The organism is Pseudomonas sp. UBA5666, from assembly GCF_002420785.1.
Taxonomy (GTDB): Bacteria; Pseudomonadota; Gammaproteobacteria; order Pseudomonadales; family Pseudomonadaceae; genus Aquipseudomonas; species Aquipseudomonas fulva.
This window is the reverse complement of record NZ_DIIQ01000021.1, coordinates 1-43,489: the sequence shown is the minus strand read 5'-3', so window position 1 is coordinate 43,489 and position 43,489 is coordinate 1. Positions and strand designations below refer to the sequence as shown.

The 43,489-nt window shown below is 62.2% G+C and carries 40 protein-coding genes; 22 read left to right on the top strand and 18 right to left on the bottom strand.

Annotated features, from left to right (window positions below):
- Both B2Y33_RS11745 and hslO read right to left on the bottom strand, forming a co-directional pair.
- Positions 1–812: phosphoenolpyruvate carboxykinase (ATP) (locus B2Y33_RS11745; protein WP_288632936.1), on the bottom strand; the 812-nt coding region annotated here is incomplete at its 3' end.
- A 179-nt stretch (positions 813–991) separates the two neighbouring features.
- Entirely contained in the window at positions 992–1,891 is a 900-nt protein-coding gene (gene hslO / locus B2Y33_RS11740) for an Hsp33 family molecular chaperone HslO (RefSeq protein WP_028688178.1), read from the bottom strand.
- A 105-nt stretch (positions 1,892–1,996) separates the two neighbouring features.
- Between hslO and B2Y33_RS11735 the strand changes: the two genes are divergently transcribed.
- On the top strand, positions 1,997–2,791 hold the full coding sequence (locus B2Y33_RS11735) for a phosphatase PAP2 family protein (RefSeq protein ID WP_027914117.1): 795 nt from the start codon (positions 1,997–1,999) through the stop codon (positions 2,789–2,791).
- Between the two features lie 25 nt (positions 2,792–2,816).
- On the opposite strand, the gene B2Y33_RS11730 is transcribed toward B2Y33_RS11735, so the two are convergent.
- Positions 2,817–3,218: an RNA-binding S4 domain-containing protein gene (locus B2Y33_RS11730; protein ID WP_206405234.1), complete on the bottom strand. Its 402-nt coding sequence runs from the start codon at positions 3,216–3,218 to the stop codon at positions 2,817–2,819.
- 109 nt (positions 3,219–3,327) lie between these two features.
- Here B2Y33_RS11730 and B2Y33_RS11725 point away from each other — a divergent pair, with 109 nt between their 5' ends.
- Both B2Y33_RS11725 and rimK read left to right on the top strand, forming a co-directional pair.
- Positions 3,328–3,810, top strand: coding sequence for an ATP-dependent zinc protease (locus B2Y33_RS11725; protein WP_023535750.1), 483 nt, complete (start codon positions 3,328–3,330; stop codon positions 3,808–3,810).
- Entirely contained in the window at positions 3,807–4,712 is a 906-nt protein-coding gene (rimK, locus tag B2Y33_RS11720; RefSeq protein ID WP_027914119.1) for a 30S ribosomal protein S6--L-glutamate ligase, read from the top strand. The genes B2Y33_RS11725 and rimK overlap by 4 nt, the downstream gene beginning before the upstream one ends.
- An 83-nt stretch (positions 4,713–4,795) precedes the next feature.
- On the opposite strand, the gene B2Y33_RS11715 is transcribed toward rimK, so the two are convergent.
- Together B2Y33_RS11715 and ompR are read right to left on the bottom strand one after the other, a co-directional pair.
- Entirely contained in the window at positions 4,796–6,109 is a 1,314-nt protein-coding gene (locus tag B2Y33_RS11715) for an ATP-binding protein (RefSeq protein ID WP_027914120.1), read from the bottom strand.
- 13 nt (positions 6,110–6,122) lie between these two features.
- Positions 6,123–6,863: a two-component system response regulator OmpR gene (gene ompR, locus B2Y33_RS11710; protein WP_027914121.1), complete on the bottom strand. Its 741-nt coding sequence runs from the start codon at positions 6,861–6,863 to the stop codon at positions 6,123–6,125.
- 216 nt (positions 6,864–7,079) lie between these two features.
- On the opposite strand from ompR, the gene B2Y33_RS11705 reads away from it, so the two are divergent.
- From B2Y33_RS11705 to B2Y33_RS11690, 4 genes are all read left to right on the top strand, one after another.
- Positions 7,080–9,404 carry a Tex family protein gene (locus B2Y33_RS11705; protein WP_027914122.1) on the top strand — a complete coding sequence of 775 codons (2,325 nt, stop codon included), beginning with the start codon at positions 7,080–7,082 and terminating at the stop codon, positions 9,402–9,404.
- Positions 9,404–9,787, top strand: a complete 384-nt coding sequence (locus B2Y33_RS11700) for a PaaI family thioesterase (protein ID WP_033694972.1) — start codon at positions 9,404–9,406, stop codon at positions 9,785–9,787. The genes B2Y33_RS11705 and B2Y33_RS11700 overlap by 1 nt, the downstream gene beginning before the upstream one ends.
- Positions 9,788–9,941: 154 nt before the next feature.
- The gene (gene gshA, locus B2Y33_RS11695; protein ID WP_241194868.1) at positions 9,942–11,519 is read left to right on the top strand and encodes a glutamate--cysteine ligase; all 1,578 of its coding nucleotides are present in this window, start codon (positions 9,942–9,944) and stop codon (positions 11,517–11,519) included.
- Positions 11,519–12,151 (top strand): TetR/AcrR family transcriptional regulator, encoded by a 633-nt coding sequence (locus tag B2Y33_RS11690; protein WP_206405235.1) that lies wholly within the window; start codon positions 11,519–11,521, stop codon positions 12,149–12,151. Before gshA ends, B2Y33_RS11690 begins: the two co-directional genes overlap by 1 nt.
- Positions 12,152–12,178: 27 nt before the next feature.
- Here the strand turns inward: B2Y33_RS11690 and B2Y33_RS11685 are convergent, their stop codons facing one another.
- The 8 genes from B2Y33_RS11685 to B2Y33_RS11650 form a co-directional block, all read right to left on the bottom strand.
- Complete coding sequence (locus tag B2Y33_RS11685) at positions 12,179–12,394, bottom strand: TOBE domain-containing protein (RefSeq protein WP_003255829.1); 216 nt, start codon at positions 12,392–12,394, stop codon at positions 12,179–12,181.
- A 33-nt stretch (positions 12,395–12,427) separates the two neighbouring features.
- Positions 12,428–13,240: an aliphatic sulfonates ABC transporter ATP-binding protein gene (gene ssuB, locus B2Y33_RS11680; RefSeq protein WP_028688181.1), complete on the bottom strand. Its 813-nt coding sequence runs from the start codon at positions 13,238–13,240 to the stop codon at positions 12,428–12,430.
- On the bottom strand, positions 13,237–14,034 hold the full coding sequence (gene ssuC, locus B2Y33_RS11675; RefSeq protein WP_027914127.1) for an aliphatic sulfonate ABC transporter permease SsuC: 798 nt from the start codon (positions 14,032–14,034) through the stop codon (positions 13,237–13,239). Before ssuC ends, ssuB begins: the two co-directional genes overlap by 4 nt.
- A gap of 10 nt (positions 14,035–14,044) precedes the next feature.
- Positions 14,045–15,193 carry an FMNH2-dependent alkanesulfonate monooxygenase gene (gene ssuD / locus B2Y33_RS11670; RefSeq protein ID WP_027914128.1) on the bottom strand — a complete coding sequence of 383 codons (1,149 nt, stop codon included), beginning with the start codon at positions 15,191–15,193 and terminating at the stop codon, positions 14,045–14,047.
- A 57-nt stretch (positions 15,194–15,250) separates the two neighbouring features.
- Positions 15,251–16,216: a sulfonate ABC transporter substrate-binding protein gene (locus B2Y33_RS11665; RefSeq protein ID WP_027914129.1), complete on the bottom strand. Its 966-nt coding sequence runs from the start codon at positions 16,214–16,216 to the stop codon at positions 15,251–15,253.
- Positions 16,217–16,300: 84 nt separating this feature from the next.
- Positions 16,301–16,894 carry an NADPH-dependent FMN reductase gene (ssuE, locus tag B2Y33_RS11660; RefSeq protein WP_197874607.1) on the bottom strand — a complete coding sequence of 198 codons (594 nt, stop codon included), beginning with the start codon at positions 16,892–16,894 and terminating at the stop codon, positions 16,301–16,303.
- Positions 16,895–17,076: 182 nt separating this feature from the next.
- Positions 17,077–17,718, bottom strand: a complete 642-nt coding sequence (locus B2Y33_RS11655; protein ID WP_049696777.1) for a peroxiredoxin — start codon at positions 17,716–17,718, stop codon at positions 17,077–17,079.
- Between the two features lie 161 nt (positions 17,719–17,879).
- Positions 17,880–19,214: an OprD family porin gene (locus tag B2Y33_RS11650; protein ID WP_027914131.1), complete on the bottom strand. Its 1,335-nt coding sequence runs from the start codon at positions 19,212–19,214 to the stop codon at positions 17,880–17,882.
- A gap of 491 nt (positions 19,215–19,705) precedes the next feature.
- Here B2Y33_RS11650 and tauA point away from each other — a divergent pair, with 491 nt between their 5' ends.
- Genes tauA through tauD form a run of 4 tightly spaced genes read left to right on the top strand, consistent with a single transcriptional unit; the run spans position 19,706 to position 23,208 of the window.
- Entirely contained in the window at positions 19,706–20,677 is a 972-nt protein-coding gene (gene tauA, locus B2Y33_RS11645) for a taurine ABC transporter substrate-binding protein (protein ID WP_028688183.1), read from the top strand.
- A gap of 27 nt (positions 20,678–20,704) precedes the next feature.
- Complete coding sequence (gene tauB, locus B2Y33_RS11640; RefSeq protein ID WP_028688184.1) at positions 20,705–21,490, top strand: taurine ABC transporter ATP-binding subunit; 786 nt, start codon at positions 20,705–20,707, stop codon at positions 21,488–21,490.
- The gene (gene tauC, locus B2Y33_RS11635) at positions 21,487–22,326 is read left to right on the top strand and encodes a taurine ABC transporter permease TauC (RefSeq protein ID WP_028688185.1); all 840 of its coding nucleotides are present in this window, start codon (positions 21,487–21,489) and stop codon (positions 22,324–22,326) included. Before tauB ends, tauC begins: the two co-directional genes overlap by 4 nt.
- 48 nt (positions 22,327–22,374) lie before the next feature.
- Positions 22,375–23,208, top strand: a complete 834-nt coding sequence (gene tauD, locus B2Y33_RS11630; RefSeq protein WP_027914135.1) for a taurine dioxygenase — start codon at positions 22,375–22,377, stop codon at positions 23,206–23,208.
- 80 nt (positions 23,209–23,288) lie between these two features.
- Here tauD and betT read toward each other — a convergent pair whose 3' ends face one another.
- Both betT and epsC read right to left on the bottom strand, forming a co-directional pair.
- Positions 23,289–25,250 carry a choline BCCT transporter BetT gene (gene betT / locus B2Y33_RS11625; protein WP_206405253.1) on the bottom strand — a complete coding sequence of 654 codons (1,962 nt, stop codon included), beginning with the start codon at positions 25,248–25,250 and terminating at the stop codon, positions 23,289–23,291.
- 306 nt (positions 25,251–25,556) lie between these two features.
- Positions 25,557–26,489, bottom strand: a complete 933-nt coding sequence (gene epsC / locus B2Y33_RS11620; RefSeq protein WP_206405236.1) for a serine O-acetyltransferase EpsC — start codon at positions 26,487–26,489, stop codon at positions 25,557–25,559.
- A gap of 274 nt (positions 26,490–26,763) precedes the next feature.
- On the opposite strand from epsC, the gene tcyJ reads away from it, so the two are divergent.
- The 9 genes from tcyJ to B2Y33_RS11575 all read left to right on the top strand — a co-directional run bounded on the left by tcyJ (position 26,764) and on the right by B2Y33_RS11575 (position 35,663).
- Positions 26,764–27,558, top strand: a complete 795-nt coding sequence (tcyJ, locus tag B2Y33_RS11615) for a cystine ABC transporter substrate-binding protein (RefSeq protein WP_023535740.1) — start codon at positions 26,764–26,766, stop codon at positions 27,556–27,558.
- Positions 27,555–28,223: a cystine ABC transporter permease gene (gene tcyL / locus B2Y33_RS11610; RefSeq protein ID WP_206405237.1), complete on the top strand. Its 669-nt coding sequence runs from the start codon at positions 27,555–27,557 to the stop codon at positions 28,221–28,223. Before tcyJ ends, tcyL begins: the two co-directional genes overlap by 4 nt.
- Before the next feature lie 2 nt (positions 28,224–28,225).
- Complete coding sequence (gene tcyN / locus B2Y33_RS11605; protein ID WP_027914140.1) at positions 28,226–28,984, top strand: L-cystine ABC transporter ATP-binding protein TcyN; 759 nt, start codon at positions 28,226–28,228, stop codon at positions 28,982–28,984.
- Between the two features lie 279 nt (positions 28,985–29,263).
- A complete protein-coding gene (locus tag B2Y33_RS11600; RefSeq protein WP_196128498.1) occupies positions 29,264–30,505 on the top strand; it encodes an SfnB family sulfur acquisition oxidoreductase in 1,242 nt (413 codons plus the stop codon).
- A gap of 49 nt (positions 30,506–30,554) precedes the next feature.
- Entirely contained in the window at positions 30,555–31,736 is a 1,182-nt protein-coding gene (locus B2Y33_RS11595; protein WP_049696780.1) for an SfnB family sulfur acquisition oxidoreductase, read from the top strand.
- Complete coding sequence (locus tag B2Y33_RS11590) at positions 31,736–33,127, top strand: LLM class flavin-dependent oxidoreductase (protein ID WP_049696781.1); 1,392 nt, start codon at positions 31,736–31,738, stop codon at positions 33,125–33,127. The genes B2Y33_RS11595 and B2Y33_RS11590 overlap by 1 nt, the downstream gene beginning before the upstream one ends.
- Entirely contained in the window at positions 33,120–33,917 is a 798-nt protein-coding gene (locus B2Y33_RS11585; protein ID WP_288632932.1) for a MetQ/NlpA family ABC transporter substrate-binding protein, read from the top strand. The genes B2Y33_RS11590 and B2Y33_RS11585 overlap by 8 nt, the downstream gene beginning before the upstream one ends.
- A gap of 5 nt (positions 33,918–33,922) precedes the next feature.
- Positions 33,923–35,029, top strand: a complete 1,107-nt coding sequence (locus B2Y33_RS11580) for a methionine ABC transporter ATP-binding protein (protein WP_206405238.1) — start codon at positions 33,923–33,925, stop codon at positions 35,027–35,029.
- A complete protein-coding gene (locus B2Y33_RS11575; protein ID WP_027914146.1) occupies positions 35,019–35,663 on the top strand; it encodes a methionine ABC transporter permease in 645 nt (214 codons plus the stop codon). The genes B2Y33_RS11580 and B2Y33_RS11575 overlap by 11 nt, the downstream gene beginning before the upstream one ends.
- Before the next feature lie 38 nt (positions 35,664–35,701).
- Here the strand turns inward: B2Y33_RS11575 and dibA are convergent, their stop codons facing one another.
- The gene (gene dibA / locus B2Y33_RS11570) at positions 35,702–37,597 is read right to left on the bottom strand and encodes a phosphodiesterase DibA (RefSeq protein WP_206405239.1); all 1,896 of its coding nucleotides are present in this window, start codon (positions 37,595–37,597) and stop codon (positions 35,702–35,704) included.
- A 208-nt stretch (positions 37,598–37,805) separates the two neighbouring features.
- Here dibA and desA point away from each other — a divergent pair, with 208 nt between their 5' ends.
- Entirely contained in the window at positions 37,806–38,990 is a 1,185-nt protein-coding gene (gene desA, locus B2Y33_RS11565) for a delta-9 fatty acid desaturase DesA (protein WP_206405240.1), read from the top strand.
- Positions 38,991–39,118: 128 nt separating this feature from the next.
- Entirely contained in the window at positions 39,119–40,105 is a 987-nt protein-coding gene (locus tag B2Y33_RS11560; RefSeq protein ID WP_027914149.1) for a GGDEF domain-containing protein, read from the top strand.
- A gap of 75 nt (positions 40,106–40,180) precedes the next feature.
- Here the strand turns inward: B2Y33_RS11560 and gabT are convergent, their stop codons facing one another.
- Together gabT and gabD are read right to left on the bottom strand one after the other, a co-directional pair.
- Complete coding sequence (gabT, locus tag B2Y33_RS11555) at positions 40,181–41,458, bottom strand: 4-aminobutyrate--2-oxoglutarate transaminase (protein ID WP_023535755.1); 1,278 nt, start codon at positions 41,456–41,458, stop codon at positions 40,181–40,183.
- 182 nt (positions 41,459–41,640) lie between these two features.
- The gene (gabD, locus tag B2Y33_RS11550; RefSeq protein WP_023535744.1) at positions 41,641–43,083 is read right to left on the bottom strand and encodes an NADP-dependent succinate-semialdehyde dehydrogenase; all 1,443 of its coding nucleotides are present in this window, start codon (positions 43,081–43,083) and stop codon (positions 41,641–41,643) included.
- Positions 43,084–43,489: the final 406 nt, after the last annotated feature.

Here is a 43,489-nt window from a genome sequence, read left to right as displayed (position 1 = left end):
ACCGGCTCGTTCTTCTCGGACAGGTCGATGCACTTGGCGTAGCAGCCACCTTCCATGTTGAAGACGACACCTTCACCCCAACCGTGCTCATCGTCACCGATCAGGTAACGGCTCTCATCAGCCGACAGCGTAGTCTTGCCGGTGCCGGACAGACCGAAGAACAGGGTGACATCACCCTCTTCGCCGATGTTGGCCGCGCAGTGCATTGGCAGTACGTCGGCAGCCGGCAGCAGGAAGTTCTGTACCGAGAACATGGCTTTTTTCATTTCGCCAGCGTAACGCATGCCAGCGATCAGCACTTTCTTCTGGGCGAAGTTGATGATCACGCAACCATCGGAGTTGGTGCCATCACGCTCAGGCTCGCAGACGAAGTTGGCGACGTTGAGGATCTGCCATTCGCCACGGCCAGCCGGGTTGAACTGCTCCGGGTTGATGAACAGGCAACGACCGAACAGGTTCTGCCAGGCCGTCTGGGTCGTCATCTTGACCGGCAGGTAGTGCTCGGCCGCCGCCCCTACGTGGACGTAGGAAACGAAGTGATCCTGGGCGTTGTTGAACGCCTCGACGCGGTCCCACAAGGCATCGAACTTGTCGGCCGGGAACTTGCGGTTGATCGGGCCCCAGGCGATGGCGTCCTGGGTGGAAGGTTCTTCGACGATGAAACGGTCAGCCGGGGAACGGCCGGTACGGTGGCCGGTCTCCACGACCAGTGCACCCGTGTCGGCTAGTACACCTTCACCGCGTTGCAGCGCTTCTTTTACCAGCTCATCGACGCTCAGGTCGGTGTACACGGTGTTGTTGGCTTGCGTCATGAGATACCCCATCCGGCCCGAGGCCGAGTGCTCCAAACGTTTTGTAGTCGTTTCAGAAAAACTACTACAGCGAAAAAAGTGGCCGGATTATGCCAGAAACGCCCAAAAAAAGTAGGCCCCTCCTGTCAGAACCGAGCTTTTGCGCAATTCGACAGGAGAATCTCCTGTAGTGAAACGTTTCAGTGAAGAGTTTCTGAGGCAGAGTCCGTGCCGCCGCCCGCAAAGAGCTGTGCGACATCGCTGGCATCGAAGAAATACCGCTCATTGCAGAACTGGCAGTCGATCTCCACCGTACCGCCGCATTCCTCCACCAGCGCCTTGGCATCGGCTTCGCCCAGGCTTACCAGCGCATTGCCGGAACGCTCGCGCGAGCAGCTGCAATTGAAGCGCAGGGGCTGAATGTCGAACAGCCGCACGGCATCTTCGTGGTACAGGCGGTGAAGCAGGGTTTCGTTGGCTTCCTCCCACTCTTGCGGCTTGAGGGTCTTGGCCAGGGCCACTACATGCTGCCAGCTGTCCTCACGTTCCTCGTCATCAGGCTGACGGTCACGCGGCAGTTGCTGAAGCAGCAGACCACGGGCCTTGCCGGCCTCGGCGTGCAGCCAGAAACGCGTGTTCAGCTGTTGGGATTGCACGAAGTAGTTGGTGAAGCATTCCGAGAGGTCGGCGCCGTCTAGTTCGACAGTGCCCTGGTAGCGCTGGCCCCTGACCGGATCGATGGTCAGCGTCAGGTGCCCGCCTGGCATCAGCTCGGACAGGGTGGCATCGGCTGCAATCTGGTCGGCCTCGTAGCGGGCCATGCCACGGATGTCGCGGTCCCCGGAGCACTCGACCATCAGCAAGGGGATAGGCCCTGCCGAGCGCGCCTGCAGGATCAGCAGGCCGTCGAACTTGAGGGCACCGACCAGCAGCGCGGTGGCGGCCATCAGCTCGCCGAGCAAGGTCTTGACCGGCGCCGGGTACTCGTGACGCGCCAAAACCGCAGCGTAGCTGTCATCGAGAGACACCCACTCGCCGCGCACATCGCGCTCGTCGAAGATGAAACGTTGGGTGAAATCTGTATCTGGCAAATCGCTCATGGTTGTCTGGCTATCTGAAAATAATGACAAGATAATTGCCGGGATTTGCAATCCCGTCGTCGAGCGTTTCGGGCGCTCATTCCCGTTAGGAGATCGAGGTATCTTATGGACAATCGACCACTGTTCCAAGCGAGGTGGTCCTGGGGGCCATTGGTAGCCTGTACGCTACTGCCCATCGCACTACTGTGTTTCTGGTTATGGCCTGTTGGCCAGATGCTGTGCCTGGCATTCGACGAATGGCTGTTCCACAGCCTCAATGCACCGCTGGCTGAAAACACTGCCTGGCGCTACATCTGGACCGTCGGCAGCCTGCGCCCGTTCGACATCGTCGTCGGCCTGATCCTGCTGGCCACGCTGATCCGCGGCGACTGGGTGTTCAAGGCTGCCCAGGTTCGCCAGGCATTTTTCGGCTTTCTGGTCACGCTACTGCTCTTAGTGGTGATTCGGGCACTGTTTTCCAAGTGGGTCGACGCGGCCGGCTGGCAACACAACAGCCCGTCGATGATGCTCGATGGCGCCGTTCACCTGAGCGACTACTACCCACACCTGGAGGCAACCTGGGAACTGAAGGACCGTTCCAGCAAGAGCTTCCCGGGCGATCATGCCTCGGTATTGCTCATCTGGGCGTTGTTCATGAGCGTCTTCAGCCGCCGCGTCGGGCAGTACCTGGTGATCTGGGGGCTGGCTGTGGTGTTCATGCTGCCACGCCTGGTCGCTGGCGCACACTGGGGCCAGGATGACTACATCGGCGGCCTGTTGATGGCGGTGCTGGCACTGGGCTGGAGCCTGTATACGCCCCTGGCGGCCAGAAGCAGTGCTGCGCTGGTGCGCTGGACCGCTCCGCTGTTCAGGCTGTTGGGCAGGTTGCCGCTGGTCGGCCGAATGGCCGTGTTGCGCTGAGGCCTGGGCCGCCATGCGGCCACAGCTACTCGAAGCTTCCGTGCAACTGATGTATCTGGCGGCGCTGCTTCTTGGTCGGCCGCCCATCGGTGGTGACACCGGTGGCACCGGCCTTGCGCAGCGCCGCAGCCTGCTCGCGCCGGCGCACGCTTTCTTCGGTTTCTTCATACAAAGCCTGCGCTTCAGGCGCACTGCGGCGCACTGCCGACAGCGCTTTTACCACCACCGTGCGCTCGTCGAAGCCTGTACGCAGAACGAATTCATCGCCCACCCGCGGCTCCTTGCCCGGTTTGCATCGCTCACCACGGCAATGCACCTTGCCACTTTCGATGGCCGCCTTGGCCAGCGCACGCGTCTTGTAGAAACGCGCTGCCCACAACCACTTGTCCAGGCGAACCTTGTCGTCATCTTCGACTTTCTGTGCCATCCCGATACCTCGAATTCCGTGATTGGGGGAACTGTACTACCGTAAGCATCGGATGCAAAAATTCCCCGCCATGCTTACAGTTCACTCTCTCATCCGCTGGGTGCGTTTCGTGAAGACATTTGATCATCTGACTGTAATTGGCCTGCGGGAATGGGTAGCCTTGCCCGAGCTGGGCGTGGCAGGGCTACGCGCCAAGATCGACACCGGCGCCAGCACCTCCAGCCTGCATGCCACCGAGATAGAACCTTTCGAACGCAATGGCCAGCCGTGGGTCCGATTCACTGCGCACCTGGGTTCGATCGTGCAATTGCGTCACCGCCGCTGCGAGGCGCCGCTGGTGAGCATGAAAACCATCCGAAGCTCCAATGGCCACGCCCAAACCCGTTATGTCATTCGCACCACGCTCGCGTTGGGTGACAGGGTATGGGCAGTCGAATTTACCCTGGCTTGCCGCAAGAGCATGCGTTACCGCCTGTTGCTGGGTTCCAAGGCCCTGATTCACGGCCAGTTGGTCGTCAATCCGGGCCTGAAGTACGTACAAGACAAACCTGCCTTTCCGGCCACCCACACTACCTTGACAGGTGCTGCATGAAGATCGCTGTGCTTTCGCGTAATCCGCGTCTGTATTCCACCCGCCGCCTGGTCGAAGCCGGTACCCAGCGTGGTCACGAGATGGTGGTGATCGATACCCTGCGGGCCTACATGAACATCGCCAGCCACAAGCCGCAGATTCACTACCGCGGCAAGCCACTGGAAGGGTTCGATGCAGTCATCCCGCGCATTGGTGCCTCTGTCACTTTCTATGGCTGCGCTGTGCTGCGCCAGTTCGAAATGATGGGGGTGTACCCGCTCAACGAATCGGTCGCCATCGCACGCTCGCGCGACAAGCTGCGCTCGCTGCAATTGCTGTCGCGCCGTGGCATTGGCCTGCCGGTCACCGGCTTTGCCCATTCGCCCGATGATATTCCGGACCTGATCCAGATGGTCCACGGCGCCCCGCTGGTGATCAAGGTCCTCGAGGGCACCCAGGGCATTGGCGTGGTGCTGTGCGAAACCACCAAGGCGGCCGAATCGGTGATCGAAGCCTTCATGGGGCTCAAGCAGAACATCATGGTGCAGGAGTACATCAAGGAAGCCGGTGGTGCCGATATCCGATGCTTTGTGGTGGGTGACAAGGTGATCGCCTCGATGAAGCGCCAGGCCAAACCGGGCGAGTTCCGCTCCAACCTGCACCGTGGTGGTGTTGCCAGCCTGATCAAGATCACCCCGGAAGAGCGCATGACGGCCATCCGTGCAGCCAAGGTGATGGGCTTGAGCGTGGCCGGGGTCGACATTCTGCGCTCCAACCACGGCCCACTGGTGATGGAGGTGAACTCGTCACCGGGGCTGGAGGGCATCGAGGTGACTACCGGCAAGGACGTAGCCGGCATGATCTTCGAACACCTGGAGAAGAACGGCGGGCCCAACCAGACCCGGACCAAGGGCAAGGGCTGATCACCCCGCTGGCCGCCTGCCAGGCCCGCCGGCTTCCTCGGTGGCTGATCGCCCCTTGGAAGCACGCCAGGCCAAGCTTGCGGTCAGACAGCGTTGCGCGGCAACAGCAACCCCAAGGGTAACCGTACCCGTGCTTCGATACCGCCTCCGGAACGATTGCGCAGTTCGACGTTTCCGCCATGCTGGGCGGCAATTCGCTTGACGATGGCCAGGCCCAGCCCGGTGCCTTTGCCGCCTCGCGCACGGTCACCCCGAATGAACGGGTTGAAGATGGTCTCGAGCTCGGATTCGTCGATCCCTGCCCCCCGATCAAGCACGCTCAGTACCACGTACGGGGCGCTTTCATCCCCCGAGACATAGGCTGCAACCTCGACGCCCTTGCCCGCATGGTGCAGGGCGTTGCCAATCAGGTTGCCCAGCATGCGCTTGAGCGATACCCGGCGCACTGGAAACGGCGGTATAGGCTCCAGGCACAGCCGAACACGCTCCTCGGGCTGGTTGTAGGGTGCAACCACTTCACGCACCAACGCTGCAAGATCGACTTCTTCGAGGGGTTCGTCACGCCCGTCGCGAATGAACGCCAGGAACTGGTCGAGAATGGCGTCCATGTCTTCGATGTCGCGCACCATGTCGTCGCTCAGCTCACTGTCGCTGCCGAGCAGGGACAGTGAAAGCCGCAGCCGGGTCAGCGGGGTGCGCAAGTCGTGGGACACGCCGGCCAGCATCAACTCGCGCTCGCGCCCGGCTTGCTCGACGTCTTCGGCCATCTGGTTGAAGGCTTTGTACACCTCGGTCATTTCGCTGGGCGTGTCGCTGACCGGCAGGCGCACACTGCGCCCCTGGCCAAGCTGGCGCGCGGCGAACACCAGTCGTTTGAGCGGCTGGTTCAATTGACGCACGAATATCCAGGCCGATGCGGTGGACAGCAAGCCGATGGCCAGGAACCACCCCAGCACGTTCCAGATTTTCTGCCCGCGCAACGGGTGGGGGTACAACGGCACCTTCAACCAGCCCGGGCCCAGGCTGGGCGCGTTGACCCACAAGGCAGGCGGCGCATGGATACGCAGCCGTACCTCGGTGTCCTCGCCAAGCTCGGCCTGCATCTGCCGTTGGTAAATCTCGCTATAGGGCCAGTGTTGCTCGCCCTCGGGTACGCCTGCACCGGTCACCCGGATCAGGCCTGCCGCTTCGGCGATCTGGTCACGGTTTTCTTCGTCGGCCGCCCAATAGGCGCGCAAGGTCAATGCCACGCCGTGGCTGTACTGGCGATCGACCAAGACGTCCTCGTTCATCAGCAGGTAGACCAGGGTCAACGCCTTGGAGAACAGAACGACGATCAGCACCAGCCACAAGGTGCGCGCGAAGAAACTCTGCGGAAACCACAGCGGCGTCTTCATCTAGGCAGCAGCGTCATTTGCCGGCGTTTCCGTCCGGTACGAACACATAGCCCACACCCCATACCGTCTGGATGTAGCGCGGTTTGGACGGGTCTGGTTCGATCATGCGGCGCAGGCGCGAGATCTGTACGTCGATGGAGCGCTCCAGCGCATCCCATTCACGCCCGCGTGCCAGGTTCATGAGTTTGTCGCGGGTCAACGGTTCGCGGGCATGCATCACCAGGGCCTTGAGCACAGCGAATTCACCCGTGGTGAGCATGTGCACTTCGTTGCCACGCTTGAGTTCGCGGGTGGCCAGGGACAGCTCGTAGTCGCCGAAGGTGACCGACTCGTCCTCGCTGCCCGGCGCACCGGGTACCGAAGGCGCCTGACGGCGCAGCACGGCCTTGACCCGGGCCATCAGCTCGTCGGGGTTGAATGGCTTGCCGAGGTAGTCGTCGGCGCCCAGTTCCAGGCCCTTGATGCGGCTGAGCTCGTCACCCTTGGCCGTGAGCATGATGATGGGAATCTGGTTGTTGTGCTGGCGCAGGCGCTTGCAGGCGGACAAGCCGTCTTCGCCCGGTAGCATCAGGTCGAGCACCACCAGGTTGAACACTTCACGCTGGAGCAGGCGGTCCATCTGCTCGGTGTTGGGGACCGCGCGGGCACGATAACCCTTGCTGGTGAAGAAACGTTCAAGCAGGCTGCTGAGCCCTGGATCGTCATCGACGATCAGAATTTTTTCACCTTCAGCGGTAGTTGGCGTGCCGGTCATGAATTACTCCTCTGGTATCGCTGCGCATTATGGCGTAGCCGCTACAACGCGTGCCGTGAGCATTGTTAGCAGATTTTTCCCGGGACGCCACTTCCAACTGGCGCCAGGCCATCACCGCAAGCTGTTTGCGATGGGTATAATGCGCCGCTTTCATCCAGCGCCGTCGGGCGAAAGGCCCACCGGCGACTCCGTATTCAAGAACGTCAGGTGGTTTACATGGACAGCATCAACAGCCGTATCGCCGAGGAACTGGGCGTACGCCCACAACAGGTCGAGGCGGCCGTGGGCCTGTTGGACGAAGGCTCTACCGTGCCTTTCATCGCCCGTTACCGTAAAGAGGTGACCGGTAGCCTGGACGACACCCAGCTGCGCCATTTGGAAGAGCGCCTGCGCTACTTGCGCGAGCTCGACGAGCGTCGCATCAGCATCCTTGCCAGCATCGAGGAGCAAGGCAAGCTGACGCCGGAACTGGCGCGCGAGATCAAGCTGGCCGACACCAAGACGCGCCTCGAAGACCTCTACCTGCCCTATAAGCAAAAGCGCCGCACCAAGGGCCAGATCGCCCTGGAAGCCGGTCTGGGCGAGCTGGCCGACAGCCTGTTCGCCGACCCGTCCCTGGTCCCGGAAAGCGAAGCGGCGCGCTTTGTCAGCGCCGACAAGGGCGTGGCAGACGTCAAGGCTGCGCTGGAGGGGGCCAAGTACATCCTCATGGAGCGTTTCGCCGAAGATGCAGCCCTGCTCGACAAACTGCGCAGTTTCCTGAAGCAGGAAGCGGTGCTCAGCGCACGCGTGGTGCCCGGCAAGGAAGAGGAAGGTGCCAAGTTCCGCGACTACTTCGCCCATGACGAACTGCTGCGCAGCGCGCCGTCGCACCGCGCGCTGGCGATCTTCCGCGGGCGCAACGAAGGTGTACTCAGCGCTTCGCTGAAAGTGGGCGAAGAGCTGCCGGGTACCCTGCACCCGTGCGAACTGATGATCGGCGAGCACGTCGGCATCGAGAACCGTGGCCGCGCGGCCGACAAATGGCTGGGTGAAGTGGTGCGCTGGACCTGGAAGGTCAAGCTCTACACCCACCTGGAGACCGACCTGTTCGGTGAACTGCGCGACAATGCCGAGGGTGAGGCGATCAACGTCTTCGCCCACAACCTGCATGACCTGCTGCTGGCAGCGCCCGCTGGCCCGCGCGCCACGCTGGGCTTCGACCCTGGCCTGCGCACGGGCTGCAAGATCGCCGTGGTCGATGCCACCGGCAAGCTGCTCGACTACACCACCGTGTATCCCCATGCACCCAGGAACGAATGGGACCGCACGCTCTCGGTAATGGCTGCGCTGTGCGCCAAGCATTCGGTCGAGCTGATCGCCATCGGCAATGGCACCGCCAGCCGCGAGAGCGACAAGCTGGTGGCTGACCTGGTCAAGCAGTACCCTGCCCTGAAGATCACCAAGGTCATGGTCTCCGAAGCCGGCGCCTCGGTGTACTCGGCATCGGAGCTGGCGGCCCGGGAATTCCCCGATCTGGATGTGTCGATCCGTGGCGCGGTCTCGATTGCCCGTCGTTTGCAGGATCCACTGGCCGAGCTGGTCAAGATCGATCCCAAGTCCATCGGCGTGGGCCAGTACCAGCACGACGTGTCGCAAGTGAAGCTGGCACGCGGCCTCGACGCCGTCGTCGAGGACTGCGTGAACGCCGTTGGCGTGGACGTGAACACCGCGTCGGTCGCCCTGCTCACGCGTATTTCGGGGTTGAACACGACCCTGGCACAGAACATCGTCGCCCATCGCGATGCCAACGGCCCGTTCGCCACCCGTGCAGCCTTGAAGAAAGTCAGCCGGCTGGGTGAAAAAACCTTCGAGCAGGCCGCAGGCTTCCTGCGCGTGATGAACGGCGACAACCCGCTGGACGCGTCTGCCGTTCACCCCGAGGCCTACCCGCTGGTGCAGCGCATCGCCGCCAACACCGACCGGGACATCCGCTCGCTGATCGGGGACAGCAGCTTCCTCAAGCGCCTGGACCCAAAGAAATTCACCGACGAAACCTTCGGCCTGCCCACGGTGACCGACATCCTGCAGGAACTGGACAAGCCTGGCCGCGACCCGCGTCCGGAGTTCAAGACGGCCACCTTCCAGGACGGGGTCGAGGACCTCAAGGACTTGGAGCCTGGGATGATCCTGGAAGGCGTAGTGACCAACGTCACCAATTTCGGCGCCTTCGTGGACATCGGCGTGCACCAGGATGGGCTGGTGCATATCTCGGCGCTGTCGGAAAAGTTCGTCAAAGACCCACGCGAAGCGGTCAAGGCCGGCGATGTGGTCAAGGTCAAGGTCATGGAAGTGGACATCCCGCGCAAGCGTGTCGGCCTGTCCATGCGCATGAGCGATACGCCGGGCGAGAAGGTCGAAGGCAACCGGGGTGGCGGACGTGGCCAGGGGGGTGGCCGTCAACAGCCAGCGCCCCGTCAGCGCGAGACCGCCACTGCAGCGCCGGCCAACAACGCCATGGCTGCCCTGTTCGCCAACGCCAAGCAGTTGAAGAAGAAGTGATGGACGTGGCACCCGAGTATGTGCAAAGCGCCTTCAGCCAATTGCTGGGCTGCAGCCTGCAACGCCTGGAAGCGGGCGTTGCCGAGGTGAGCCTGGCGGTGGCGCCGCACCTGCGCAACCGTGGCCAGAAGCTTCATGGCGGGGCGATCTTCAGCCTGGTGGACATCACCATGGGGCTGGCCTGCTCGTCCAGCCACGGCTTCGACCAGCAGAGCGTCACCCTCGAATGCAAGATCAACTACCTGCGCGCCGTCAGCGATGGCGAGGTGCTGTGCACCGCTCGGGTGCTGCACGCAGGCAGGCGCACGCTGGTGGTCGACGCTGACGTAGTCCAGGACGACAAGCTGGTTGCCAAGGCGCAAGGAACCTTCGTCGCGCTCTAGCTCACAAAGCATTATCTGCGGTAACTTCGGCAGTGCGCGCGCACTGCTGGGGCCGCGGTAAACCAGGCGATAACGCCCGTTCCCTTCCCCCTACCCTTGTAGACCGTCATCTCTACCCCCATATTGGGGCGACTGACGCGTGAAGGAATACATCTTGAGCACACTCCTCAACCGCCGCCTGAGCTTGCTCGGCGATAATCTCCCCTTGCTCAAGCAGTGTCTGCACGGCATTGAGCGCGAATGCCTGCGCGTGACAGACAGTGGCCGTCTGGCCCAGACACCGCACCCCGAAGCACTGGGCGCGGCGCTGACCAACGAACAGATCACCACCGATTACTCCGAATCATTGCTTGAATTCATCACCCCGGCGCTGCCTGACGCCGCTGCGGTGCTGGAAAACCTCGAGCAGATCCACAGGTTCGTCTACACCAAGTTGAGCGACGAGTACCTCTGGAGCCCGTCGATGCCGTGTTCGCTGCCGGCTGAAGAAGACATTCCCATCGCCGAGTACGGCACTTCCAACATCGGCAAGCTCAAGCATGTCTATCGCAAGGGCCTGGCCCTGCGCTACGGCCGCACCATGCAGTGCATTGCCGGCATCCATTACAACTTCTCGCTGCCCGAGGCCCTGTGGCCATTGCTGCGCGAAGCCGAAGGCAGCACTGAAAACGAACGGGATTATCAGTCGGCCGCGTACATCGCCCTGATCCGCAATTTCCGTCGCTACAGCTGGCTGCTCATGTACCTGTTCGGCGCTTCGCCCGCCTTGGACAAGGGCTTTCTGCGGGGCCGCGCCCACCAGCTCGAAGAGCTCGATGGCGACACCCTCTACCTGCCCTACGCCACCAGCCTGCGCATGAGCGACCTGGGCTACCAGAGCAATGCCCAGGCGGGCCTGACGCCCTGCTACAACAACCTGTCCAGCTACACCGACAGCCTGCGCAAGGCGGTAGGCACGCCGTACCCACCTTATGTGGAGGTCGGCACCCATGTCGATGGCGAGTGGGTACAGCTGAACACCAACATTCTGCAAATCGAGAACGAGTACTACTCCAACATCCGTCCCAAGCGGGTGACCTACTCCGGCGAACGTCCAATCCAGGCGCTCACCTCGCGCGGCGTGCAGTACGTGGAGGTGCGCTGCCTGGACATCAACCCGCTCCTGCCAGTGGGCATCGACCTCACCGAAGCACGCTTTCTCGATGCGTTTTTGCTGTTCTGCGCGCTGGACGACAGCCCACAGCTCAACAACAACGAATGCAGCCAGTGCACCAGCAATTTCCTGAGCGTGGTCAAAGAAGGCCGGCGTCCAGGCCTGAAGTTGCAGCGTGATGGGCAGCCTGTGCCGCTCAAGGACTGGGCCAGCGAGCTGATTGCTCAGATCGCTCAATTGGCCGACCTGCTCGACCAGGCCCAGGGCGGGGATGAGCACGCCAAGGCCCTGCAAGCCCAGCAGGCAAAGGTCGACGACCCCGAGCTGACCCCATCGGCCCAGGTGTTGGCGCGCATGACCGAGCATGATGAGAGCTTCATCGCGTTCTCGCTGCGACAAAGCCGTCTCCACGCCCAGACACTGCGCGAGCAGCCCCTGAGCCCCGACCAGCAGCAGGCCTTCGAAACGCTGGCGCGCGAGTCCCTGGCCAAACAGTCGCAGCTGGAACAGGAAGAAGTGGGCGAGTTCGATACCTTCGTGGGCGCCTACCAGGCCAGTATCCTGGCAATCAGCAACTGATGACCCGCGGCGTCCCAGCGCGCAAGCCACGCGCCAGCAGCCAGGCCCGGATCGAAGCGATCCTGGCAGCTGCCCGCGAGCTCCTGGCCGAGGGCGGGGTGGCTGGCCTGTCGATCTACAGCGTGGCCGAGCGCGCGCAAATCCCGCCGTCATCGGTCTACCACTTCTTCGCCAGCGTGCCTGCGCTGCTCGAAGCGCTGACTGCCGATGTGCACAGGGTTTTCCGCGAGGCGCTTGGTGCGCCGATCGACAGCAGCATGCTCACCCGCTGGCATGAGCTGTCGCGGTTGATCGAGCAACGCATGCTGGATATCTACAACGAGGATGCCGCTGCGCGGCAGTTGATCCTGGCGCAGCATGGCCTCAGCGAGGTCATGCAGGCTGACCGGCAGCACGACATGGAGCTCGGCGCCCTGATGCACAGGTTGTTCGACCAGCACTTTCACTTGCCGGTGATGCCTGCGGATGTGGATGTGTTCGCCTTGGCCATGGAATTGAGCGATCGGGTGTATGCCCGGTCGATGCAATTGCACGAGACCATCACCCCGCGCATGGCCGAAGAAGGCAAGCGGGTATTCGAAGCCTACCTGGGCTTGTACCTGCCACCTTTTCTGGTCAAGCGTTCGCACTGAGGGGCCGCAAGGCGGCCCCGTGCTCGATCACAGCTTGGCGATGGATACCTCGGTGGACTTCACGAAGGCAATCACCTCGCTGCCCACTTGCAGTTCCAGTTCACGTACGGAGCGGGTCGTGATGACCGATGTGACGATACCCGAGGCGGTCTGGACGTCGATTTCCGACAGCACCGGGCCTTCGAGGATTTCCTTGACGGTGCCTTTGAACTGATTACGGACGTTGATGGCTTTGATGGTCATTGGAGTGTTTCCTTTTCGATGGCTTCTGGGGGTTCAGTGCGCCCAACGCAACTGCGTGGGCAGGGGGGCAACAGGCTCCGGCTCGGGCGCAGTGCCCGGCGCAGAAAGGACTCGGTTGAGCACTTGGCTTTCAAGCGCGGCCAGGCGGTGCGAACCGCGCGGTCGTGGCCGTGGCAGGTCGACCGTCAGGTCGAGCCCGACTTCGCCGTCCTCGATCAGGATCACCCGATCTGCCACCGCAACCGCTTCACTGACGTCATGGGTCACCAGCAGCACGGTGAAACCATGCTGGCCCCACAGGCGCTCGATCAGTTGCTGCATTTCGATGCGCGTCAGTGCATCCAGCGCACCTAGCGGTTCGTCCAGCAGCAGCAGACGCGGTTGGTGGATCAGTGCGCGGGCAAGCGCAACGCGCTGCTTCTGGCCGCCCGAGAGGGCTGCGGGCCATTCGTTGGCGCGGTCGGCCAGGCCCACTGCCTCCAGCGCATCCAGCGCCCTGGCACGCCAATCGCCGGACAGGCCGAGCCCCACATTGTCGATGACCTTTTTCCACGGCAGCAGCCGCGAGTCCTGGAACATCAGGCGGGTTTCTTCCCGTGCCTCGTCCAGCGGTGCAGCACCTGCCAGCAGTTGCCCTGCCGTTGGTTGGTCGAGCCCAGCCAGCAGGCGCAGCAAGGTACTTTTGCCGCAACCGCTACGGCCGACGATGGCGACGAACTGGCCGGCCGGGACATGCAGGTCGATGCCTTTTAGCACCTCGCGCGAGCCGAAGGTTTTAAGCAGGCCCTTGGCGGCCAATGGAATGCCACGCAGCAGGTGTGGCGGATTGTCCTTGAGCACGGTCATGCGCCCTCCTTCCTGGCAACTTGATAAGCCGGATGCCATCGCAGCCACACACGCTCAAGGCCACGGGCAGCCAGGTCGGCGAGCTTGCCGAGCACGGCGTACAGCACGATGGCCAGCACCACCACATCGGTCTGCAGGAACTCCCGGGCGTTCATCGCCAGGTAGCCAATGCCGGCGTTGGCCGAAATGGTTTCGGCGACGATCAAGGTCAGCCACATGAAGCCCAGTGCGAAGCGCACGCCCACCAGGATCGAAGGCAAGGCACCGGGCAGGATCACCTGGCGAAACAGGCTGAACCCCGAAAGCCCGTAGCTGCGCGCCATTTCCACCAGGGCCGGGTCGACATTGCGGATCCCGTGGTAGGTATTCAGGTAAATGGGGAAGAGCGTGCCCAGCGCGACCAGAAAGATCTTCGCCGACTCGTCGATGCCGAACCACAAGATCACCAGCGGGATCAGGGCCAGGTGCGGCACGTTACGGATCATCTGTACCGAACTGTCGAGCAGGCGCTCGCCCCAGTTGGACAGCCCGGTGATGAAGCCCAGCACCAGGCCAATGCTGCCACCGATCACGAAGCCCAGCCCGGCACGCCAGCCGCTGATGGCCAGGTGCGTCCAGATCTCTCCACTGCGTACCAGGTCGACGCCGGCTGACAGTACGGCGCTTGGCGCTGGCAGAATGCGGGTTGACAGCCAGCCAGCGCTGACCGCCAGTTGCCACGCGGCCAGCAGCAGTACCGGCAGCGCCCAGGGCGCCAAGCGCTCTGTCACGGTATTCGAGGCTTTGCGACTCATACAGTACCCCTCATCGCTGGGCCACGGACTTGGGCAAGATGTCGTTGGCAACCATCTCGCCGAACGGGCTCACGTAGCCGCCGCCGGTGGCAGGCTGAGGCCGTTGTACGTCCAGGTGCGGGAACAACAGTTCGGCCACCCGGTATGACTCTTCCAGGTGCGGGTAACCGGAGAAGATGAAAGTGTCGATGCCCAGGGCGGCATACTCCTTGACCCGTGCGGCGACGGTCGGGCCATCGCCCACCAGCGCAGTGCCTGCACCTCCGCGAACCAGGCCTACCCCAGCCCACAGGTTGGGGCTGACTTCGAGCTTGTCGCGGCTGCCATTGTGCAGCGCGGCCATGCGCTGCTGCCCTACCGAGTCAAAACGGGCAAGCGATGCCTGGGCGCGAGCGATGGTGTCGTCGTCCAGATGGGATATCAGTTTTTCAGCCGCTTCCCACGCTTGCGCATTGGTCTCGCGCACGATCACATGAAGACGAATGCCAAACCGCACCTCGCGCCCTTGAGCAGCTGCCTTATCGCGCACCTGGGCGATCTTTTCAGCCACCGCGCTGGGCGGTTCGCCCCAGGTCAGGTACAGCTCGACCTGCTCTGCAGCCAGGTCTTGGGCGGCTTCGGACGAACCACCGAAATACAACGGTGGACGAGGCTGCTGGATGGGTGGGTACAACAGCTTCGCGCCTTTGACCTGGATGTGTTTGCCGTCGTAGTCGACTTCTTCGCCTTCAAGCACCTTGCGCCAGATGCGGGTGAACTCGACAGACGCTTCGTAGCGCTCCTGATGATTGAGGTGCAGGCCGTCACCGGCCAACTCATCCGGATCACCACCGGTTACCAGGTTGAACAGCGCCCGGCCATTGGACAGGCGATCGAGCGTGGCGGCCTGCCGCGCGGCGACTGTCGGCGAGATGATCCCAGGGCGCAGGGCTACCAGGAACTTCAGCCGTTCGGTAACAGGAATCAGGGAGGCGGCCACCAGCCAGGAATCCTCGCAGGAGCGCCCGGTGGGTATCAGCACGCCGCCGAACCCCAGGCGGTCGGCCGCCTGGGCAATCTGCTGCAGGTAGCCATGGTCGACCGCCCGGGCGCCTTGCGCGGTGCCCAGGTATTTGCCATCACCGTGCGTGGGGAGGAACCAGAAGATGTTGAGGCTCATTGGAGTTGTCTCCTAAGGGATAGCTGAGCCGGGGAAGGCCCGGCACGGGCAGATCAATCAAGGTGCACTGGCAACCTTGGCCGGGGGTGTCCAGATCACGTCCTTGATGCGCAGCGGCTTGGGTATGAGCTTGAGCGTCTGGAAGGTGTCTGCGATTTTCTGCTGGGCCGCCACTACGTCCGGCGTCAAGGGCGCTGCGCCGTAGCCTTGGCGCTTGACGGACGTCAGGGTGATGTCCGGCGTGAGCCCAAGCAGCGGAGCGACCTGGTCGGTGACCTCCTGCGGGTTGGCCTGCGACCACTCACCGACCGCACGTACCTGTTCGATGACGGTATTGATGACGGCCGGGTGCTGATTCGCATAACTGCGCGTGGCCAGGTAGAACTGATGGTTGTCTACCAGGCCCTGGCCGTCACGCAGGGTGCGGGCTTGCAGCTGCTGCTCGGCGGCGGCCTGGTACGGGTCCCAGATCACCCAGGCATCGACACTGCCACGCTCGAACGCTGCGCGCGCATCGGCCGGGGGCAGGTAGACCGGTTGAATATCGGTGTACTTCAGGCCTGCGTCTTCGAGTGCCCGTACGAGCAGGTAATGGACATTGGAGCCCTTGTTGAGGGCGACCTTCTTGCCCTTGAGTGCCTGCACCGACTGGATCGGCGAGTCCTTGGGCACCAGGATGGCCTCACTGTGGGGTGCGGGAGGCTCGTAGGCCACGTACAGCAAATCGGCCCCGGCGGCCTGTGCGAATACCGGAGGCGTTTCGCCGGTCACGCCGAAATCGACAGAACCGACATTCAGCCCTTCGAGCAGCTGAGGGCCGCCGGGGAACTCGGTCCACTGCACCTGCACGCCCTGCTCAGCCAGGCGCTTTTCCAGCGTGCCCTTGGCCTTGAGCAGCACCAGGGTGCCGTATTTCTGATAACCGATGCGCAGGGTTTCAGCCTGTGCCTGGGTGATGGCGCCGAGGGACACAGCCGCCGCAAACAGGGCGACCAGACCACGACGCAAGAAGATTGTGCGCATGGCGCTCTCCTGTGCGATGGGGTTCGGGTTGCACCTGCTTGCCTCGTTGACGGGCGAGTAAGGTGATACAGCGGGTTTGCCGGATCAGATGCTCCAGCGAGCACTGATCAGGCGATCATTGAGCACACCGGGTGCTACCGGGCGCGGGCGCCTGGCCAGGGCCAGGTGGAAGGTTTCCAGCGAGTCGTGCAGCCGCTCTTCGAGGGCAGGCGCCAGCTGGGCCGGCTTATTGCCTTCGGCATAGGCGATCTGGCTGTCGTCGGCAAAGATCCCTTGCAGGGTCTCCTGGGCCTTGAGAGCCGACAGCACGGGCTTGAGGGCGTAATCCACGGCCAGCATGTGGGCAATGCTGCCGCCCGTTGCGATGGGCAGTACTACCCGGTTGGCCAATGCGCGCTCGGGCAGCAGGTCAAGCAGGGTTTTCAGCGCGCCAGCGAACGAAGCCTTGTACACCGGCGTGGCAACGATCAGGCCATCGGCCTGGGCCACCAACTGTTGGAAGTGCTGCACGTGCGAGCTGTCGAAGCGGGCATGCAGCAAGTCTTCGGCAGGAAAGTCGCGCACCTGCAAGGTGACGACTTCAACGCCACGGTGCTCGAGCCACTGCCGCGAACGTTCGAGCAACACGCCTGAGCGTGAGCGAGGACTTGGGCTACCACCGATTGATACGACCAGCATTGCTGCGCTTCCTTGGGTTACGGTAGGACGACATTATCAGCATCTTTATATATCTATAAATCATATTTAATTCTTTATTTATTCGATTTAGGTATTTACTGGTCGGTTTTTTGGTCAAAAAAAAAGGGCCGTCGAAACGGCCCGAAAATCCCTGCTTGGCTAAGCGCTATGCAACACAGTATTCACGCTCGGTTCGGTTGAGGCGTCAGACGCAGATAGGGTTTGACCGCCTTGTAGCCTTTTGGAAAGCGTTGCCGGATCTCTTCTTCGTCCTTGAGCGAAGAAACGATCACCACGTCGTCGCCGTCCTGCCAGTTGCCTGGCGTGGCGACCTTGTGCGAATCGGTCAATTGCAACGAGTCGATGACCCGCAGGATCTCGTTGAAGTTTCGCCCGGTACTGGCGGGGTAGGTAATCGTCAGGCGAACTTTCTTGTTCGGGTCGATGATGAACAGCGAGCGTACGGTGAGGGTATCGCTGGCATTTGGGTGGATCAGGTCGTACAGATCGGACACCTTGCGGTCGGCGTCGGCGAGGATCGGGAAGTTGACCACGGTCTGCTGGGTTTCGTTGATGTCGTCGATCCAGCGGTGATGCGAGTCGACCGGGTCGACCGACAGTGCAATGGCCTTGACTCCGCGCTTGGCAAATTCATCCTTGAGCTTGGCCGTGAGCCCCAATTCGGTGGTGCACACCGGGGTGAAGTCGGCAGGGTGCGAGAACAGCACGCCCCAGCTGTCGCCCAGCCATTGGTGAAAACGGATCTTGCCTTCGCTGGAATCCTGTTCGAAATCCGGGGCGATATCGCCGAGTTTGAGGCTCATGGGATGCAGCTCCTGTGCTGGGGTGCCTGTGGAATGAATGTGCCTGAATTTCTTCAAACTTAAAAAGAATAAATAAAGCTTTGTTAATGCTTTTTATGCATAACAAATTTTGGTCACAAAAAAGCCTCGCATCAGGCGAGGCTCTTTAATGTGGCTACGGCTTACAGGAAATTGTAAGTGTAGTTCACGATGAAACGGGTCTGGTCCTGATCGGCCAACGAGCTTTCACCGGTGCCGCGGTATACACCGTGGCGCAGGCTCGCACCCAGGCCTTTGAACGTGCCTTCCTGGATGACGTAGTCGATCCGGGCGTCACGTTCCCACTCGCTGAAGTGGCCATTGCCGCTGGCGTTCTTGCCGTCTTCACCCTTGAGGTAGGAAACCGAAGCCTTCAGGCCCGGTACGCCGAGGCGCGCGAAATCGTAGGCGTATTGACCGAATGTGGTGTTCTCACCGGCCTTGGCGAACTGGTTGATCATGCTGTCGGTGAACAGGTAGAAGCTGGCGCCGCCGGCGCCTTCGAGCGAGGAACGCGAACCGTCCTTGCGCACGCTACCCTGGTTCAACCAGACGAAACCACCGTCGTCGTTGACGCGCTGGTGACCGAGCATGAGCGAGTGACCGCCCAGGGTGTAGGTGAACATTGCCGACCAGGTCTTGTTGTCGACCTCGCCAGGCGTCTTGGCAAAGCCGCCGTTGTTGTTGAAGGTGTAGCCCGAGTCACCGTTACGGCCATCGCTGCTGCTGTTGAAGTAGCGCAGGTCAGTCTTGAACGACTGGTCGTCAGCGATCTTGAAGACGTGGGTAGCGCCCAGGAAGTGCTGCTTGTAGAAGTCTTCCAGGTTCGAGTAGTAGTACTGCAGGGTCAGGTCTGGAGTGAGCTTGTAGTCCAGGCCGCCATAGCGGAACTTGTTGCTGTCACGGAAGGCGCCGTTGACCGACAGGCCGGTGCGGTTGCTCGAGGCGCGGCCCATGGCGTGGGTCAGCTGACCGGCGTTGATGGTCAGGTTGTCGATTTCCTTCGACTGGAGGGTGCCACCTTCGAAGGTCTGCGGCAGCAGACGGCCATCGTTGGAGACCAGGATCGGCAGGTTAGGCGCCAGGGCGCTGCCGTAATGGACTTCAGTCTTGGAGAACTTGGCCTTGGCGTTGGCACCCAGGCGAGCCCACTGGCTGACGGCGGAGCCGTCGGAATCGCTTGGGAAGAAGCTGCTGTTGTCAGGGTGTTTGCCACGGCCGCCATCGAGGTGGATGCCCCACAGAGCCTGGGCGTCTACACCGAAACCAACGGTGCCCTGGGTGAAACCGGACAGGTAATCCAGTTTGAAGCCCTGGCCCGATTCACGGTTGTCGGCGCCGCCGTCACGGTTGTCGCCATTGAAGTACATGGTGCGCGAGCTGACCGACAGCTTGCTGTCTTCAACGAAACCGGCAGCACCTGCTTGTTGGGCGAGAACACCCAGTGCCACGGCCATGGCCAGGCTGGACTTGTACATGCTTTGCTCCTCTACGTTCTAATTTTTGTGTATCTCAGGCGGCCGGGTCTGTTGCCCCGCTCACCGTGGATGGGCGATTTAGTCCCAAAGCGTGACCCTTTAGTCAATCATTTCTAAACGTTTCGCGACTTTGGTCTAAGGCGCCAACCTGCGCTACAGGATAATGACAATCCTATAAATCCAAAATGACTGTTTTGTGAATCGGTAAGACTTTTAAGGAATATGTAAGGAACCATTACTGCATTTTGTTGTAGCAAGTGGGTTTCTCATAACCCCCGGCTATTTGCAATCGTTTGCTCATAACCTCATTCCAATTGGATCTATGGGGACGCTGAGCCTAGCAGCGTCGGCTGATTTCGCCATTGCGCGTGGTCAAGCATCGACCAAGGGTGCCAAACACGCGCTAAGCTAATTCTTAAAAGTTATTTATTTTTAGTTTTTTAGATCAATTAGCCTTAGCTCATGCATCCTTTACCCGATGAGAGCTCACCATGAACCCGCACCGCACCCTGCGAATTCTCAGTACCTTAGCCCTTGCTGGCGCCAGCTGGATGGCCCAGGCGTCAGACTTGACAGTGGCGTATCAGACGACGGTCGATCCTGCCAAGGTGTCGCAGGTCGATGGCGACTACGAGACGGCGACCAAAGCCAGTATCGACTGGCGCAAGTTCGACAATGGTGCCGATGTGATCACCGCCGTTGCCAGTGGGGACGTGCAGATTGGTTATCTGGGCTCCAGCCCATTGGCAGCCGCCGCAACGCGCAAGCTGCCGATCGAGACGTTCCTGATCGCCACGCAGATCGGGGCCGGCGAAGCGCTGGTGGTGCGCGATGAAATCAAGACACCCCAGGATCTTGTGGGCAAAAAAGTCGCTGTTCCCTTCGTGTCAACCGGGCACTACAGCCTGCTGGCAGCACTCAAGCACTGGAACATCGATCCTGCCAAGGTGCAGATCGTGAACCTGGCCCCGCCCGCGATCATCGCGGCATGGAAACGTGGCGACATCGACGCCACCTATGTCTGGGATCCTGCGCTGGGCGTGGCGAAGGAAACCGGCAAGGTGCTGATCACCTCGGGCGAGCTGGGCAAGGCAGGGGCCCCCACCTTCGACGCCTGGATCGTGCGCAAGGACTTCGCATCCAAGCACCCCGACGTGGTCAGGGCCTTCGCGCAGGTCACCCTGCAGGCGTATGCCGACTACCGAAAGGACCCGCAAGCCTGGCTGGCGAACCAGGACAACGTCGCCAAGTTGGCCAAGCTGTCCGGCGCCAAGCCTTCGGACATCCCGGTGTTGCTGCAAGGCAACGTCTACCCGCTGGCCGCAGACCAGGCCAGCGCCCTGGGTGCGCCCACTACCCAGGCCCTGACCGACACGGCCACGTTCCTCAAGCAGCAAGGCAAGGTCGAGGCCGTACTGCCGGACTACAGCCCCTACGTCAGTGCCCAGTACCTCCCCCACTGAATTTGCAGACAATGACAGGAGCCTGACATGGCCTTGCTCGAACTGGAGCGCATCAGCGCACAGTACCCTGGTGCCGCGAGCCCGGTGCTGGCCGACATCACCCTGAGCGTAGGGCCGCGGCAGTTGCTGGTGGCGCTTGGGCCCTCGGGCAGCGGGAAGACCTCGTTGCTGAACCTGATCGCAGGATTCGTCAGCCCCAGCGCGGGACGCATCACGCTCGACGGCGTGCCCGTGCAGGGGCCAGGGGCCGAGCGTGGCGTGGTCTTTCAGGATGATGCCCTACTGCCCTGGCAGAACGTGCTGGGCAATGTCGCCTTCGGCCTGGAACTGGCCGGCGTGCCACGCGCGGCACGTGAAGCCAGAGCCCGCGAGATGCTCGCCCTGGTCGACCTTGCAGAGTTTGCCGAGCGGCGCATATGGCAGCTTTCAGGCGGCCAGAAGCAGCGCGTGGGCCTGGCCCGTGCATTGGCCGCCGACCCTGGCGTACTGCTGATGGATGAACCGTTCGGTGCCCTGGATGCGTTCACCCGCGAGCACATGCAGACGCTGCTGCTGGATATCTGGCAGCGCGCCGACAAACCTGTGTTCCTGATCACCCATGACATAGAGGAGGCCGTGTTTCTCGCCACTGAGTTGGTGCTGCTCGCACCCAGCCCAGGGCGCATCGTCGAGCGGCTTCAATTGGACTTCGGCCAGCGTTACGCCAACGGCGAGCCGGCGCGGGCGATCAAGTCCGACCCGCGCTTCATCGAAGCGCGCGAGCATGTGCTGGCCCGGGTCTTTTCGCACCGTCAATCCCAGGAGCGCGCATGAGCAGCATTGATATACCAGCGGCCAGTGAGCCCACTGTTCAATCAGCACCTGCCGCCAGCGGGGCTCGCTTGCTGCCCACCCGTTGGATCAGCGCATTGACCCTGGCCAGCCTAGTGCTGACCTGGTGGTTGGTCACGGCTGCCGGGTGGGTCGAGCCCCTGTTTCTGCCCTCGCCTGCTGACATCACGGCCAAAGCCTGGGTCTTGCTCACCCAAGGCTACATGGATGCCAGCCTGTGGCAGCACCTTGGCGCCAGTCTCGGGCGTATCGGCACAGCACTGCTGGCCGCGGTGTTCACGGCCATCCCGATAGGTATCGCCATTGGTTATAGCCGCGTGGCACGGGGCATCTTCGACCCGTTGATCGAGTTCTACCGGCCTATCCCCCCGCTCGCCTACTTGCCGCTGATCGTCATCTGGTGCGGGATCGGCGAGCTGTCGAAGGTGCTGCTGATCTACCTGGCGATCTTCGCGCCCATCGCCATCGCCACTGCCACGGGCGTGCGCACCACCGACCCGGCCAAGCTGCGAGCCGCGCAATCGCTGGGTGCGACCAGGGCCCAGCTGATTCGTCACGTGATCCTGCCCAGTGCGCTGCCCGACATTCTGACGGGCATCCGGATTGGCCTGGGCGTCGGTTGGTCGACGCTGGTAGCGGCCGAACTGATCGCCGCCACCAGCGGCCTTGGCTTCATGGTGCAGTCGGCCGCGCAATTTCTGGTCACCGATGTGGTGGTGCTGGGCATCCTGCTGATCGCGCTGATCGCGTTCGCGCTGGAGATGAGCCTACGCGCGCTGCAACGTCGACTGGTGCCCTGGCACGGGCAAAGCCACTGAACCCTACCGCTCGTGCGCCCGCAAGGGCGCCTGCCTGAAGAGACCGACATGAGCCTGACCATTACCCCACTCAGCCCGGCGCTGGGCGCACAGATCGGCGGCGTGGACCTTGCCCGCGACATCAGCGACGAGGTGCGCGACGCCATAGAACACGCGTTGCTTCGCCATCAGGTGCTGTTCTTCCGCGACCAGCCCATCGCCCCCGCCCAGCAGGCGCGTTTTGCCGCCCGCTTTGGCGACCTGCACATCCACCCCATCTACCCCAACGTACCCGATACGCCCCAGGTGCTGGTGCTCGATACTGCGGTCACTGACGTCCGTGACAACGCCGTTTGGCACACCGACGTGACCTTTCTGCCGACACCGGCCCTGGGCGCAGTGCTCAGTGCCAAGCACTTGCCGGCCTATGGCGGCGATACCCTGTGGGCCAGTGGCATTGCAGCCTTCGAGGGATTGTCAGCGCCGCTGCAGGCGATGCTGGTCGGGCTGACGGCGACCCACGACTTCACCAAGTCATTCCCGTTGGAGCGCTTTGGCACAACTCCGCAGGATCTGGCGCGCTGGGAGCAGACCCGGCGTGAAAACCCACCCTTATCTCATCCGGTGGTACGCACGCATCCAGCCAGCGGGCGCCAGGCACTGTTCGTCAATGAGGGGTTCACCACGCGCATCAATGAATTGAGCGAATCGGAAAGTGAGGCACTGCTGAAGCTTCTTTTCGCTCATGCCACCCGGCCAGAGTTCACGATCCGCTGGCGCTGGCAGGAAAACGACGTAGCGTTCTGGGACAACCGCGTCACCCAGCATTACGCAGTGGACGACTACCGGCCGAACCGGCGGGTGATGCACAGGGCAACCATTCTGGGCGATGCGCCCTATTAGCCGGAGGGCGCTTAGTCGGAGAGAGGCGGGGCGATCCTGGAAGGCCGAGCCATGAGGCTCGCCCTTCCAGGACGGGGCGATCAGCGCACCAAATGCAGGAACTGCATGTGCCGTTCGTACTGGTCGAGGATGTCGTTGATGATCTGTTCCTTGCTGTAGCCCACCAGGTCGTAATTCTGGCTGCCTTCGCTGAGGTAGACCTCCGCCCGATAATAGCGACGGTTCTTCAACTCATGGGCACCCAGGCCACCACGGGCGAACGAGGGCGTGAAGTAACCGCGCATCTGCACCTGGTAGATGAACGGCTGTTCATCGCCATGGCCGACTTTCAAGCTGACGTTGTCATGGCTCGGGTCGTCCTGGGTGATCAGCACCAGCCCTTTCTGCTCGAACACCTCACGCACATCGGCAATGGCCGGGCGCACCACATCGTCCATGAACCGGTACACCTCGTCCCGCGAAGGGAAATGCACCGCCTGGCTCAAGCGCTGGCGCCAACCCCCACGGCCTCGGCGTGACTGGGCGAAGGGAGCCAGCGAGTGCATCTGCGCGATCTGGCGCTGCGACTCCAGGTAGAAGGCCTTGTGCAGCCCCCACATCATGCACAACAGGATCAGCGAGAAGGGCAACGAAGTGAGCACCACCGCTGACTTCAGCGAGTCGATGCTGCCGGCGAACAGCAAGGCACTGGTCACCAGTGCCGTCATCGCGCCCCAGAAGATGCGCAGCCAGTTCGGGCCATCCTCGTCTGCATCGCCGCCGGTTGCCGACAGCGTGGACAGCACCACGGTACCGGAGTCTGCCGACGTCACGAAGAACACGAAGCTGACGAACACCGTCATGGCAATCACCGCCTTGCTCCACGGGTAGGTCTCCAGCAGCAGGTACAGGCTCATCGACGGGTTGTCCAACGCGGCCTGGCCCAGCGCGGTCATGCCGTGATTGATGACCTGGTCCAGTGCGCTGTTGCCGAAGATCGACATCCACGCCAGGGTGAAGCCAAGCGGAATCAGCAGCACACCGAAGACGAACTCGCGAATGGTCCGCCCACGGGAGATGCGCGCGATGAACAAGCCCACGAACGGCGCCCACGCGATCCACCAGGCCCAGTAGAACACTGTCCAGCCGCCCAGCCACTCACGGTTATCGCCATAGGCATAGACGTCGAAGCTCTTGCGGGGCAAGGCACCCAAATAGTCGCCCAGGTTCTGGATAAGGGTGTTGAACAGGTGCTGGGTGGGGCCTGCGAACAACACGAAGAGCAAAAGCGAACAGGCCAGGAACAGGTTGATGTCGCTCATTACCCGTACGCCTTTTTCCACACCGGCTACCGCCACGGCCACCGCCGCGCCCATCATCAGCGTGATCAGCACCACCTGCACCCACTGGCTGTGGCTGGTGCCGAACAGGTAATCCAGGCCGGCGTTGAGGTGCAGCACGCCAAAGCCCATGTCGGCCCCCAGGCCGAATACCGTGGCGATGATGCCGAAGCCGTCGACCGCATAGCCGATAGGCCCGTTGATGCGCTTGCCGATTAGCGGGTAGAGCGCAGAGCGCAAGGCCAGCGGCAGGTTGTGCCGGTAGGCGAAATAAGCCAGCGCCATGCCGACGAAGGCAAAGACGCCCCAACCGTGCAGGCCCCAATGCAGGAACAGGATCTGCATCGCCTGCCGCCCCGCCTCAGCCGTACCCCCCTCACCCTGGGGCGGCTGCAGCATGTGGGTAAGCGGTTCCGAGACGCAGAAGAAGAACAGCGTGATGCTGATCCCCGCAGCGAACAGCATGCCCGCCCATGACAGGTAGCTGAATTCGGGCTCGTCGTGGTCGGCACCGAGCTTGATCTTGCCGTAGCCGGATACGGCGGTGACCACCACGAAGACCAGATACAGGGTCATCGCCAGCATGTAGTACCAGCCTACCGTGTTGGCAGCCCAGTTCTGCGCCGCCAGCAACCACTGGCCTGCACTCTCCGGGTTGATGATGACCACAAGGCCAAAGATGAGGATGAAACTTGCCGCAAAATAGAACACCGGGGGGTTCATGCGGATCTTGCCAGGGGCAAGCGAAGGGGTCGGTGCACTCATGGCGTGTGCACCTCGTCAAAGGACGAAAGACGCATAATTAACGGGTTCAGCAAAGGAATCCTCCTGATGAACACCGGCAGCGGACCAGCGTTTTTTTAATTGAACAAGCGTTCAAGTTAAACATGGTTTGAGCCTCATTGCGAATTGAAGCGCCGATTGGTAATGCCCTGGAAACACCTCTTGGCCAGCCTGACATGCCCTGTCGACCCCTGGCCGCAAAGGGGCATGCACCGGGCGGGTGCCGACTCAAGGCACCGTCCACGATCACTGTTTGTCCTGACAATCGAGCTGCAGGTTGGCCTGGGTAATGTTGCTGTGCGGCGGCACACTGCGCGTCAACCAGACGTTGCCACCGATGGTGGAACCCTGCCCGATGGTGATGCGCCCCAGTACGGTAGCGCCGGCATAGATCACCACGTCATCTTCGACGATCGGGTGACGGGCCAAGCCCTTGTGCAACGTGCCGGACTCATCGCTCGGGAAGCGCTTGGCGCCAAGGGTCACCGCCTGATAAATCCGCACGCGCTCGCCGATGATCGCGGTTTCGCCGATCACCACGCCGGTACCGTGGTCGATGAAGAAGCTTGGGCCGATCTGGGCTCCAGGATGGATATCGATACCCGTTGCCGAGTGGGCCAGCTCCGAACTGATTCGTGCCAACAGTGGCAGCCCGGCCGTGTACAGGTGATGGGCCAGACGGTGATGGATGATCGCCAGGATGCCGGGATAGCACAGCAGCACTTCATCGACACTGCGTGCCGCCGGGTCGCCGTGGTAGGCCGCCAGCACGTCGGTATCGAGCAGTACACGCATGCCCGGCAGCGCTGCGGCAAAGCCCTGGATCAGCTTCAGGGCATGGGCGTCGACACCCGCCAGGTCCTCCTTGCCTTGCCGGGCGGCGTAGCGCAGTTCCAGGCGCGCCTGCACCAACAACGCATTGAGCGCGGCGTCCAGGGTATGGCCGACATAAAAATCCTCGCTCTCCTCGCGCAGGTCCACTGGCCCGAGGCGCATGGGAAACAGCGCGCCGCAGAGCTGTTCAAGGATCTGTCGCACCGCTTCGCGCGACGGCAGCTCCCGGCCACCTTGTTCGCCGCTGCTGCGGCCATTGCGGGTGCGCCATTGCTCACGGGCACCGCGCAAGCCGGCCACGATCCCCTGCAGTTGCCAGTGCCCGGAGGCGGGTTGTTCGGTCACGGTGTGTTCTCCTGCCTTCTAGGCTATCTGTTCTATTGTCGATGCCGTCATTTTGCGGGCAAGCGCCCTGGAACAGGCCTCACCCTCTTTCCTGACACTGGATTGGACCGCCAGAGCAATGACAGCCATGCCAGCCTCGCCTACCCTCAAGATCAATGGACAATTTCCAAACGCATAAATAGGCAAAGTGCGATAATTTTTGACTATTTCCTGCGCTGCGCATCCAACCCTATAGTCGCCATCACTTCATTCACAACACGCTCGGGGCTCAGACATGTCGAAGTTCGCCAAACCGCTACTCAATGCCAGCCTGGCCCTGCTGCTGGGCACAGGCCTGCTTGGCCAGGCCTTTGCCGGCGAAGAGTTGAAGACCATCCAGGAAAAAGGCGTGATCAACGTCGGCCTTGAAGGCACATACCCACCCTTCAGCTTCCAGGATGAAAACGGCAAGCTGACCGGCTTCGAAGTGGAGCTGTCCGAATTGCTGGCCAAGGAGCTCGGCGTAAAGGCCAAGATCCAGCCGACCAAATGGGACGGTATCCTGGCTGCGCTGGAATCCAAGCGGCTGGACATCGTCGTCAACCAGGTCACGATTTCCGAGGAGCGCAAGAAGAAATACGATTTCTCCGAACCCTATACCGTCTCGGGTATCCAGGCGCTGGTGCTGAAGAAGAAGGCTGACCAGCTCGGCATCAAGGGCGCTCAGGACCTGGCAGGCAAGAAAGTCGGTGTAGGCCTGGGTACCAACTACGAGCAATGGGTCAAACAGGATGTGCCCAAGGCCGAAGTGCGTACCTATGAAGACGACCCCAGCAAGTTTGCCGACCTGCGCAACGGCCGCATCGATGCCATCCTGATCGATCGCCTGGCTGCACTTGAATACGCGCAGAAAGCCAAGGATACGCAACTGGCGGGCGATGCGTTCTCGCGACTGGAGAGCGGGGTTGCCATGCGCAAGGGCGAACCTGAACTGCTGGACGCCATCAACAAGGCCATCGACAAGCTCAAGGCGGACGGGACGCTGACCAAGCTGTCCGAAAAGTACTTCGGTGCTGACGTCACCCGATGATCGCTGAAAGCCTGCAACTGGTCGCCGACTCCGCACCCTTTCTGCTCAAGGGTGCGGGTTACACCGTGCTGCTCAGCGTAGGGGGCATGTTCTTCGGATTGGTGCTGGGCTTTGCCCTGGCGTTGATGCGTTTGTCCAAAGTGCTGCCGCTCAACTGGCTGGCACGGATATACGTATCGTTCTTCCGTGGCACGCCCCTGCTGGTGCAGCTGTTCGTCATCTACTTCGGCATGCCCCAGATCGGTATCGAGCTCGACCCGATCCCCGCCTCGCTGATCGGGCTGTCATTGAACATGGCCGCCTACATCTGCGAGATCCTGCGCGCCGCGATCGCTTCCATCGACCGTGGGCAGTGGGAAGCAGCAGCCAGCATCGGCATGACCCGCGTGCAGGCCATGCGCCGGGCGATCCTGCCCCAGGCGCTGCGCACCGCGTTGCCGCCGTTGGGCAACAGCTTCATCTCGCTGGTCAAGGACACTGCGCTGGCCGCCACCATCCAGGTGCCGGAGCTGTTCCGTCAGGCCCAGTTGATCACGGCACGTACCTTCGAGGTGTTCACCATGTACGTGGCAGTGGCCGTGGTCTACTGGGTGCTGTGCAGTATCCTGGCCTACTTCCAGAACCGCATGGAAGCGCGGGTCAACCAACATGATCAGGAGCACTGAGCATGATTGAAGTCAAAGGCCTGACCAAACGCTTCAAGGGCCTGACCGTGCTCGATGGCATCGATGTGACGGTGCAGCCGGGTGAAGTGGTGGCGATCATCGGCCCCAGCGGGTCGGGCAAGACCACCTTCCTGCGGTGCTTGAACCTGCTGGAAACGCCCGATGCCGGGCAGATCAAGATCGGCGCCATCAGCATCGATGCCGACCGGCCCCTCGGCCCGCAACACAGCGCGATACGTCGCCTGCGCCAACAGGCAGGCTTCGTGTTCCAGAACTTCAACCTGTTTCCCCACCGCACGGCCTTGGAGAACGTCATCGAAGGGCCGGTGATCGTCAAGAAAACACCGCGCGACCAAGCGGTGGACCTTGGCCGGCGTCTATTGGCCAAGGTGGGCCTGGCAGGCAAGGAAGACGCCTACCCGCGTCGCCTGTCCGGGGGCCAGCAGCAGCGGGTGGCCATTGCCCGTGCCTTGGCCATGGAGCCGGAGGTGATTCTGTTCGATGAACCCACCTCGGCCCTGGACCCGGAGCTGGTAGGCGAGGTACTGGCGACCATTCGCAGCCTGGCGGAAGAAAAACGCACCATGATCATCGTCACCCATGAAATGAGCTTCGCTCGCGACGTGGCCAACCGGGTCATCTTCTTCGACAAGGGTGTGATCGTGGAGCAAGGTGAGGCCAAGGCCTTGTTCGCGGCGCCGCAACAGGAGCGCACGCGGCAGTTTCTGCGCAAGTTTCTGGGCACGGCTGCTTCTGAGTAAGCCGGCAAAGCCAGCCCGCATTGTAAAAGCACAGCCGTCACTGAGCTCACGCCTGAATCCATGTCGCCTGGTGGCAGGCGACACGCTTCTATATATATTCCAAACCGTTAGTTCATAAATATTTTATAAACCTTTACGGTATATGTACCGGACCACCGGACCAGCATACGTCTGTCGCGATCAGCTGTAGCGGCATAACCCACATGTGAGGTCAGCAATGGTCAGGATCACCCCAGTGCATAACGCCAGGGCATTGCGTGCAGCCAAGGAGCGGCACTGATGTCCAGCCAAGCCCTTATTCCCCCCCGCAGCGTGCTCGACAGCGCACCGCCTGTGCTGCCAGCCAAGGTCCTGCGCAGCGATGCCCAAGCGCTGCAGGCTGCGCGTGAAGTCGCCGCTGTCGCGCGCGAACACGCTGCCCGTCGGGATCAGCAACGCGAACTGCCCTGGGCCGAGATCGAACTGTTCACCCGCAGTGGCCTGGGAAGCATCAGCGTTCCCAAGGCCTACGGCGGCCCCGAGGTGTCGTTTGAAACCGTGGCCGAAGTGTTCCGCCTGATCAGTGCTGCCGACCCTGCACTGGGGCAGATCCCGCAGAACCAGTTCGGCATGCTGCAACTGCTGCGTCTGACAGCCACGCCGTCGCAACAGGCCGTGCTGTTTCGCAGCGTGCTGGACGGCTGGCGGATTGGCAATGCGGGCCCGGAGCGCGGAACCAAGGACACCCTTACCCTCAAGGCACGGATCAACCGCGCAGGTGACGGCTATCGCATCAGTGGTGAGAAGTTCTATTCCACCGGGGCGTTGTTCGCCCACTGGGTGGCGGTCAAGGCGCTGGATGAGGAAGGTCGCCAGCGCCTGGCTTTCGTGCGCCGCGGCACACCCGGGCTACGCATCGTCGACGATTGGTCGGGTTTCGGTCAGCGCACCACGGCCAGCGGCACGGTACTGCTCGATGACGTTCCGGTAGAAGCAGATCTGGTCATCGACAACTGGCGCCAGCGGGAGGTACCCAATACCCAGGGCGCCGCCTCGCAGCTCATCCAGGCGGCCATTGACGCAGGCATTGCCGAGGCCGCCATCGATGACGCCATTGCTTTCGTGCGCACAAAGTCGCGCCCCTGGATCGAAGCCCAGGTAGACCGCGCCAGCGACGACCTCTATGTCATTGCAGACATCGGCCGCCTGAAGCTTGAACTGCATGCCGCCGAGGCGCTGCTGCGCCGGGCCGGGCAGGTGCTGGACGAGGTCAACGCCGGCACGGTGGATGCCGAGTCGGCCGCCCGCGCGTCGATTGCGGTGGCCGAGGCCAAGGTACTGACCACCGAGATTGCCCTGCAGGCCAGCGAGAAACTGTTCGAACTCGCCGGCAGCCGCGCCACCCTGGCCGAGTTCAACCTCGACCGCCACTGGCGCAACGCACGCGTGCACACGCTGCACGACCCGGTGCGCTGGAAATACCACGCGGTTGGCGCGTACCACCTCAACGGCACCCTGCCCGCGCGGCATTCCTGGATCTGATTGGTAGCCTCCTGGGCCGCTGCGCGGCCCGGGGCACCGGAGACACACCATGACCACACGCATCATTACCAGCGACGGCGAAGCCCTGGCCGTTGCCTTGGACATCGCCCGACAGCTACGCCCCGACAGCGCGGCGCGCGACCGTGAACGGCGTCTGCCACACCCTGAGCTGGCGCTGTTCACACGCTCGGGCCTGTGGGGTATCAGCGTCCCCAAGGCCTACGGCGGGGCGGGCGTATCCAACGTCACCCTGGCCAAGGTCATCGCCCTCATCGCGCAAGCCGACGGCTCGCTCGGGCAGATTCCGCAAAACCATTTCTATGCCTTGGAAGTGCTACGAGTAAACGGTACGCCCGAGCAGCAGCAGCGTCTGTACGCCGAGGTGCTGGCAGGTCGGCGGTTTGGCAATGCCCTGGCAGAACTGGGCACCAAAACAGCCAATGACCGCACCACACGGCTGAGCCGCGAAGGCGAAGGCTTTCGCATCAATGGCCGCAAGTTCTACGCCACGGGTGCGCTATACGCCCAGCGCATACCCACCTCGGTGGTCGATGACCAAGGCGTCCAGCACCTGGCATTCGTGCCTGCCGACAGCCCCGGCCTGCAAGTGATCGACGACTGGAGTGGCTTCGGCCAGCGCACCACCGGCAGCGGCTCGGTGGTGTTCGATAACGTGCCTGTCAGCGCACAGGACGTCGTACCGTTTCAGAGCGTGTTCGAGCGCCCTACCCCGGTAGGCCCGCTGGCGCAAATTCTTCATGCGGCCATCGATACCGGCATCGCCCGTGCAGCCTATGAGGACGCCTTGCATTTCGTGCGGACCCGCAGCCGGCCATGGGTGGATTCAGGCGTCGAGCAGGCGAGCGACGATCCGCTGACCGTCAAGCACTTCGGCCAACTCGCCATCCGCCTGCACGCTGCCGAAGCCTTGCTCGAACGCGCAGGCCATTACCTAGACAGCGCGCGTGACGACAGCACGGCCGAAACCGTAGCCGCAGCGTCCATTGCCGTGGCAGAGGCACGGGCCATCAGCACCGAAATCGCCCTGTCCGCCGGCACCACGCTGTTTGAGCTCGGTGGCAGTCAGGCCACGCTGGCCGAACACAACCTCGACCGCCACTGGCGCAATGCCCGGGTGCACACATTGCACGACCCAGTGCGCTGGAAGTACCACGCCATCGGCAACTACTACCTCAACGAGCAAAACCCACCGCGCCGGGGGACCCTCTGATGGCCCGGCAGATCCTGCTCAATGCCTTCAACATGAACTGCGTGGGGCATATCAACCATGGCCTGTGGACGCACCCGCGCGATACTTCGACCCAGTACAAGACCCTCGAATACTGGACCGACCTGGCGCGCCTGCTGGAGCGGGGCCTGTTCGACGGATTGTTCATTGCCGACATCGTCGGCACCTACGATGTCTACGGCCAGTCGCTAGAGGTGCCGTTGAAGGAATCCATCCAGTTGCCGGTCAACGACCCTCTGCTGCTGGTGTCCGCCATGGCCGCCGTTACCCGCAACCTCGGTTTCGGCCTCACGGCCAACCTCACGTATGAAGCGCCTTATCTCTTCGCTCGCCGCCTCTCGACCCTGGATCACCTGAGCAATGGGCGAGTCGGCTGGAACATCGTCACCGGTTATCTGGACAGCGCTGCGCGCGCCATGGGCCTGACCCAGCAGCCCGAGCATGACCGTCGCTACGACCAGGCCGATGAATACCTCAAGGTGCTGTACCAGCTGCTTGAGGGCAGTTGGGCCGACGATGCCGTGCTGGCTGACCGCGGCCAGCGCATCTACGCGCGCCCCGACAAAGTGCGCAAGGTTCGCCACCACGGGGAGTTCTACCATGTCGAGGGCTACCACCTGTGCGAACCGTCGCCACAACGGACACCGGTGCTGTTTCAGGCTGGCAGCTCGCCGCGCGGGCTGACGTTTGCGGGCAACCATGCCGAGTGTGTGTTCATCAGCGGCCAGGACAAGGCTTCAACCCGCGCCCAGGTGGACAAGGTGCGCGCCGCTGCCAGAGCTGCGGGTCGCGACCCAATGGCAGTCAAGGTCTTCATGGGCATCACGGTGATCGTGGCGCCCACCGAGCAACAAGCCCTGGCCAAGCACGCTGAATACCTGCGCCATGCCAGCCCCGAAGCCGGCGTCGCGCATTTCGCTGCCTCCACTGGCATCGACTTTGCGGCCTTCGATCTGGACGAGCCGATTGCCTTTAGCCAAGGCAACGCCATCCAGTCGGCCACCCGCCAACTTCAGGACAATGCCTGGACCCGACGCCGCCTGCTGCAACAACACGCCTTGGGTGGCCGCTACGTCACCTTGATCGGCGACCCCGCGCAAGTGGCTGATGAGCTGATCGCGTGGGCTGACGAAACCGGCCTGGACGGTTTCAACCTGACCCGCACCGTTACACCGGAAAGCTTCGAGGACTTCATCGACCTGGTGATTCCGCAGCTACAGGCGCGCGGCCGCTACAAGACCGCCTACGCCGGCGGCACGCTGCGCGAAAAGCTGTTCGCAACCGACCATCCCTACCTGCCAGCCGACCATCCTGGCTCGGCCTACCGCTTTGCGCCTGCCCCCGCTTTCACCGGAGCCCTGCACCATGCTTGAAAAACTAATTCGTCCCGTTGCGGCCGTCGTTATTGCCTTGGGCTTCTCGAGCGCAGCCCTGGCCAATCAGCCGCTGAAGATCGGCACCACGTCAGCCTTCGCCATCCCGCTGGAAGCCGCCGTCGAAGAGGCGCACAAGCAGGGGCTCGAGGTGAAGCTCATCGAATTCAGCGACTGGATAGCGCCCAATGTCAGCCTCAACAGTGGCGACATCGACGTGAACTATTTCCAGCACATTCCCTTTCTGGAAAACGCCAAGGCTGCTGCCGGTTTCGATCTGGTGCCCTACGCCCCAGGCATCATCAACAACGTGGGCCTGTATTCCAAGCGCTACAAAAGCTTCGCCGACCTGCCCGAAGGGGCGAGCGTCGCAATCGCCAACGACCCGATCAACAGCGGGCGAGGCCTGCAACTGCTGGCCAAGGCCGGCTTGATCACGCTAAAACCTGGCGTGGGCTACAAGGCCACAGAACAGGACATCACGGCCAACCCGAAGAAGCTCAAGATCATTCAGGTCGAAGCGGTCCAGTTGGTACGGGCGTATGACGACGCGGACCTGGTGCTAGGCTACCCCGCCTACATTCGGCTGGCCAACAGTTTTGACGCCACCTCGGCCCTGCTTTTCGATGGTCTGGAGAACAAGGAATACGTGATTCAGTTCGTCATTCGCCCACAGAGCAGGGATGACCTTCGCCTGGCCAAGTTCGTCGACATCTACCAGCACTCGCCCGCCGTGCGCGCGGCCTTGGACAAGGCTCATGGCACGCTCTACCAGGCCGGTTGGGAGTGACAGCGATGAGCCAGTCCACTGCACGAGCACTCGAATCCCCTGCCCCACCGCGTCAGGCTGAACACGTGGACCTGCGCCCCGACGTCAGCCAAGCCCATGTGCGGTTCATCGGGTTGGGCAAGACGTATCCAGGTCAGAGCCAGCCGGCGTTGCAAGGCATCGACCTGAACATCCGGCGCGGTGAAATCTTCGGCATCATCGGCCGCAGCGGGGCGGGTAAGTCCTCGCTGTTGCGCGTCATCAACCGGTTGGAGCAGCCTACGCAGGGCCGGGTGCTGATCGACCAGGCGGACATTGCCCGCTACGACGAGGAGGCACTGGTGGCGTTGCGCCGAAACATCGGCATGATTTTCCAGCACTTCAACCTGATGTCAGCCAAGACCGTGTGGCAGAACGTCGAACTGCCCCTGAAAGTGGCCGGCGTTGCCAAGGCGCAGCGCCAGCGCAAGGTACGCGAGCTGCTGCAACTGGTTGGCCTCGAGGACAAGCACGACGTCTATCCTGCGCAGCTGTCCGGCGGCCAGAAGCAGCGCGTGGGCATTGCCCGCGCCCTGGTGCACGACCCAAGCATCCTGCTGTGCGACGAAGCGACCTCGGCGCTGGACCCGGAGACGACCGCCTCGATTCTGGGGCTGCTACGCGACATCAACCAACGCCTGGGCCTGACCATCGTGCTGATCACCCATGAAATGGCCGTGGTGCGCGACACCTGCCACCGGGTTGCGGTACTGGAGCGTGGCCAATTGGTCGAGCAGGGAGAGGTCTGGCAGGTGCTCGGCGCGGCGCGGCACGCCACTACGCGCACGTTGCTGGCGCCGCTGCAACCCACGTTGCCAGAAGCCCTGACCGCGGACATCAAGGCTGCCCCATCGAGCCCCGACAGCGCTATCGTGCTGAAGCTGACAGCGTTCGGCGAGCCCGATCTGACGGCGTTGTTCGCCGAGTTGGGCGGACGTGTGCGGCTGCTGCAAGGGGGTGTGCAGTCCATCGGCGCGCGTACACTGGCGCAACTGATCGTTTCGGTGCAGCACTCGCCCCATGACGCCAGCCGCCTCCTGGAGCGCACTCGGCGCTGGGCCGAAGACGTGGAGGTGCTGGGCCATGTGGGTTGATCGTCTACTGGAGGGTTTGCTCGACACGCTGTTGATGGTCGGCGTTTCTTCGCTGATCGCCTTGCTGGTGGGCGTACCGATGGCCGTCATGCTGGTGACCAGCGACAGGGGCGGCATCTATGCGGCACCGCTGCTCAACCGGGTGCTGGCCGCCTTCGTCAACCTGTTCCGCTCGGTGCCGTTTCTGATCCTGATGGTTGCCCTGATCCCCTTCACGCGGTGGGTGGTCGGCACTACCTATGGGGTCTGGGCGGCCATCGTGCCCCTTACCATCGCAGCTACGCCCTTTTTCGCTCGCATCGCCGAAGTCAGCCTGCGTGAGGTCGACCATGGCCTGGTGGAGGCAGCCCAAGCCATGGGGTGCCGACGCTGGCACATCGTCTGGCACGTGCTGCTGCCAGAAGCCCTGCCGGGCATCGTCGGCGGCTTCACCATCACCTTGGTGACGCTGATCAATTCATCCGCCATGGCAGGCGCCATCGGTGCCGGAGGGTTGGGGGACATCGCATACCGCTATGGGTACCAGCGCTTCGACAGCCAGATCATGCTAACGGTGATCGCCATGCTGGTGGCCCTGGTGGCACTGATCCAGCTGGGTGGCGACCGCTTGGCCCGAGGGTTGAACAAGCGATGAGCGCAGGGGGCGGGCTGGCGCCAAGCCAGCCCCTGGCCTTATTCCCAGCGCAGGTGTTCTGCGGCGACCGGCCGGCCGAACCAATAGCCCTGCCCCAGCTGGCACTGCTCCTGCAGCAGGAAGCTGGCCTGCTCCTGCTGCTCGATGCCTTCGGCATGCACTTGCATGCCCATGCTGCGGGCCAGGGCGATGATTACCCGCACGATCGCGACATCATCATCATCGCACGGCAGCCCGGCCACGAAGCCCTGGTCGATCTTGAGCTTTTGCACGGGCATGCGCTTGAGGCGTAACAGCGAGGAATAGCCGGTGCCGAAATCATCGATGGCCAAGGTCACACCCAGCTCGCGCAGACGGTGAAGCTGCTCCAGGGCCACTTCCGGATCTTCCATCACCGCACTTTCCGTCACCTCCAGTTCAAGCAGCGCTGGCGCCAGGCCTGTTTCGTGCAGCACATCGGCCACCTGCCGGTACAGCTCATGCTGGCCAAACAGCCGGCTCGAGATGTTCACGGCCACGAATGCCAGGGGGCGGCCTTCTCGCTGCCAGCGCACCATCTGCAGGCACGCCTGGCGTAGCACCCAGGCATCGATTTCGGCAATCAGCCCGGTGCGTTCGGCAATCGGGATGAACTCACCGGGGGGCACCAGGCCCCGCTGGGGATGCTGCCAGCGGACCAGTGCCTCGACCCCCACCTGACTGCCCGAGGCCAGGTCATGCACGGGCTGGTAGAACACGCGCAGCTCGTCCTGCTCGAGGGCGCGGCGCAGTTCTCCCGCCGTTTCCACACGCAACTGGGCGTGCGCGGTCAGCTCTTCGGTGTACAGGGCATAACAGGCGCGGCCGTTGGTCTTGGCCTTGTACAGCGCCGAATCGGCATTGCGTAGCAACTGCTCGGCACTCAGGGCGTCGCTTGGGAACAGGCTGATGCCTGCGCTGACACTGATGAACAGGCGATGACCCTCGAAGAGGAAGGGCTCGCGCATGCGTTCGATGATGCGCTGGGCCAGTTTTGCCGCCTGCCCCAGATCCTGGCAGTGCTCGGCCAGGACGCCGAACTCGTCGCCGCCCAGGCGCGCCAGGGTAACCCCGCTGCTCACGACTTCACCCAGGCGCACGCCCACCAGCTTGAGCAGCTGATCGCCAATCGTATGGCCGAGCCCGTCGTTGATGCTTTGGAAATGATCAAGGTCCAGAAGCAGCAGCGCACAACCGCGCTTCTTGGCCTGGGCCGCTGCCAACGCCTGCTGGACCCGGTCGGTGAACAACAGGCGATTGGGCAGGTCGGTCAGGGGATCATGGTGGGCCAGATAGGCCAGCTCCTGCTCCGAATGCTTGATGGCACTGATGTCACTGAATACCGCCACGTAATGGCTCAGTTCGCCTTCGTCATCGCAAATGGCGCGGATGGTTTGCCATTGAGGATAGATTTCACCGCTTTTACGGCGGTTCCAGATCTCGCCGCTCCACTCCCCCGTCTCGGTCAGGGCCGCGTAGATTTGCTGGTAGAACGCGGCGCCATGACGCCCCGACTTGAATTTGCTGGGGCGCTGGCCAATGACCTCATCCTGCTGATAGCCGGTGATGCGCATGAACGCGCGGTTGACGTGCACGATCACCCCCTGCCGGTCGGTCACAAGGACGCCTTCCAGGGTGCAGTCGAACACCGCAGCGGCCATGCGCAGGCGCTCACGGTCCTCCCCGCGCAGGCGCGCACCGGCGCCTATGAAGTTCAACAGCCGCACGCGCGAGACGTAGATCAGCAAGGCACTGAGCAACACCCAGACCACGATGTTGATCTGACGCCCCACGGTCAGGGCCAGGGGGTCATCAGTCATGCTCTGCAGCACCACCTCGGCCAGCACCAGCCAGAGGATCGAGAGCACCACATAAAGCGCTGCCATGCGCAAGGCGTCGCGAACGGAAACAGACATGTCGGGTGCAATTGCCCATGAAAAATGTTGGGGGATTATAAAGCTTCTGCTGCCCGACGTGCGGTTAGCGCTTCGCAAAGGCCGCGCGTCAAGGTATGCCGGGCACCGACGCCCGGCTGAAACATGGCGTGGTCAGCTTTGACTGGTTTTATTTCCCTACCCAGGGATAATCGCACCTTTCCCCTGAATCTCGAGGGTATCTCTACCTATGTGGTACAACGGCCTGCTCGACTTGTCGGCCTGGCAACTGGTCGGCATCACTTTGTTGATGACCCATGTGACCATTGTCAGCGTCACGGTCTACCTGCATCGCTATTCCGCGCATCGTGCGCTGGAGCTCAACACCGGGCTCAAGCATTTCTTCCGCTTCTGGCTGTGGCTCACCACGGCGCAGAACACCCGTGAATGGACCGCTGTCCATCGCAAGCACCACGCCAAGTGCGAAACCCCGGAGGACCCGCACAGCCCAGTCTACAAGGGCTTGAGTACGGTGCTGCGCAAAGGGGCCGAGCTCTATCGCGAAGAGGCGCGCAACCCCGAGACCTTGCGCATCTACGGCAAGAACTGCCCGGACGACTGGGTCGAACGCAACCTCTACTCCCGCTACAAGCTGGGCGGTATCGTGCTGATGGCGCTCATCGACCTGCTGCTGTTCGGCACCGCCGGCATCACGATCTGGGCCGTGCAGATGATGTGGATTCCCTTCTGGGCAGCCGGGGTGGTCAATGGCCTGGGCCACGCCGTGGGCTATCGCAATTTCGAATGCCGCGACGCGGCGACCAACCTGGTGCCTTGGGGCATCGTCATTGGGGGCGAAGAGCTGCACAACAATCATCACACCTACCCCAATTCGGCCAAGCTTTCGGTCAGGCGCTGGGAATTCGACATGGGCTGGGCGTGGATTCGCCTGTTCTGCCTGCTGCGCCTGGCCAAGGTCCAGCGCGTGGCCCCCATCGCCCACCGCGTTGCCGGCAAGGCCAGCCTGGACATGGACACCGCCATGGCCATCCTGAACAACCGCTTCCAGATCATGGCCCAGTACCGCAAGCTTGTGATCGGCCCGCTGGTCAAGCAGGAGCTGGACCGCGTCGATACCTCGGTCAGCCACCACTTCCGCCGCGCCAAACGCCTGCTGTCCCGTGAAACCAGCTTGCTGGAGGATCGCCACCATGTCCGTATCGAGTCCATGCTGGCGCACAGCCAGGCATTGAAGACCATTTACGAGAAGCGCCTGGCCCTGCAGCAGATCTGGGCGCGGACCAGCGCCAATGGCCACGACATGCTTGCCGCCATGAAGGAGTGGGTACACGAGGCCGAGACCAGTGGCATCCACGCCCTGCGCGACTTCGCTTCGCAGTTGAAAACCTATTCCCTGCGCCCGACCGCTGCCTGACCTCCGTTGATCGATACGCCCCGTTCTGGGGCGTAAGCTCAGGAACTTCAACCCTCTGTTTCGACTCGAACTGCCCACATCGGCCGGAAGGTGGCCGCACCTTTACCCGTCGAGCGCGCGCTGTGCACATGGCCAAGAACAATCCCAAGATTCTGACCGGTACTCCTCCCCCCGACGCTGCCCAAACCCTGCTGGCACTGATGCATGCCCAAGGCGAAGTCGCCCGACTCAGCGAACGTGAGCAGCTATTCAGTTCGTTGCTTGAAAGTGTCAACGCCGTACTGTGGGCCTTCGATTGGGAAACGCGGCAAGTGCTGTACGTAAGCCCTGCGTTCGAGCGCATCTTTGGTCGCCCTGTCAGCCGGGTCATGGCCGATTTCAACGTATGGCGCGACAGCATCTATCCGGATGATCTTGAATTTGCCGAACAGAGCCTGGCCCAGGTACTGTCCACAGGCTCCGTGGAACACCGCGAATACCGCATCCTCAACGGCGATGGCGAGCTGCGCTGGCTGAGCGACAAGTGCTACGTCAGCCAGCAGCCAGGTAGCGATCGGGTGACCATCGTCGGCATCGCCGAAGACATCACCGACAAGAAACGCCTCGAAGGCGAGCTTCAGCGTCTGGCCACCACCGATGTCCTGACCCAGAGCAGTAACCGCCGCCACTTCTTCGAATGTGCCAAGCAGGCCTTCGACAAGGCACGGGAGGACGGTACACCGCTGACTTTCCTGCTTCTGGACATCGACGATTTCAAGAACATCAATGACAGCTACGGCCACCAGGAAGGTGACCAAGTGCTGCAGCGCATTGCCCACAGCGGCAGGACGGTACTGCGTCGAGGTGATCTGTTCGGCCGCATCGGGGGCGAAGAATTTGCCGCAGTATTCCCAGGCTGCACGGCCAAAGTGGCAGAACAGATCGCCGAACGGTTGCAGCGGGAGGTGCAGCGGCTGAGTTTCGGCCAGGAGGGCCAGACCTACAGCGTGACGGTGAGCCAGGGCCTGACGGGTTTGATGGAGGACGACGACACCCTGAACAGCTTGTATGCCCGTGCCGACGCAGCCATGTATCAAGCGAAGCGCCAAGGCAAGAATCAGATCGTTCAGGGATGAGCATCGGCGCCCACCGTCGGTAAATTGCTGACATGAAAAAACCCGCCGAAGCGGGTTTTTTTAGAGCCAGCTACATCAAGCGAGTTCAGCGAAGCACTCTTCGATGATGGCCAGGCCCTTGTCCAACAGAGCGTCTTCGGCGGTCAGCGGCACCAGAATACGCAGGACGTTGCCGTAGGTGCCGCAGGACAGCAGGATCAGACCCTTGTCGCGCGCCTTGGCAACGACTTGGGCGACAGCTGCAGCGTTAGGGGTATGAGTGCCTTTCTCGAAAACTTCGACGGCAATCATCGAACCCAGGCCACGCACGTCACCGATGATCGGATGCTTCTGCTGGATCTCACGCAGACCGGCGGTCAGGCGCTCGCCCACGGCCTTGCTGCGGTCCAGCAGGTTCTCTTCTTCGAATACATCGATGACGGCCAGGGCCGCAGCACAGGCGATTGGCGAACCGGCATAGGTGCCGCCCAGACCGCCCGGTGCAATGGCATCCATGTATTCGGCCTTGCCGCACACACCGGCCAGCGGGAAGCCGCCGGCGATGGACTTGGCGAAGGTCGTCAGGTCAGGCGCAACGCCCATCTGCTCCATGGCGAAGAAGGTGCCAGTACGGCCTGCACCGGTCTGCACTTCGTCGGCGATCAGCAGGATACCGTGCTGGTCACACAGGGCACGCAGACGCTTCATCAGCTCTTTAGGCGCTGGCAGGAAGCCGCCTTCGCCTTGTACGGGCTCGAGGATGATGGCGGCGATGTCACGTGGCTCGGCGTCGTTCTTGAAGATGCGCTCGACCGAAGCGATGGCATCGTCGACGCTGACACCGTGCAGCTCGCTCGGGAACAGTGCACGGAAGACACCACCTGGCATCAGGCCCATGCCTGCAGAGTACGGCACGACTTTACCAGTCAGGCCCAGGGTCATCATGGTACGGCCGTGGTAGCCGCCGGTGAAGGCGATCACGCCGGCGCGGCCGGTTGCAGCACGGGCGATCTTGACGGCGTTCTCGACCGCTTCGGAGCCAGTGGATACCAGCAGGGTCTTCTTGTCGAAGTCACCTGGCACCAGCTTGTTGATCTTTTCGCACAGCTCTACGTAGGGCTCATACGCCAGTACCTGGAAACAGGTGTGGCTGACCTTGGTGAGCTGCTCTTGCACCGCTGCAACCACTTTTGGGTGCAGGTGGCCGGTGTTCAGCACGGCGATACCACCAGCGAAGTCGATCAGTTCGCGGCCTTCGACGTCAATGACGGTGGAGTTCTTGGCCGATTCAACGAAAATCGGGTGGATCTGGCCGACGCCACGTGGGACAGCGGCGACACGGCGTTGCATCAAGGATTCGTTGGTCTTGCTCATAATGCCCTCATTGCGCCGTTGAACATGGCGCTTTTATTCGGGGGTAGCTGGGGTTGCCCGCAGTCAGTATTCGTTGATCGACTGCCGCGAACGCCCTGGCCACCAGGTGCTGCAATGTAAAAAAGGCCAGCGGGACGTCGCTCTCGCGCCCCGCTGGCAGAGGTAAAGCCTTTACCGTGCGATCAGACGCTGATGCACAGGTATTTGATTTCGAGGTAATCCTCGATACCGTACTTGGAGCCTTCGCGGCCCAGGCCAGAAGCCTTGATACCGCCAAATGGCGCCACTTCGTTGGAAATCAGGCCGGTGTTGATGCCTACCATGCCGTATTCCAGCGCTTCGGCGACACGGAACACACGGCTCATGTCGCGGGCGTAGAAGTAGGACGCCAGGCCGAACTCGGTGTCGTTGGACATGGCGATGACTTCGGCTTCGTCTTTGAAGCGGAACAGCGGCGCCAACGGGCCAAAGGTTTCTTCCTTGGCAACGGCAGCGGTCTTGGGCACGTCGACCAGAATGGTCGGCTCGAAGAAGTTGCCTTCGATCAGCTTGCCGCCGGACAGGACCTTGGCGCCTTTGCTCACCGCGTCTTCGATGTGCTCCTGCACCTTGGCCACGGCCTTGCCGTCGATCAGTGGGCCAGTGGTGGTGCCGTCTTCGAGGCCGTTACCGATCTTGAGCTTGGCCACAGCGGCGGCCAGCTTCTGCGCGAACGCGTCATAGACGCCGTCTTGCACGTAGATGCGGTTGGCGCAGACGCAGGTCTGGCCGTTGTTACGGTACTTGGAGATGATCGCGCCTTCGACTGCCTTGTCCAGGTCGGCGTCGTCGAACACGATGAACGGGGCGTTACCACCCAGCTCCAGGGATACTTTCTTGATGTCCTTGGCGCATTCCTGCATCAGCTGGCGACCGATTTCGGTAGAGCCGGTGAAGGAGAGTTTGCGCACCAGGGCGTTGCCGGTCAGTTCGCCGCCGACTTCGCCTGCGCTGCCGGTAACCACGCTCAGCACGCCTGCCGGAATACCGGCACGGTTGGCCAGTTCGACCAGCGCCAGGGCGGAGTACGGGGTTTGCGAGGCAGGCTTGAGCACCATGGTGCAGCCAGCGGCCAGGGCCGGGCCGGCTTTACGGGTGATCATGGCAGCCGGGAAGTTCCACGGGGTGATGGCCGCGGTGACGCCAATCGGCTGCTTGATGACGATCAGACGCTTGTCAGGCTGGTGGCCTGGGATGGTGTCGCCATAGACGCGCTTGGCTTCTTCGGCGAACCACTCGATGAAGGAGGCGGCATAGGCGATTTCGCCCTTGGCTTCGGCCAGCGGCTTGCCTTGTTCGGTGGTCATCAGGCGAGCGAGGTCGTCCTGGTTTTCGATCATCAGTTCGAACCAGCGACGCAGCTTGGTCGAGCGCTCCTTGGCGGTCAGGGCACGCCAGGCCGGCAGGGCCTTGTCGGCTGCCTCGATGGCGCGGCGGGTTTCCGCAGTACCCATCTTCGGCACGGTACCAATGACTTCGCCCGTGGCAGGGTTGGTCACATTGATAGTCTGGCCGCTGTCCGCATCCAGCCATTCACCGTTGATGAAGGCTTGCTGGCGGAACAACTGAGCGTCTTTGAGCTGCATGTCGGCTTCCCGAATTGTTGATTGTTGAAAGCGCCCAGCGCAGGGCTCCGAGCGTTTGAAATCTCAAACGAATGCTAAGCGTCTGCTGGGGTGTTGGACAATAGGCTGTTCGAAAAAAAGAACGAGCGGTTGAACACCTTATCTGAAATCGGCTCGCTGGTAGGGCGTGATGGGCCCTGGCTCCCCAAGGCGAGCACGAACCGAAAGAGTAGCCCCAGGCAGAACCGCCATGGAGGCGAACATGGCAACTGGTAAAAAGGGCTACAGATCAAGGCGATGGACGCAGACGAACGAGATAGGTATCATGCGTGCGCGTTGCACTCGTAGCTCAGCTGGATAGAGTACTGCCCTCCGAAGGCAGTGATCATCGAGTTGAGAAGGGTGAAGGCTAGTGGTCAAATAGTTC

Coding starts and splice junctions, on each gene's coding strand:
- hslO (WP_028688178.1), bottom strand. CDS start 1,891: ATGAGCGATTTGCCAGATACAGATTTCACCCAACGTTTCATCTTCGAC.
- B2Y33_RS11735 (WP_027914117.1), top strand. CDS start 1,997: ATGGACAATCGACCACTGTTCCAAGCGAGGTGGTCCTGGGGGCCATTG.
- B2Y33_RS11730 (WP_206405234.1), bottom strand. CDS start 3,218: ATGGCACAGAAAGTCGAAGATGACGACAAGGTTCGCCTGGACAAGTGG.
- rimK (WP_027914119.1), top strand. CDS start 3,807: ATGAAGATCGCTGTGCTTTCGCGTAATCCGCGTCTGTATTCCACCCGC.
- B2Y33_RS11715 (WP_027914120.1), bottom strand. CDS start 6,109: ATGAAGACGCCGCTGTGGTTTCCGCAGAGTTTCTTCGCGCGCACCTTG.
- ompR (WP_027914121.1), bottom strand. CDS start 6,863: ATGACCGGCACGCCAACTACCGCTGAAGGTGAAAAAATTCTGATCGTC.
- B2Y33_RS11705 (WP_027914122.1), top strand. CDS start 7,080: ATGGACAGCATCAACAGCCGTATCGCCGAGGAACTGGGCGTACGCCCA.
- B2Y33_RS11700 (WP_033694972.1), top strand. CDS start 9,404: ATGGACGTGGCACCCGAGTATGTGCAAAGCGCCTTCAGCCAATTGCTG.
- B2Y33_RS11690 (WP_206405235.1), top strand. CDS start 11,519: ATGACCCGCGGCGTCCCAGCGCGCAAGCCACGCGCCAGCAGCCAGGCC.
- B2Y33_RS11685 (WP_003255829.1), bottom strand. CDS start 12,394: ATGACCATCAAAGCCATCAACGTCCGTAATCAGTTCAAAGGCACCGTC.
- ssuB (WP_028688181.1), bottom strand. CDS start 13,240: ATGACCGTGCTCAAGGACAATCCGCCACACCTGCTGCGTGGCATTCCA.
- ssuC (WP_027914127.1), bottom strand. CDS start 14,034: ATGAGTCGCAAAGCCTCGAATACCGTGACAGAGCGCTTGGCGCCCTGG.
- ssuD (WP_027914128.1), bottom strand. CDS start 15,193: ATGAGCCTCAACATCTTCTGGTTCCTCCCCACGCACGGTGATGGCAAA.
- B2Y33_RS11665 (WP_027914129.1), bottom strand. CDS start 16,216: ATGCGCACAATCTTCTTGCGTCGTGGTCTGGTCGCCCTGTTTGCGGCG.
- ssuE (WP_197874607.1), bottom strand. CDS start 16,894: ATGCTGGTCGTATCAATCGGTGGTAGCCCAAGTCCTCGCTCACGCTCA.
- B2Y33_RS11655 (WP_049696777.1), bottom strand. CDS start 17,718: ATGAGCCTCAAACTCGGCGATATCGCCCCGGATTTCGAACAGGATTCC.
- B2Y33_RS11650 (WP_027914131.1), bottom strand. CDS start 19,214: ATGTACAAGTCCAGCCTGGCCATGGCCGTGGCACTGGGTGTTCTCGCC.
- tauA (WP_028688183.1), top strand. CDS start 19,706: ATGAACCCGCACCGCACCCTGCGAATTCTCAGTACCTTAGCCCTTGCT.
- tauB (WP_028688184.1), top strand. CDS start 20,705: ATGGCCTTGCTCGAACTGGAGCGCATCAGCGCACAGTACCCTGGTGCC.
- tauC (WP_028688185.1), top strand. CDS start 21,487: ATGAGCAGCATTGATATACCAGCGGCCAGTGAGCCCACTGTTCAATCA.
- tauD (WP_027914135.1), top strand. CDS start 22,375: ATGAGCCTGACCATTACCCCACTCAGCCCGGCGCTGGGCGCACAGATC.
- betT (WP_206405253.1), bottom strand. CDS start 25,250: ATGAACCCCCCGGTGTTCTATTTTGCGGCAAGTTTCATCCTCATCTTT.
- tcyJ (WP_023535740.1), top strand. CDS start 26,764: ATGTCGAAGTTCGCCAAACCGCTACTCAATGCCAGCCTGGCCCTGCTG.
- tcyL (WP_206405237.1), top strand. CDS start 27,555: ATGATCGCTGAAAGCCTGCAACTGGTCGCCGACTCCGCACCCTTTCTG.
- tcyN (WP_027914140.1), top strand. CDS start 28,226: ATGATTGAAGTCAAAGGCCTGACCAAACGCTTCAAGGGCCTGACCGTG.
- B2Y33_RS11600 (WP_196128498.1), top strand. CDS start 29,264: ATGTCCAGCCAAGCCCTTATTCCCCCCCGCAGCGTGCTCGACAGCGCA.
- B2Y33_RS11595 (WP_049696780.1), top strand. CDS start 30,555: ATGACCACACGCATCATTACCAGCGACGGCGAAGCCCTGGCCGTTGCC.
- B2Y33_RS11590 (WP_049696781.1), top strand. CDS start 31,736: ATGGCCCGGCAGATCCTGCTCAATGCCTTCAACATGAACTGCGTGGGG.
- B2Y33_RS11585 (WP_288632932.1), top strand. CDS start 33,120: ATGCTTGAAAAACTAATTCGTCCCGTTGCGGCCGTCGTTATTGCCTTG.
- B2Y33_RS11580 (WP_206405238.1), top strand. CDS start 33,923: ATGAGCCAGTCCACTGCACGAGCACTCGAATCCCCTGCCCCACCGCGT.
- B2Y33_RS11575 (WP_027914146.1), top strand. CDS start 35,019: ATGTGGGTTGATCGTCTACTGGAGGGTTTGCTCGACACGCTGTTGATG.
- dibA (WP_206405239.1), bottom strand. CDS start 37,597: ATGTCTGTTTCCGTTCGCGACGCCTTGCGCATGGCAGCGCTTTATGTG.
- desA (WP_206405240.1), top strand. CDS start 37,806: ATGTGGTACAACGGCCTGCTCGACTTGTCGGCCTGGCAACTGGTCGGC.
- B2Y33_RS11560 (WP_027914149.1), top strand. CDS start 39,119: ATGGCCAAGAACAATCCCAAGATTCTGACCGGTACTCCTCCCCCCGAC.
- gabT (WP_023535755.1), bottom strand. CDS start 41,458: ATGAGCAAGACCAACGAATCCTTGATGCAACGCCGTGTCGCCGCTGTC.
- gabD (WP_023535744.1), bottom strand. CDS start 43,083: ATGCAGCTCAAAGACGCTCAGTTGTTCCGCCAGCAAGCCTTCATCAAC.